General features: G+C 46.4%; 52 protein-coding genes, 1 tRNA gene and 1 pseudogene (1 of these 54 running past the window's edge). 25 read left to right on the top strand and 29 right to left on the bottom strand.

What is annotated here, in order from left to right; genetic code table 11:
• Both QUA88_RS12905 and QUA88_RS12910 read right to left on the bottom strand, forming a co-directional pair.
• Window positions 1-255 (bottom strand): annotated as a pseudogene (locus QUA88_RS12905) (RNA-guided endonuclease TnpB family protein); the annotation flags it as partial.
• Between the two features lie 657 nt (window positions 256-912).
• The gene (locus QUA88_RS12910; protein ID WP_333055869.1) at window positions 913-1,830 is read right to left on the bottom strand and encodes an SGNH/GDSL hydrolase family protein; all 918 of its coding nucleotides are present in this window, start codon (window positions 1,828-1,830) and stop codon (window positions 913-915) included.
• A gap of 282 nt (window positions 1,831-2,112) precedes the next feature.
• Between QUA88_RS12910 and QUA88_RS12915 the strand changes: the two genes are divergently transcribed.
• Window positions 2,113-2,715 carry an IS607 family transposase gene (locus QUA88_RS12915; protein ID WP_333272025.1) on the top strand — a complete coding sequence of 201 codons (603 nt, stop codon included), beginning with the start codon at window positions 2,113-2,115 and terminating at the stop codon, window positions 2,713-2,715.
• Window positions 2,716-3,309: 594 nt separating this feature from the next.
• On the opposite strand, the gene QUA88_RS12920 is transcribed toward QUA88_RS12915, so the two are convergent.
• Both QUA88_RS12920 and purE read right to left on the bottom strand, forming a co-directional pair.
• Complete coding sequence (locus QUA88_RS12920; RefSeq protein ID WP_333272100.1) at window positions 3,310-4,911, bottom strand: ammonium transporter; 1,602 nt, start codon at window positions 4,909-4,911, stop codon at window positions 3,310-3,312.
• 83 nt (window positions 4,912-4,994) lie between these two features.
• A complete protein-coding gene (purE, locus tag QUA88_RS12925; protein ID WP_333272028.1) occupies window positions 4,995-5,516 on the bottom strand; it encodes a 5-(carboxyamino)imidazole ribonucleotide mutase in 522 nt (173 codons plus the stop codon).
• 231 nt (window positions 5,517-5,747) lie between these two features.
• On the opposite strand from purE, the gene nagA reads away from it, so the two are divergent.
• The 3 genes from nagA (at window position 5,748) to QUA88_RS12940 (ending at window position 8,558) form a co-directional block, all read left to right on the top strand.
• On the top strand, window positions 5,748-6,977 hold the full coding sequence (nagA, locus tag QUA88_RS12930) for an N-acetylglucosamine-6-phosphate deacetylase (protein ID WP_333055863.1): 1,230 nt from the start codon (window positions 5,748-5,750) through the stop codon (window positions 6,975-6,977).
• Between the two features lie 208 nt (window positions 6,978-7,185).
• Complete coding sequence (bchM, locus tag QUA88_RS12935; protein ID WP_333055861.1) at window positions 7,186-7,872, top strand: magnesium protoporphyrin IX methyltransferase; 687 nt, start codon at window positions 7,186-7,188, stop codon at window positions 7,870-7,872.
• 293 nt (window positions 7,873-8,165) lie between these two features.
• A complete protein-coding gene (locus QUA88_RS12940; RefSeq protein WP_333272033.1) occupies window positions 8,166-8,558 on the top strand; it encodes a DUF423 domain-containing protein in 393 nt (130 codons plus the stop codon).
• A gap of 41 nt (window positions 8,559-8,599) precedes the next feature.
• Here QUA88_RS12940 and QUA88_RS12945 read toward each other — a convergent pair whose 3' ends face one another.
• Window positions 8,600-9,694 carry a hypothetical protein gene (locus QUA88_RS12945; protein ID WP_333055859.1) on the bottom strand — a complete coding sequence of 365 codons (1,095 nt, stop codon included), beginning with the start codon at window positions 9,692-9,694 and terminating at the stop codon, window positions 8,600-8,602.
• A 960-nt stretch (window positions 9,695-10,654) separates the two neighbouring features.
• Here QUA88_RS12945 and QUA88_RS12950 point away from each other — a divergent pair.
• Together QUA88_RS12950 and QUA88_RS12955 are read left to right on the top strand one after the other, a co-directional pair.
• The gene (locus QUA88_RS12950; protein ID WP_445299605.1) at window positions 10,655-12,145 is read left to right on the top strand and encodes a phosphoglucomutase/phosphomannomutase family protein; all 1,491 of its coding nucleotides are present in this window, start codon (window positions 10,655-10,657) and stop codon (window positions 12,143-12,145) included.
• A 486-nt stretch (window positions 12,146-12,631) separates the two neighbouring features.
• Window positions 12,632-12,907, top strand: a complete 276-nt coding sequence (locus QUA88_RS12955; protein WP_333055858.1) for a LapA family protein — start codon at window positions 12,632-12,634, stop codon at window positions 12,905-12,907.
• Window positions 12,908-12,921: 14 nt separating this feature from the next.
• On the opposite strand, the gene QUA88_RS12960 is transcribed toward QUA88_RS12955, so the two are convergent.
• The 3 genes from QUA88_RS12960 to QUA88_RS12970 all read right to left on the bottom strand — a co-directional run bounded on the left by QUA88_RS12960 (window position 12,922) and on the right by QUA88_RS12970 (window position 16,354).
• Window positions 12,922-13,896, bottom strand: coding sequence for a hypothetical protein (locus QUA88_RS12960; RefSeq protein WP_333233020.1), 975 nt, complete (start codon window positions 13,894-13,896; stop codon window positions 12,922-12,924).
• A gap of 154 nt (window positions 13,897-14,050) precedes the next feature.
• Window positions 14,051-15,121, bottom strand: coding sequence for a hypothetical protein (locus QUA88_RS12965; protein WP_333055856.1), 1,071 nt, complete (start codon window positions 15,119-15,121; stop codon window positions 14,051-14,053).
• A 558-nt stretch (window positions 15,122-15,679) separates the two neighbouring features.
• Entirely contained in the window at window positions 15,680-16,354 is a 675-nt protein-coding gene (locus QUA88_RS12970) for an Npun_F0813 family protein (protein WP_333055855.1), read from the bottom strand.
• A gap of 1,344 nt (window positions 16,355-17,698) precedes the next feature.
• On the opposite strand from QUA88_RS12970, the gene QUA88_RS12975 reads away from it, so the two are divergent.
• Window positions 17,699-17,772: transfer RNA gene (locus QUA88_RS12975), tRNA-Arg, on the top strand.
• Window positions 17,773-17,855: 83 nt separating this feature from the next.
• On the opposite strand, the gene QUA88_RS12980 is transcribed toward QUA88_RS12975, so the two are convergent.
• The 10 genes from QUA88_RS12980 to QUA88_RS13025 form a co-directional block, all read right to left on the bottom strand.
• On the bottom strand, window positions 17,856-18,134 hold the full coding sequence (locus QUA88_RS12980) for a flagellar alpha dynein (RefSeq protein WP_333055854.1): 279 nt from the start codon (window positions 18,132-18,134) through the stop codon (window positions 17,856-17,858).
• A 32-nt stretch (window positions 18,135-18,166) separates the two neighbouring features.
• Window positions 18,167-18,487, bottom strand: coding sequence for a hypothetical protein (locus QUA88_RS12985; RefSeq protein ID WP_333055853.1), 321 nt, complete (start codon window positions 18,485-18,487; stop codon window positions 18,167-18,169).
• Window positions 18,488-18,626: 139 nt separating this feature from the next.
• Window positions 18,627-21,641, bottom strand: coding sequence for a DUF5906 domain-containing protein (locus QUA88_RS12990; RefSeq protein WP_333055852.1), 3,015 nt, complete (start codon window positions 21,639-21,641; stop codon window positions 18,627-18,629).
• A gap of 610 nt (window positions 21,642-22,251) precedes the next feature.
• A complete protein-coding gene (locus QUA88_RS12995) occupies window positions 22,252-22,833 on the bottom strand; it encodes a hypothetical protein (RefSeq protein WP_333055851.1) in 582 nt (193 codons plus the stop codon).
• The gene (locus QUA88_RS13000) at window positions 22,824-23,087 is read right to left on the bottom strand and encodes a hypothetical protein (RefSeq protein WP_333055849.1); all 264 of its coding nucleotides are present in this window, start codon (window positions 23,085-23,087) and stop codon (window positions 22,824-22,826) included. The genes QUA88_RS12995 and QUA88_RS13000 overlap by 10 nt, the downstream gene beginning before the upstream one ends.
• Window positions 23,087-23,308: a hypothetical protein gene (locus tag QUA88_RS13005; RefSeq protein WP_333055848.1), complete on the bottom strand. Its 222-nt coding sequence runs from the start codon at window positions 23,306-23,308 to the stop codon at window positions 23,087-23,089. The genes QUA88_RS13000 and QUA88_RS13005 overlap by 1 nt, the downstream gene beginning before the upstream one ends.
• A complete protein-coding gene (locus tag QUA88_RS13010; protein WP_333055847.1) occupies window positions 23,308-23,817 on the bottom strand; it encodes a hypothetical protein in 510 nt (169 codons plus the stop codon). Before QUA88_RS13010 ends, QUA88_RS13005 begins: the two co-directional genes overlap by 1 nt.
• Window positions 23,814-24,506, bottom strand: coding sequence for a hypothetical protein (locus QUA88_RS13015; RefSeq protein ID WP_333272040.1), 693 nt, complete (start codon window positions 24,504-24,506; stop codon window positions 23,814-23,816). Before QUA88_RS13015 ends, QUA88_RS13010 begins: the two co-directional genes overlap by 4 nt.
• A gap of 230 nt (window positions 24,507-24,736) precedes the next feature.
• Window positions 24,737-26,170 (bottom strand): hypothetical protein, encoded by a 1,434-nt coding sequence (locus tag QUA88_RS13020; RefSeq protein ID WP_333272043.1) that lies wholly within the window; start codon window positions 26,168-26,170, stop codon window positions 24,737-24,739.
• Window positions 26,171-26,518: 348 nt separating this feature from the next.
• Window positions 26,519-26,674 (bottom strand): hypothetical protein, encoded by a 156-nt coding sequence (locus QUA88_RS13025; protein WP_333263071.1) that lies wholly within the window; start codon window positions 26,672-26,674, stop codon window positions 26,519-26,521.
• Window positions 26,675-26,913: 239 nt separating this feature from the next.
• Here QUA88_RS13025 and QUA88_RS13030 point away from each other — a divergent pair, with 239 nt between their 5' ends.
• The 3 genes from QUA88_RS13030 (at window position 26,914) to QUA88_RS13040 (ending at window position 30,618) form a co-directional block, all read left to right on the top strand.
• Complete coding sequence (locus QUA88_RS13030) at window positions 26,914-28,542, top strand: site-2 protease family protein (protein ID WP_333055838.1); 1,629 nt, start codon at window positions 26,914-26,916, stop codon at window positions 28,540-28,542.
• Window positions 28,543-28,782: 240 nt separating this feature from the next.
• Entirely contained in the window at window positions 28,783-29,733 is a 951-nt protein-coding gene (locus tag QUA88_RS13035) for a PIN domain-containing protein (protein ID WP_333055836.1), read from the top strand.
• Between the two features lie 228 nt (window positions 29,734-29,961).
• Window positions 29,962-30,618 carry a hypothetical protein gene (locus tag QUA88_RS13040; protein WP_333055835.1) on the top strand — a complete coding sequence of 219 codons (657 nt, stop codon included), beginning with the start codon at window positions 29,962-29,964 and terminating at the stop codon, window positions 30,616-30,618.
• 215 nt (window positions 30,619-30,833) lie between these two features.
• Here the strand turns inward: QUA88_RS13040 and QUA88_RS13045 are convergent, their stop codons facing one another.
• From QUA88_RS13045 to glpX, 3 genes are all read right to left on the bottom strand, one after another.
• Window positions 30,834-33,854 (bottom strand): UPF0182 family protein, encoded by a 3,021-nt coding sequence (locus tag QUA88_RS13045; RefSeq protein ID WP_333210802.1) that lies wholly within the window; start codon window positions 33,852-33,854, stop codon window positions 30,834-30,836.
• 359 nt (window positions 33,855-34,213) lie between these two features.
• Window positions 34,214-35,506 (bottom strand): glutamyl-tRNA reductase, encoded by a 1,293-nt coding sequence (locus QUA88_RS13050; protein ID WP_333055833.1) that lies wholly within the window; start codon window positions 35,504-35,506, stop codon window positions 34,214-34,216.
• Between the two features lie 145 nt (window positions 35,507-35,651).
• A complete protein-coding gene (gene glpX, locus QUA88_RS13055; RefSeq protein WP_333055832.1) occupies window positions 35,652-36,689 on the bottom strand; it encodes a class II fructose-bisphosphatase in 1,038 nt (345 codons plus the stop codon).
• Window positions 36,690-37,203: 514 nt separating this feature from the next.
• Here glpX and QUA88_RS13060 point away from each other — a divergent pair.
• Window positions 37,204-37,821: a CP12 domain-containing protein gene (locus QUA88_RS13060; RefSeq protein WP_333055870.1), complete on the top strand. Its 618-nt coding sequence runs from the start codon at window positions 37,204-37,206 to the stop codon at window positions 37,819-37,821.
• Between the two features lie 242 nt (window positions 37,822-38,063).
• Window positions 38,064-39,251 (top strand): RNA-guided endonuclease TnpB family protein, encoded by a 1,188-nt coding sequence (locus tag QUA88_RS13065; protein WP_333055831.1) that lies wholly within the window; start codon window positions 38,064-38,066, stop codon window positions 39,249-39,251.
• A gap of 21 nt (window positions 39,252-39,272) precedes the next feature.
• Here the strand turns inward: QUA88_RS13065 and QUA88_RS13070 are convergent, their stop codons facing one another.
• Entirely contained in the window at window positions 39,273-39,659 is a 387-nt protein-coding gene (locus QUA88_RS13070; protein WP_333055830.1) for a VOC family protein, read from the bottom strand.
• Window positions 39,660-39,808: 149 nt separating this feature from the next.
• Complete coding sequence (locus QUA88_RS13075) at window positions 39,809-40,480, bottom strand: SOS response-associated peptidase (protein WP_333210799.1); 672 nt, start codon at window positions 40,478-40,480, stop codon at window positions 39,809-39,811.
• A 126-nt stretch (window positions 40,481-40,606) separates the two neighbouring features.
• Between QUA88_RS13075 and QUA88_RS13080 the strand changes: the two genes are divergently transcribed.
• Window positions 40,607-40,999, top strand: a complete 393-nt coding sequence (locus tag QUA88_RS13080; protein ID WP_333263083.1) for a hypothetical protein — start codon at window positions 40,607-40,609, stop codon at window positions 40,997-40,999.
• Window positions 41,000-41,069: 70 nt separating this feature from the next.
• On the opposite strand, the gene uvsE is transcribed toward QUA88_RS13080, so the two are convergent.
• Both uvsE and QUA88_RS13090 read right to left on the bottom strand, forming a co-directional pair.
• Window positions 41,070-42,014, bottom strand: a complete 945-nt coding sequence (uvsE, locus tag QUA88_RS13085; RefSeq protein WP_333272051.1) for a UV DNA damage repair endonuclease UvsE — start codon at window positions 42,012-42,014, stop codon at window positions 41,070-41,072.
• Window positions 42,015-42,358: 344 nt separating this feature from the next.
• Window positions 42,359-44,011 (bottom strand): AarF/ABC1/UbiB kinase family protein, encoded by a 1,653-nt coding sequence (locus QUA88_RS13090; protein WP_333055826.1) that lies wholly within the window; start codon window positions 44,009-44,011, stop codon window positions 42,359-42,361.
• 285 nt (window positions 44,012-44,296) lie between these two features.
• Here QUA88_RS13090 and QUA88_RS13095 point away from each other — a divergent pair, with 285 nt between their 5' ends.
• The gene (locus QUA88_RS13095; protein ID WP_333055825.1) at window positions 44,297-44,569 is read left to right on the top strand and encodes a helix-turn-helix transcriptional regulator; all 273 of its coding nucleotides are present in this window, start codon (window positions 44,297-44,299) and stop codon (window positions 44,567-44,569) included.
• Entirely contained in the window at window positions 44,566-45,603 is a 1,038-nt protein-coding gene (locus tag QUA88_RS13100) for a BstXI family restriction endonuclease (RefSeq protein WP_333055824.1), read from the top strand. Before QUA88_RS13095 ends, QUA88_RS13100 begins: the two co-directional genes overlap by 4 nt.
• Here QUA88_RS13100 and QUA88_RS13105 read toward each other — a convergent pair.
• From QUA88_RS13105 to QUA88_RS13115, 3 genes are all read right to left on the bottom strand, one after another.
• On the bottom strand, window positions 45,567-46,613 hold the full coding sequence (locus QUA88_RS13105; RefSeq protein ID WP_333055823.1) for a site-specific DNA-methyltransferase: 1,047 nt from the start codon (window positions 46,611-46,613) through the stop codon (window positions 45,567-45,569). The genes QUA88_RS13100 and QUA88_RS13105 overlap by 37 nt on opposite strands.
• Window positions 46,614-46,855: 242 nt before the next feature.
• The gene (locus tag QUA88_RS13110) at window positions 46,856-47,917 is read right to left on the bottom strand and encodes a mannose-1-phosphate guanylyltransferase (protein ID WP_333055822.1); all 1,062 of its coding nucleotides are present in this window, start codon (window positions 47,915-47,917) and stop codon (window positions 46,856-46,858) included.
• A 250-nt stretch (window positions 47,918-48,167) separates the two neighbouring features.
• Window positions 48,168-48,779 carry a thylakoid membrane photosystem I accumulation factor gene (locus QUA88_RS13115; RefSeq protein ID WP_333055821.1) on the bottom strand — a complete coding sequence of 204 codons (612 nt, stop codon included), beginning with the start codon at window positions 48,777-48,779 and terminating at the stop codon, window positions 48,168-48,170.
• 322 nt (window positions 48,780-49,101) lie between these two features.
• Between QUA88_RS13115 and QUA88_RS13120 the strand changes: the two genes are divergently transcribed.
• The 9 genes from QUA88_RS13120 (at window position 49,102) to psbM (ending at window position 56,068) form a co-directional block, all read left to right on the top strand.
• Window positions 49,102-50,004: an undecaprenyl-diphosphate phosphatase gene (locus QUA88_RS13120; RefSeq protein ID WP_333055820.1), complete on the top strand. Its 903-nt coding sequence runs from the start codon at window positions 49,102-49,104 to the stop codon at window positions 50,002-50,004.
• Between the two features lie 185 nt (window positions 50,005-50,189).
• Window positions 50,190-50,351 carry a hypothetical protein gene (locus QUA88_RS13125; RefSeq protein ID WP_333055819.1) on the top strand — a complete coding sequence of 54 codons (162 nt, stop codon included), beginning with the start codon at window positions 50,190-50,192 and terminating at the stop codon, window positions 50,349-50,351.
• A gap of 260 nt (window positions 50,352-50,611) precedes the next feature.
• Complete coding sequence (locus QUA88_RS13130) at window positions 50,612-50,944, top strand: DUF433 domain-containing protein (protein ID WP_333055818.1); 333 nt, start codon at window positions 50,612-50,614, stop codon at window positions 50,942-50,944.
• A gap of 6 nt (window positions 50,945-50,950) precedes the next feature.
• Window positions 50,951-51,304, top strand: coding sequence for a DUF5615 family PIN-like protein (locus QUA88_RS13135; protein WP_333055817.1), 354 nt, complete (start codon window positions 50,951-50,953; stop codon window positions 51,302-51,304).
• A gap of 16 nt (window positions 51,305-51,320) precedes the next feature.
• Window positions 51,321-51,647, top strand: a complete 327-nt coding sequence (locus tag QUA88_RS13140; protein WP_333055816.1) for a hypothetical protein — start codon at window positions 51,321-51,323, stop codon at window positions 51,645-51,647.
• A gap of 170 nt (window positions 51,648-51,817) precedes the next feature.
• A complete protein-coding gene (locus tag QUA88_RS13145) occupies window positions 51,818-53,272 on the top strand; it encodes a DUF512 domain-containing protein (RefSeq protein ID WP_333210792.1) in 1,455 nt (484 codons plus the stop codon).
• 141 nt (window positions 53,273-53,413) lie between these two features.
• On the top strand, window positions 53,414-55,258 hold the full coding sequence (locus QUA88_RS13150; RefSeq protein ID WP_333055814.1) for a TolC family protein: 1,845 nt from the start codon (window positions 53,414-53,416) through the stop codon (window positions 55,256-55,258).
• A gap of 118 nt (window positions 55,259-55,376) precedes the next feature.
• Entirely contained in the window at window positions 55,377-55,673 is a 297-nt protein-coding gene (locus QUA88_RS13155) for a 2Fe-2S iron-sulfur cluster-binding protein (protein WP_333055813.1), read from the top strand.
• A gap of 281 nt (window positions 55,674-55,954) precedes the next feature.
• Window positions 55,955-56,068 (top strand): photosystem II reaction center protein PsbM, encoded by a 114-nt coding sequence (psbM, locus tag QUA88_RS13160; RefSeq protein ID WP_015177760.1) that lies wholly within the window; start codon window positions 55,955-55,957, stop codon window positions 56,066-56,068.
• 260 nt (window positions 56,069-56,328) lie between these two features.
• On the opposite strand, the gene QUA88_RS13165 is transcribed toward psbM, so the two are convergent.
• Window positions 56,329-57,180 (bottom strand): universal stress protein, encoded by an 852-nt coding sequence (locus QUA88_RS13165; RefSeq protein WP_333055811.1) that lies wholly within the window; start codon window positions 57,178-57,180, stop codon window positions 56,329-56,331.
• Between the two features lie 144 nt (window positions 57,181-57,324).
• On the opposite strand from QUA88_RS13165, the gene QUA88_RS13170 reads away from it, so the two are divergent.
• A protein-coding gene (locus QUA88_RS13170) for a thioesterase family protein (RefSeq protein WP_333055810.1) crosses the window boundary here: on the top strand, window positions 57,325-57,671 show its 5' portion. Its footprint extends 154 nt past the window's final position; the window shows 347 of its 501 coding nt (coding positions 1-347); it begins with the start codon at window positions 57,325-57,327; its stop codon lies beyond the right edge, outside the window.

Below are 57,671 nucleotides of genomic sequence, written 5' to 3' on the forward strand. Positions count from 1 at the left end.
AAACGATTTCCAATTCTTGTCTAGTACCATCAATATTTGCTGACTGACTTTAGCAGGTAAAGCTTTATACGCTTCCTAAGACTTCATCAAGCGGTTCATTTCGTTGTAGTTGACATAACCCCATCCATAAATAAAGCTCTGACGAATAACGTAATTGGCGGCATTGTAGAGGTTTTTGGATTTGAAGGCTAGTTCGTCAATCTGGGCGAAACGGTGTTCCGTCGATTTAATGATGTGTCTCTCTGTTAGCTGCATTCAGAGCCTCCATCTCTCGGATGTGGTAGTTTATTTGCCTTCCACCACCGCCACGCAGTTGTGTAACTTATGCCTATTGCTTTAGCGTAGTCAGGTAGTTTCATTGTTAACCTCCTGACTACATATTATCATTCTTGCTTACTACTGCTTATAAACTTAATGAAGTTTTATAATACTCAGCAATTTTCCGGGAAGACCCAGCCGATTTTAGATGCGAGGATTTTAGATGCAATAGTTATTTGGTTTTAAGTCCGTGTTTTAGCGGAACAAATCTTCAATAGATAATTCCCCAATCCTCAACCTCCCGACTTCGTATAGCCGGACTCATCTAAATTCGTCAACTATCAATCCAATGGTCTGTGCCTTTTGGATTCCACCATTTGTACAAACAGTTATTCTGTATCACCTTATACTAAATAGCTAACTATCATATTTCTTAATGTATCAGTCGCTACTTGACATAGCCAGTGACAACAGAGTAATCGGAGAGGGGGTGTCGAGGAGAAGGCGGGAGTTTTGAATTGGGGAGAGTGGGAGGAGTAGAGGGGGAGAGTTAGGGAGAATGTTACTTTATCCTTCCCCCCGAATTTATCCGTGGGGTCAATGCTTCAATTCTAAAATCTAAAATCTAAAATCTAAAATCTAAAGTCGATTGACTCATGACTCATTTTTCAACTGCATCTGATCGAATAGTTGTAGGGCCGATCGCCAAACCAGATAACCTTGATCGTTAAGGTGCAAGCCGTCTGTGCTGAGTTCAGTTGGCAAATTGCCGTCTGCATCCGCAAACAGTGGGTGCAAATCCAGATACAAAACATTTTCCGAACTAGCAATTTCTTTCAGCCGTCGATTTATTGCCCGAATCCGACTGTTAGGAATCGCCAACAGCCGATCGCGATTTTCCCAAGTAGCTTGTTCCCCGCTGTGGGGCAAAATCGACTGCACCACAACTTGTGCTTTGGGGTGCGCCCACCGCAAATCGCGAATAATCTGCCGCTGGTTGTCCAAAATCCCTTCGTCGCTCGCCCCCCGCAACAAATCGTTAATCCCAATCATCACAAACACTGTATCCGGCGCAGTGCGATCGAACAACTGCAACCGCTTCAGCAAACCCAGGGAAGTCTCCCCCGAAATCCCTTGATTCAGCCAAATTCGATCGACTGGTAACAGCTTAGTCGGAAACCACATACTGAGAGAATCCCCAGCCAAAACACTCAATCTTGAGGGTCGATTCGCCGCCACCGCCTCAGCTTCGCGACCCAACTGCGTCACCCACTGCTGGTAAGTCCATTTATGTCGCGGCCCGGGAACGGGCACGTCTAGCACTGCCTTTGTAGAGATCGCCGGTTGGCCAATTTGTTCCTGGGCCGCTTCTGCCGTCACCGCATCATTCGCCTGGAACCTTTCTGTCAAGTTGTTTCCCTGCAGCAGTAGTTGAGCGACTGTAAGTATCAGTACCCCGTTCGTCACCAAAGATAGCAAAGCCCAAACCGGAACAGTTTTCGATCGGCTAACTTCCATCCCTAAGAGGGATTTATGAGTTCTACTTCTGCTACCTCCTCCGAACTTCTCCATAAACTCAAGCTATTTGCAGGCCTCACACCGAATAATTTGCACTGATTGCTGCATCAAATTTTACCGCTCAATTAAAGCCTCAATTCTTGTAAGAATCAAGCACTGTGCTGTATTGGGCAAGGGCGGCGATGCAGAACTTTACTTTTTCGCACTACTTTACCATAAAAAATCTGCCTACCAAACTTTCTGGCACCGGAATCGGATTTGTCCAATCAGCATATCTCAACAAAAATCTATCTAAAACTCACCGAAATTACTCATTTCTGATGCTAAAATCCAAAAATGAAAAAATTAACTATAACTGAAGCAGCCAAACTTAAAGGTGTGAGCGCTTCCACCTTGCGAAGATGGGAAGCCGAAGGCAAGCTAATACCGGAACGCACCGCTAACGGTCACAGACGCTATGACCTAGCTCATCTTCTTGGCTTAAAACCCAACGGCGCTTTAACCATTGCTTACGCTCGGGTTAGCAGTCACAACCAAAAAGATGATTTAGACAGACAAAAACAAGTTTTGGAATTGTTTTGTGCATCTCAGGGGTGGCAATTCCAAATCATTGAGGATGTAGGTTCTGGGGTTAATTACAGTAAGCAGGGTTTACAACATCTAATTCGGGCGATCGCAGATAATCAAGTAGAAAGGTTGGTATTAACTCACAAAGACAGACTGCTGAGATTTGGTTCTGAAATAATTTTTAATTTGTGCGAACACTTTGGGACAGAGGTAGTGATTATAAATCAAACCGAAAATACTAGCTGTGACGAGGATTTAGCTAAAGATATACTAGAAATAATCACTGTTGTCTCCGCCCGCCTTGATGGCAGCACGAATCCCAAGAACAAGCGCCTCGTTGAAGAACTTAAAGCCATTGCCGGTAAACTCTAATCAATACACCAGCTTGCAAAGTTCGTTAGTTACAGATTCTCAATTCCCCATTACCAATGACCGACGCACATCTCATGCAATCGGAAACTACTATATTTAAGGCGTTGCATAATAGCGAGATGATTTTGATTTTTTTCTCTGATTTGTTCGGGTAGACCGTCCATTGTATTTTCACAGCAGGCGGGACACCCCACCATAACCCTCTTCTGTCACCCTGGAAAAATAAAAATGAGCCAAATTTTTAACTGTAGATAGAGCTAGCATTTGAGCGTTTATTTTCTAACAGAATGGCCCAAATCAAGATTTTTGGTAAAAGTCTTCTGCTATAAGCCTTCCCGATTATTTCTTGCCGAAAGTGACAGAAGAGGGATAATCATCCTCAAATTGTGCAACGCCATATGTCAGCCCTTAAAGGTCAACTAAAAATAAAAATATGCCCGCGTTCGTATCGAAGATTGAAACGCGAGCACAACGATAGACAGCCATAAGTTAGTGGCTATTTCAGAGTGTGGTTTCTCTGAATAAAGGCGTGAATTAGCTGATAAATAGCTAATCTAGGACAGGAAAGCTGAATTGGTCGATCAAGCGCACGATCTACAGTTTGTTACTCTTGCCTCCAGAACCCCCACCATAACCGCCGTAGCTGGTCTCACTTCTGTTGTCCAAGCTCGTTTCCTTCACAAACCCCGTGTAAGCTTCCATCCCATGTTCGCCGATATCCAAACCTTCAGCCTCCTCTAAAGCAGAAACGCGGATACCCAGCAAAGCTTTGAGTGCCAGCCAAAAAATCGTACTCAGCAGCACGGTCATCCCGGCTACAGAGATAATGCCGACCAACTGCGCCCAGAGTTGACCGAAACCTCCGCCCACAAGCAATCCGGCTGCCGGGCCTGCGGTATAAAGTCCAGTGGTAGGCCCGTCCGCAAACAGCCCTACTGCCAGAGTTCCCCAGATGCCACAGACTAAGTGAACTGAAGTTGCGCCTACAGGGTCATCAATTTTCAAGTTGTCGAAGAAAGTTACGGCGAAAACTACCAGGATACCGGCGATCGTGCCGATAATGGCAGAGTTGGGCACGTTGATCCAAGCACAGCTCGCTGTTACCCCGACTAAGCCTGCGAGGATGCCGTTGATAATCATCGAAAGGTCGGGTTTGCCCAGGTACAGCCAAGCAGTAATCGTTGCAGCAATTCCCCCGAAGGCGCCGCCCGTGTTGGTGGTGATTGCAATGTGGGCGATCGCATTTGGATCGACTGCCATTGTCGAACCGGGATTAAACCCAAACCAGCCCAACCACAAAATCAAACAGCCCAGGGTGGCAATGCTCATATTGTGTCCCGGCATCGCCACAGTATCGCCGTCGCGGTACTTGCCGATTCGCGGCCCCAAAAATGCCGCTCCCATCAAAGCCGCCCAACCGCCTACCGAGTGAACCACTGTCGAACCGGCAAAATCCCAGAAGCCTGCTTTTGCCAACCAGCCACCGCCCCAAATCCAGTGTCCGGTAATCGGGTAAGCAATTCCTACTAGCAGCAAGCTGAAAATTAAGAATTCCAGGAATTTAATTCGCTCTGCAACAGCTCCAGAAACGATCGTGGCAGCAGTTCCAGCAAAAACTAATTGGAAAAAGAATTTAGCGTTGAGGGGGACTCCCGTCCAGTTTAATGCGCTGAAAATGCCTTGATAAGCGTCTCCTGTGGCAGGGCTGTTGTCAGCTACGTTCCACAGGAAAAATCCGCCGCTGCTGCCGATAAAACCGTTGCCGTCGCTGAACATTAAGGCAAAGCCGATCGCCCAATATGCGATCGTAGAAAGCGCAAAAACAATCAAGTTTTTGGACAGCACGTTAACCGCATTTTTTTGGCGACAAAACCCGGTTTCCAACATACCGAAACCGGCGTTCATAAAGAACACTACCATCCCCGCCACCATGACCCACATGGTATCCATGCCCACCTTAAGGCTTGCTAATTGTTCCTCGGTGGTTGGCGTGGCAGGGGTTTGGGCTACCGCCGCATATCCCCACACCAAGAAGATGATTGCAGCTAAAGGTATGCAGGCTTGCCAACTTGGAGTGAGGCGGGCGATCGCCCTTTGTAATTTCTTCAACCTGTTGACTTTCGTAAAAAGTTTAGCTGCTGGCAAATTTAAAGCCTCCGGCCTGACTTGTTTGGACTTTTTCTTTCCGACCGTCATTTTAATCACTTTTACCCTCTTTATGGCTAGTAAGCTCAGCAATATTCGGAAAACTTTCCAATCTTACTACAAAAGTTTATGGATTATTTGTTGAGATTGAGATAGTTATGATAGCCTAGCTCTTCTAGTTGATTTTGTTTTTTCAGTACAGATTCGGACAAAGTTTTGCGGTAATGCAAAACTCGCTCTAGCAATTCTGGCTGATGAGCTGCCAGTATCTGAACTGCCAGCAAGCCAGCATTCTTAGCGTTGCCGATCCCCACTGTTGCTACGGGTATCCCGGCTGGCATTTGCACGATCGAGTACAGCGAATCTATCCCTTGCAGGTGGCGGCTCGGTACAGGCACCCCAATTACTGGCAAGGGGGTTAAAGATGCTACCATACCTGGGAGGTGCGCCGCTCCCCCGGCACCTGCGATAATGACTTTCAAGCCTCGTTGGTGCGCGGTTTGGGCGTATTCCACCATGCGCTCAGGGGTGCGGTGCGCCGAGACGATCGCCACGGAGCAAGCAACACTGAATTCTTCGCAAACGGAGATCGCATCTTTCATGGTTGGCAAATCCGAATCGCTACCCATAATAATTCCAACTGTCGCTTGATTCATGCAATTTTCAGATTTCAGATTTCAGATAAATGCTAATTTTAAATGATTGCGTTAACTCAAATTTAGATATTTTGTACCAAAACTGACCCTTAAAAGCAATTTTGCCACCAGCCCCCGTCTGAGCAGCCCTGCAGCCAGCAAAAAGCAAAAAGCTCCCCCTCCTCACCAGCCACCGGATTTATCCGTAGCGAATATTAAATCTAAAATCTAAAATCTAAAATCTAAACTCGGATGACTGAAGCCACAACCCCAACTGCCACCCCCACAGATATTCTCAATGCTCGCCTCCCCGGCTGCAAGGATTTGCAGATGCTTGCTGTTGACGAAACGGGAATCATTCAAGAAGTTTTGCCGATGGACGCCGTATTTAAACGGATTTGTCCTCCTCATTTGCAAGTCGTTGATGTAGCAGGCGATTGGATTTCTCTGGGCGGTGTTGACTTGCAGATTAACGGGGCGCTCGGTTTTGCTTTTCCCGATTTAGAAATCGAGCATATTGAAATTTTGCCGAAAATTTGTCAATTTTTGTGGAATCAGGGAGTCGATGCTTTTTTGCCGACATTGGTGACAACTTCGGTGGATAAGTTTAGGCGATCGCTCTCGACTATAGCTGATTATATCCGCACTGTACAAACTACTGTTGCCGCAACCAATAAAGCCCAAACAGCGGAAATTATCGGCGTTCACCTCGAAGGCCCTTTTCTCAACCCCCAGAAGCGAGGTGCTCACCCAGTTGAGTTTTTGTTACCGCTAACTATAGAAAATGTCAAGCAAGTTTTAGGAGATTGTGCCGATATTGTCAAAATAATTACTTTAGCACCGGAGTTAGACAGCACTGGCGAAGTCATTTCCTATTTGCAAAGTTTGGGAATTTCCGTCAGCCTTGGACACTCCCAAGCGACGGCAGAGCAAGCACAGCAAGCATTTGATCGGGGAGCTTCAATGGTAACTCACGCTTTTAATGCAATGCCGAGTTTGCACCACAGAGAACCGGGTTTGTTGGGAGCGGCGATTGTTTATCCGGGGGTAAAATGCGGTTTAATTGCTGACGGGAAGCACGTTTCTCCGACAATGATTGATTTTTTGCTGCGCGCTGGTAGGTATGAAAAAGGCGTTTTTTTGGTGAGCGATGCTTTAGCTCCTTTGGGTTTGCCAGATGGTGTTTATCCTTGGGATTCCCGACAAATTGAAGTCAGAAAAGGTACAGCTTGGGTAAGATTAGATTACCACTCAGTCCTGGAATCTGCTACTTTGGCGGGTACAACTCTGCCGCTGTTGGCGGGAGTGCAGAATTTAGTGGAGTGGGGAATTTGCGATGCCGAAAGTGCGATCGCCCTGGCAACTGAATCTCCGAGAAGGGCGATCGGAATTTCGGGAATTATTGGCAAATCTGCAACTCAATTGTTGCGCTGGAATTTAAATGCTGCGACAAAGCAATTGACTTGGCATCGGTTATTTTAACCTGTTATACCATTTTAAATTAAAGAATTGAAGAATTGGGAATGGGCGAACTGGTATCACCCGATCGATTTGAGATTTTAGATGTGCCGTTTGCATCTAAAATCTCAAATCGCCCATCTAAAATCGGTTGTTGCAAGTTGCACATTTTCCGAACCGTATTGCTATATAATATCTAACCGTTGGCAATAAATCAGCAGCAGGCAGATCGATGAATTTGGTAGACGACAAGACTATAGTTAGACAGTATTTTAACTCGACGGGATTCGATCGCTGGCAGCGAATTTACGGCGAGGGCAAAGTCAATAAAGTTCAGCTAGACATCCGCACCGGGCATCAGCAAACGGTGGATACAGTCATCAAATGGCTGCAAGCTGACGGCAATTTGCCCGGGCTTTGTGTCTGCGATGCCGGCTGCGGTGTAGGCTCTCTGAGCATTCCCCTGGCTGAAGCTGGGGCAATTGTTTGTGCTAGCGATATTTCTGAAAAGATGGTAGCAGAAGCTTACGATCGATCGACAGCAGTTCCCGGCAAGCTCTACAACATCTCCTTCGCCGCCCAAGATTTGGAAGCTTTAACCGGCAAATTCCACACAGTGATTTGTTTGGATGTACTCATCCACTATCCTCAAAATAAGGCTGCGGAAATGATCGCACACCTAAGTTCGATCGCCGAATCGCGACTAATTCTTAGTTTTGCACCCAAAACTTTAGCACTCACCGCCCTCAAAAAAATTGGTGAACTTTTCCCCGGCCCTAGCAAAACTACCCGGGCTTACCAGCACCGCGAAGCTGATATTATCAAAATCCTAGAAAACAATGGTTTTGTTATTAACAGAACAGCGATGACTAGCACTAGCTTTTACTATTCTCGCTTGCTAGAAGCTGTGCGGAAATAGGTTAAAAATATGTGCCAAAAAGATAATTTATCATAAACATCGGGTGCGCCCCGCGCACCTTCCATTCCCAGATTTAGGCCCGTGAACATCTCTTCTCTACTATGCGATTGCTTCGCGGCAGCTCACAATGACAAGTAAGGCACGCACCGCGCACCTTCGATATCAACAATTAGATGTTTTTCCCTCTTCCTTCTTCCTCCTTCCTTCTGGCCTCTTCCTGACATCCGTTACATCCGTTACATCCGTTACATAATCCGTTGCCGAACTTCCTTCTTCCCAATTCAATAAATATTATGTCAACGCTAATTTTAATTCGTATTTTTATAGCAGTCGCAGCGGTATTCGGAGGTTTATCCGTTGCAGGCGGTGCTTTCGCCTCCCACGCTTTGAAAAATCAATTGAGCGATCGAGCTTTAAACATTTTTGAGACCGGCGCCCGATATCAAATGTACCATGCCTTGGCTCTATTACTCGTCGCTTTACTCTTGAGCCGCGCCCAAGAGTCTCAAACCTTTTTTGCAGTGGCTGGATGGGCTTTTATTGCCGGCACAATCATCTTTTCAGGCAGTTTGTACGCCCTGAGTTTGAGCGACATCAAATGGCTGGGTGCAATTACGCCGCTGGGGGGAGTTGCTTTTATTGTTGGTTGGGGATGTTTGGCAGTCGCAGCTTTTAGTTTTAAATAGGCAACTGGTAAATTTTGAAGCAATTACCAATTATCAATTACCTAATTATCAAAAACATCCCTGGAAAACAGCTCTGTCAAAGTACGCAAGTAAGGTACAAATACCGTTAAATCTTCAGCAGGAAGCCGCTCACATATTTCCCAAAATAAAATCAGCAGCATATCCTGCACTAACTCCCAACTTACATGAAGTTTCGGGTACAACATCACGCAAATTGGAAACAATTCTTGCTGTACCGGGTGAATGCTACCTTCCAAAACGCACCAGCACAAATAGCTTTGAAAAATCTCGACATCTCGGATACCAGAAATTTTTACCTCGCGATCGCTCAAATACCCGCTGCTGCTGCGGTATCCTTGATGCTGGGCACTAGCTCGATCGTACACTGCACTAGCAATCTGAGTCGTGTGCTGCAACAAATGCTGAACGGCTAATAGAGCTCTTGAATTCGGGGGCTGATTCGCCGCCGCCTCGTTAATCTCTCCGTAGGGAATGTGCAGATAGTCGTCTACAACTTTTAAGTAGGGCGCAAATTCCGCTCTCTCTGACTCCGAAAGACATCCTAACAAGATTTTGCTAGTGTATTGAAACTCCATTGTCACAAATCCCAGCACTAACGGATCTGTCTTTGAGTATTTTCGCCTCACTTTGATAATATCTTTTCCCACCAGCACTGACAAGCGGAAAATAGGTTCTCTATCCGCATAAGCGTCTATTGCTTTCCGATATAAGGTGCGAGAATCGGCGGCAATTTCTAAAGAATTAATTAAACTTGGATCGATCGCGTGTCGCTCTATTTGTGTCTCTAAAAGAGCTTCTACTCTACTCCAAGCTATCTCGCTGGCTAATTTCAGGGTATCTGTCAATTTGTCAACTATGGGGGCTCTATTGCCCTCAAAATTAGTTAAATCTAGGCTTGGGAGAATTTGGCGTGGCGCTTGGTTCTCTCTTGTCGCCACTGTACTGTAATATTTTTTTGCCCAGCTAACTGCGAAGGAAGAAACGCTGACACATTTAGCTTTTGGGAGTTGGTCAATGTCCAGTTCGGTAATACATTGGGACGCCTGACTTGCGCCCTGTTGAAATTGGTCGGCTGCTGGTAAAGATTTTGAAGATATTTGTGAAATACCCGTCATGATAAACCTCGTTTTTTTATTAAGTCGCACCCGATCGATTCCCCTAATTTTTAACGTTGTTAACTACAATTTTCTGCATTTGTACGCTGACCGTCATCAGCCATTACGCTTAAAGCTATAAGCCATTTGGCTCGACTGCCTGCATCTTTTATAAGTTGCACGTTAATAACGTTATTTATTGTGTGATCGATCACCATCACCCTGTGATCGCGATCCTAAGTGATTTTTTTGACCTATAAAGAGGGCTGCAAATAAATTTAATTTGTCTTAAAATCGAATAATTAAAGTCAAGTCTATCTCAAAAAAACTGCTGCTTGAAATACTTGATGTTGGTTTGGGAGCGCTTTGGTCTATCGCCCTAATCTATTAAACAAGCTAAGCTACAGCACGCTCTAAGGGTGACTTTGGTTAATTTATTTCTATAGCTGAATTAGAATTGTATTGTGAGCCTGACGATTGTTATGAAACCCTAAAAAAATTAACAATCGGCTTTTCTAAATAAAAAATTAAATTGGAGATGAGAATCAGATTTATGTGCATTTAGTTAATGCCATTGCCAGGGCAGTTTTTTGTGATCCGTTGTTTAGGAATGAGAATTAAATAACTTAGAATGCGTGATGGTTCTTGTGGGATGGGCACTCTTAGCCCGCCCTTTCTGGACGGGCTAAGAGTGCCCATCCCACTTTCAAGAGTGTAAATTATTTAATTCGCGATCCTTAGCTTCCCCGTGAAGCGAAGCTATCCCGTAGGGAATCGCCCGCAATTGATCGTCGTCCATTCGATCGACCACCTACCCTTCAAAACCAGAATTAGCGAGTGACTCGCCCGGTAGCCCGCGCATTTTGCCAAATCCGGCGGGTTCGAGTCCTCTGTCGGAGGCCCAAGCCTGTCCCTACAACGAGAGGATTAGGTTGATGCGGGCCCCACGGGCGATCGATCCTCACAAACAGCACGACCGGTATGTCTTTAAGGCTATGGCTTCGGGTAGGATTAGTAGGACGAGAGGAAGTGGAAAAAATGAGCGCTAGCAGCAATTCAACAGAAATTAAGTTCGGAACCGATGGGTGGCGAGGACTGATTGCCCATGACTTTACTTTTGCCAACGTGCGAAAAGTCACCCGGGCGATCGCCAGTTACCTAGAAACCGCTTACACCAAAGACCGCCCAGTTCTAGTCTCCTACGATACCCGCTTTCTGGCAGACGAGTTCGCCCGCACTTCGGCGGAAGTATTGGCAGATTTGGGATGGACAGTGAAAGTGGTCGATCGAGATTGCCCCACACCAGTCATCGCCTACAGCGCCAAGCATCTCAACTCCGCAGGGGCCCTGATGTTCACGGCTTCGCACAATCCCGCACCTTACTGCGGCATCAAATACATCCCCGACTACGCGGGCCCGGCTACCCCGGAAATTACTGATACAATTGTGGCAAATATTGCTGGTGCTTCTGATGCCCCAGCTAAAGGCAGCCACAACGATAAAATCTCCAGTTTTGACCCGAAACCCGAATATCTGAAGTTTCTTTATACTTTGATCGATGTGGAGCGGATTCGCTCTGCTAAGTTGAAGGTGAAGTACGACGCTCTCTACTCGACTTCTCGCGGCTATCTCGACGGCGTTTTGGAACACTGCGGCTGCGATGTCGAAAGTTTTCATACCTACCGCGACGTGCTGTTTGGGGGCGGAATGCCCGAACCCAAGGGGGAACAGTTAGTCGAGTTGGTGGAAGCTGTTAAGAAGGATTCGGCGGATTTGGGTTTGGCTACCGATGGCGACAGCGATCGCTTTGGTATTGTTGACGAGTTGGGAAATGTCTTGACTCCAAACACCGTGCTGTTGCTGCTGGCGCGTCACTTGGTTAAGAATAAAGGCTTGACTGGGGCGATCGTCCGTACAGTCGCAACTACTCATTTACTGGACAATTTAGCCGCCAAGTACGGTTTAACAATCTACGAAACCGCAGTCGGTTTTAAATACATCGGCGAAAAAATGCGCGAAACTGCGGTGCTCATCGGTGGCGAAGAGTCTGGCGGTTTGAGCGTTTTGGGTCACATTCCCGAAAAAGACGGGATTTTGGCTGATATGCTAGTTGCTGAGGCGATCGCCTATGAAGGCAAACCGCTTTCTCAGCTAGTCGAAGAAGCCATTAAAGAAGCCAACGGCCCCCTGTACAACAAACGTTTGGACTTGCACCTAGAAGAAGCCCACAAAGCAGCCGTTTTGGAATCTTTTACCAAGAATCCCCCCACAGAAGTAGCAGGTATCCGCGTTAAGGAAATCGGCCGCAAAGACGGGATTAAACTTTATCTCGAAGACGGTGGCTGGGTACTGCTGCGGCCTTCGGGAACTGAACCCTTGATGCGCGTTTACATGGAAACCAATTCTGTGGAAAAAGAAAGCCAAGTTGCCCAACACATGGAAAAGGTAATTGCCCAGTTAGAACCTGTTTAACTTTCTACCTATTCCAACGGGGGTTTTTCCCCTAGTGCTTGGGATTGTGAGGTGCGCTTCGGCGCACCTTACATATTTTTGATAACTCTGGCAAAGCCTCTGAACATTAATCATCGATACTGCTGGGCCAGTTACAGCACTTTCCAGGTAAGTGAAGTACAGAGAAACCGGGTTTCTTGAATAAAACCGGTTTCTGGCGAGAAATCCAGAAGAAACCCGGTTTCTGGGGTGTACTTTATAAACCTGGAATCCGCTGTATATATTTGCAATACACTGGGATTTGTTAAAGTTGGGGATTTGTAAATTTATCTATTTATTTTTAATTAATTTAAAAAATTCCTAAATTTTTTCCGAATCTACTTGACTTTTATCCAGATAAAATTGTATATTATTAAATAATGGGGTGTTTGCAAAAATAAAATTTTCACACATATTCCGATTATAAAACAATTATACAAGTTAAATTACTAGCCTGTCAACCGGTTTATGAAAACAATTCCTCTGCTCGCCATTAGTTTTTTAGTAGCAATTTTAGTCAGCGCGATCGGCATTATTTCAGTGCAAAATGCCGCCCCAGTATCCTTAAACTTTATCTTTTTTCAATCGATACAAATGCCCGTAGGAGTAGTATTGGCAATGAGCCTGAGTGCAGGACTGATCGGAGGTGCGCTACTGCAACCGCTGTGGAACCTTTCAGATTCCCAAAACTCGCGTCCTAAATTTCCGGCCACTCCAGAAGAATCTGACACCGTACAATATTAAATATATTTGATCCCTTACAGGGAATATACCTGACCGTCAATCAGCAACCGAGTAATTCCCTTAGCTCGCAAATAAGGCGCTGCTTTTTGCAGAATACTGCTGTCAGGAATCTTGAAAACCCTTTGATTGCGAGTAGCAAATCGGCGGGCCACTCGGTGATTGTCAAACACTGCCAGGGTTTTCTCGCGAATTTCCGCTGCCGGAATTTGACCCAGTTCGCCAAAAGCTTTTAGAGGCCTGGTGATTAACTCTGCCGCCCGATCGACCACCAAATAACAAATTTTGGGCAAAGATGCTTCGCTTAAAGGCAAAACTTGAATTAGTCCTGTACCCCGAAGCTCGTTAGCGAAGCCCTCGAAGAGGAGCGACTCCCCCGACGATAATGAACCCAGGAGACTGCCTTCAGACAGAGAGTCCTCATCCTCTACATCTTCGTCGAAGTCGTCATCTAAATCGTCTTCATCATCCTCATCATCCTCATCCTCGAAATCGCTAAAGTCTTCACCTGCCAGCAGCCCTTCTGCTGGCAGCATTGCCTTTAGTTCACCAGTCACAACAGCGCGGTGGCTTCGATCGGCAAAATTGGCTGCTGGGACATCTGGCACATCAGAAACATCCAATTCTGCAACTGGTTCAGGGACTGATTCAGAACGCTTTCTGATCGTCGGTCTCGAATTTGAGGCTGACTGCTGGAGGGGGGCTGACTCCGACAGGGGAACAGCTACAGGATCGATTTCGCCATCTGCCGATGACTCAGTAGTCGCCTCTGTCGGTTCAGAAACACTTGTGCGATGATCGGACAAACGCTTTTGTTTTTGCTGCACTAGAAATTCGTATTCCGGCTCCGACAAAGCCCCCTGAATGATGCGCCTCACAGTCGAACTGCTCACTCCGTAGCGCTTTGCCAGAGTGATAGTATTCTCGTTGGACTGTCGGTACAGCCTGATGAGTTCGCGTTTGTCTGAATCGGAGAGTTTTGTAGGCGTCATGCCAAGTTTTCCAGCAAAAAGACGTGAAAAGACGCAGGCGAGCAGTCAGCGAACTGTGATTTTTCCTTTTCGATTTCAAGCTCAGAGATGCTGACAATGGCAAAAAAGCTTTCGCGTCCCCATCGCTTGCCAAAGCAACCCCAATCTCAAATCGCTAGGCTGCGCGACGACTGCGCCTGCTCTGGCGAGAACGGGTTGAGATGTCATGTTCCAAGATAGCTCCAATTCCGAACAGGATGGCGCTGAAAACAAAAAAGACTTCCAGCAAACTTCCGCTTTGATAACTACCCTCAGCCTGAGTATCCCGCCATTTAAAGTACATATCTGCGATGTAAAGCGAAAAAGTTGCAGCCGCAATCATTCTCCAAGATTGAGAAAAACGTCCTCCCCAAAACGCCAGCAGCAATGCAGTAGCAATAATCAGCAGAAAAACGTCTCCAACGATGTAAAACAAATTGATTGCATAGGCGTAAGGCGACAGTTGCTTGTCAAGTGCTATTACCCATGCGGGAGTTTTACTTTGTTCTGCTGCTTCTTCTTCTTCTTCTTCTTCTTCGGGTGCGGATTTAGCAGCAGTCGCGGCTGTTCCTTTTACCATTGAGTTGGACGAATTTTCTAAACCAGCCCCTTTTGCTCCTGGCGCTGGCGCAGAGCCTGTCACTACTTCCTGGGTGGCTGCTGGAGACATTCCTAGCTGTAGCCTCCAAGACTCAGGTGCAGCAACCCAGATAGCTACAGCAATCCCGAAGGCTGCAATTCCCGCTAACAAAGCCCACTGCCAAATTTCTAGATTCAGCCGTTTGGAAGTCACAGCGATCACCATGCCCCCAATCAGTACCACATAGCTGCCCAGATAAAAGGCATCTGCGGGGGACACGTCCGGGTCGGCCTCGAAATACAGTTCCCAAATGCCAAATAGCACACCGCCGATAAAATAGAACAGCATCCCCAGACCAATGCCCAGCCAGACGTTGCGCCCGCTGACCATGTGCGGGCTTTGCCAGTTTCTAAAACAGACTAAAGCCGCTCCCAAGTATGCTCCGCATTCAAAAATATAAGTGCCGATCGAGTACCACAGAGGTAAACCCTCTTCTGCTGAGAGGGGGACGCTGAACAGCAAAAAGAACAGCAGCGCCATGACAGCCCAGACAATGCCCACAATCACTAGGGTCTGAGCTGACAGTAAAGATGAAGATGTAGATGACTTTTCTGAAGTGCTACTCATAGGGATTCCACGAGACCTAACTAGCGGTTGAACGCACCCCATCTCAATCTTTGATTGGAGATGAGGATTCTTTCGCCAAAAACCTTAAAAAACCTCGATCAGACGCTTCCGGGATAACTGGCGTCCTCAGTGTGTCGTCGGGGCTTTTGCCCTCGTACACTATAGAAAGACTAAGCAAGAATAATATCTATTTACTAATTCAATAAATTAGTTGTTAGTCGATCTTGTACCCGGAAATATAATGATAGACATACGGTAGATGTCTCCACCCTTAAGGTTTTTACAGTACCAAATCTATCTCTGAAATTATACCCTCAAAGGTTGAGGTATCTGTTTTTTTGCTTTCCCATTCCCCTACTCATATCAATGATTCTAGGTGGGGAATGCGATCGAAACTTAGTTAAATTGCCAGACCATAGGTGGCATCCAAACCGAATCAACAATTTGGTTGGTCAATACAAGTTGGCCATCCAACCTGTATATCGCGTACCCCCTACAGTGCAATTATCTAAGATCCATTATCTCGACCCAATTGTCTGAGCAATTGTCACAGATTTTCTATCCTGCGATCCACAACTTGTTGAGGGCTGATTGTTTCAGCCAATCTAGAAACTGAGTCCGATCCGGTGCTGGCATATCTTGCAGCACATCGCTCACTCCCTCCGCGAAGTCCGTATTGCCAAAATATGATTTGCCCAAGCGGTGGAGTTCTTGCAATAAGGTCTTGAGATGCTGCTCTTGCCAAGGAGGCACCTTGTGATTTTGCAAGGGACTAACGGTTAGCCAGTTTTTTATCGCATCAGGGGAGTCTGCCTGGGGGAAGTTTCCCTGCTGAAATACCTTGGCGATATCTTTCTGAAACGATGTGGCTTGCCTTGCGCCTAAGAGGTCTTCTACATCGAAGTAAACCGCTTGGAGGAGCAGCAGACAAGCCTGCGCGAACAGTGGTGCTTTGGCTGCTTCATTCCCTGCCGGTTCTTCACCGGCAAGCTGATCTAAACGGACTTTTCCCCAGACGCTATATCTATCCGGCTCTTCTAGCAGAACACAGGCTTTGCCTCGGTTGTCGGTTAAGTCCCGCCACAAGGCTCTGGCGTCTTCTGCTTGCTTGCCGTTGAAGGCGCTGATCAGGCGAAAAGTCTGCCCCTGATAATTGAGAATGGGAATTTGTTGATCCCGTTTTGGGTGTTGAAAATTGGTTATTTCAACATCCTGCCGTTTCAGAATAAACATGACACTGCGATTTGACTCCTGTCATGGCCGAGGTGCTGTGCTTTTGACACTCCCGATGCCTAAAGGCGAAGGGATTCTTGATTCAGCGAGTCCACTTAAATTAGCAGGATTGCTCCCGATCACCCAGAGATGGTGCTCTCCTCAAGCGTTCCGATACTTTTTTGCTAACAAATGCTAACAATTATCTAAGCTGAGATTGTCTCTCAGCCTTGGCGTATAAATCAATGCACGAAGGAAAATCCCCCGCGCACAATTTACGACTGCTGTACTGGCAACGCTTGATTTTCGCGCTCGTGCCGAGCAGGCGATTGACTGTTTTGCTTTGATGCCGTAGAGGAAGCTTATATAGAGGCTCCGTACCATCAGGGATTTTCACCTGAGTCTTTCAATCCTAGTTCTACCACATTTTTATCAAATATCAAGTCGAGCAGAATGTTAGCCAACATAACTCAATATCAGCAAATTAGTCATTCTGGCTCAACTCATACCTCAAATCAGGGGACGATCTCTGGTTTTTCGGTAATGTGGTCAGCGTTTTAGGCTTTGCCACTACGGGATGTTAACATAACCAATAGACATCTGGGAAAAAGCACCTGTGACTCTTTTGCTGTCTGAGTTCCGTCTTAATTTGGGGAGATATGCGATCGACCAAATATTGGGGTTTCAACTCGACCTCTAAATACTTTACCCGAGTTCACCAAAAAACGAGGGAGAAGCCCCGGGCTACCGACATGGGGAGGAAAGCGGCTGCGACGACCGTCGCCGTGGAATGATCGCAACTTGAGTCGCAATGATATGATAAGTGCAGCGATTAAGAATAACCATCTACGTGTTGAAACATTTTAGTTTCGGTGAGATTCCGGCACAGTAAGCCACTACTGCATTTGAGCAGTCAGCCTATTTAACTGACAAAAAATATCAAAATGTGGAGCGTACCTATCTGGCATAAGTGATGGACTCCGAAAGCCGAAAAAAGCCAAAAGTATACGCAAAGCTTGGATTCGTCCATGCTGAGTGGGTAGAGGCGCATTGATAACGCCTTTGAAAGTCCCTTTGTGGTCTTATTCAACAATCCCCCTGATTCCTCAGTGGGGAGTATCAAGTCCTACCTAGTTTTGATTGTAAATTTCCAATTGGGCTGTTTGCAGGTGAGTCCCTCCAGCTTTTGTCAGATACAGTCTTGAAGGCAAAGGCACTCTCATCATCTTGGTTTTTTTCCCTAACCATCGCGCTGCAAGCTATATTTTTCTAGATAAAAGCGGTTTCTGCGTAAGTCATCAAATAATTTACTTGCTCGATCGCACACTGCACCGATACAATAATCTTGTTAGCGATTTTTGAGTTGGGTGCGTAACTCAGTTGGATAGAGTAGCTGCCTTCTAAGCAGCGAGCCGCAGGTTCAAGTCCTGCCGTACCCGTTAGGTAATCCTTTTGCGTAGCAAGGGTTTCAGGTTGACTAAGCTACCGAGAGTCTGGTTTTCCGCTCATCTTTAGCTCAGTCCTACTCTTCTAAGTAGCTGAGTATGTCCAAAACTGCCTCCATATCTGCCAAGTTTGCGCCGGACTTTTTGCGTCTGGTCTTCAACTTGTTAAGCAGGTCGGCCGGCTCTGGAAATTCTGCGACGGTCGGAGCCGAGTTTTTATTTGCTTGCCGATCGCGCTGCACTTCCTTGAGTTCTTGCTCCAACATCTGCACCTTCAGTCCTAAATCGCCGTTGCGCTCGTGTAACTCATTCAGTTCCTTATCCCATTCTGCAAGCTGCTTGTTGGCCGCTTTCAATTCCTGCCTGAGTGATTCATCGTTGCCGTCACTCAGGCACTCAATTTTCCCAGCCGTTCCTCAATGGCGGCCATCCGCTCCATCACGGTGTCAAGGCGATCGGCTACAACCTTGTCTACAGTGTCTACAATTTCTGTAGACGCGACGCTATCATTACTTCGTGTAGACAAATCCGTAGACAGTGTAGACACTATAGGTGTAGACAAAGTAGACAGCGCTGTAGACGTGCCTGAGACTTCCTTGAGAATGCGTTGTGCAGTTTGACTAAGCGACTCACTGTCTAGCTTCTGAGCTTCTATCCAGTTCAGGAAGTGACCAGAAGCCCTAAACGATACGACTTGACTTTGACTCATTGTAGACACATGTATACAGTATTTGTCTACACTAACTGACAACTGTCTACACTGTCAACAATTTGTAGACAAAACTTGTAGACACGAAAATCCCCCAATTAAGGGGGATGGGATTCAGTCGTTAGTTGTCAGGCAGTGGCTAAATTTTTCCTTGGAGACGGATGAGTTCAGCAATTCGATCGCGGACTAACTCGTCTTCTCCCTCCAACCAGTCAGTGATAGTAGCAGCGCTGTATTTCCGTCCCGGAGTATTCCATCCGAACATTTGAGTAAGCAGGGCTTGTAAATGTTCAGAACGGTACTCTGGCCACCAGATTAGTGCAATGTCTCGCATTTTTTCTGCGTCCTCTGGGCTGATAACTTCAGGTACTGATGTCACTGCAGGCTCTGACTCCGGTTTTAATGGGGGCTGAGCTTGCGGAGATTGAGTGAGTATTTTGACCATTTTCTCGCGCTCGCTTTGTGGCTGATTTGAGAACCATTGCAAAAATTCTGTAAAAGGTGAAGATTCATCGCAAGGATAGCAAGGTTGTTTCTGTACAAGGGTTTCATCGCAAGTGCCATCGCAAGTCACTTGCCTTGCACCTTGCGATGAACCTTGCCATGAAACTGGCTCTATGCAAGAACCTTGCGATACTTGCGATGAATTTACAAGTTTCAAGCCAAAAATAAATTTGTGACCGTAACGCTCTTGAGTATCAACGCGCCGCTCAATCTTGGGGAATAATTCCCGCAAGCGCAAATACAAATCCTGAGACTTCTTCACTGGTGAGTCATAGGGCGATTCAGCTTCCCATGACTTTTTAGTTTTTTTACCAGAGTCGTCAATAGTCAACCACCCATTCTCCAGATACCAGTCCTCCAAGATTTTATAAAGGTCTCCAATGTAGACCTTGCCCTCTGGGTTAAATTCCAGTCCAACCTCGCGGGCAAACTGCCACAAGTGCCGACTTTCCTCTTGAGCTTCCCGCATCGCCTCACGGGTCGCCTTGTAGTCAATACCCTCAGCCAACAACAGCGGCATCCGCTCCAACATCTTGTTGAGCATCGCCGGCGCAATCCGCTCCAGAATAAAGTCTGGGTCATCCTTAAAACGCGGGTCAGCTTCTAACTCACCCTGAGACGCGACAGCGCCACGCTTGTAAGTTTTCCTAAAGCTCAAGATGCCGTAGCGGTCATCAATAGCAGCCGTCCCCCCAGTGATGGACGGTAGCTTATTGCAGTTAGCCAAAAAGATAGCTGTCGGCTTGTACTCATAGCTGTCCTTACCCTTGCGTTCAATATCGATCGGGTCGCCTGTGATGAACTGCTTAAGACTTTGGAGAGCGTCAAGACTCACATTTGAAGCATTCTCAGAAGCCCAATTACAGACACCGCCCTCAATGGTAGCCAGTGCAAATTTACGTCCACCGTCGTAAGCCTTGAAATCTGACAGCGACTTCCCGGTCATCCCCCGCCCAAAGACAGCGGCCAACACAGCTCGCAGCGTATCCTTGCCGTTAGACCCCTCGCCGTAGCACAACAAACCTTTGACTCCCTTGCCCGTCAACTTTGACCGTACCAGCTTCAAATTCAACGCAGCAGCAGCAGTCCGCAGGAATATCTCGCGCTGTGCTGGCTCAAGACACTCTAAAAGGCGATCGCAATCGGCGCTATCAACATCAGGGTCATACTTGCTCCCGACGTAGGTATAGACCTGGTTAGGGTCATGTGGCACAAGTGAGTGGGAGCCATCAGGATTAATCCTCACTACCCCGTTAGAGCAGTTCAAACCGTCAGGATTTATCTTGTTTGGGTCAACCGCATTCCGATTCACAACCCAGTTGAGAACCTCAGCGACGTTACTAGACTTGGCTCGGTTGTTAACCCAAACACCCTTTACCTTTTCCGCGTAGGTATTGAGCCAGTCACCGATACGGCGCTTTTCCTCGGACTCCGATCGCAATTCGTAGTGACTGCCGACATAGTGATAAAGCTGACCTCCAATAGATTTCCAGTGACCGCCTGAGTAAAGTGCAGCCTCTGCCTTCTGTACGAAGTTTTGCAGTGCAGTCGGCGCTGTGTCTGGGATGTAGTCGTTTATACTACTGTCATACTTCTGGCATACTACTTCTTCTCGCGTGCGCGGGTGAGGAGTTAAAGAAATATTAGGAGTTAATTCCGTTGCAGCGTTATTGACTGCTTCCTCTACCAGCCGGATGAATTCCTCGCTGTCTATGGCTTCCAAGATTTCTCGGATGTCTCCCGCATCTGGAATATCTGGGTAGATGACACGCGGGTCAACAACCACACAAGGGAACTGGATGTGACGGGCAACCAGCCAAACTTCTTGACCCTTCTTGATACCTGCGTCATCGTTATCGCGCAACACTGCAACACTGACGTTTTTGCCTGTCGCTTGCAGAGTTTCGAGCATTATCTGAATTTCGGGATGGCTCCAATTGGAACCTTGCATAGTTAGCCCTGCAATGCCGATACCCCTCGCACGGTCTACATTGTCTTCCCCTTCAAGTATCGGAACGAGAACGGGTTCACCGTCTGGTAGTGCTTCTAGTAGTTCGATAACTTCATCAATCCGATATGCTGGCCAGCGAGCATCACCCTTGCTCCAGACTTCCTTACCACTGGGGTCGATGTGAATTTGGCGGCAGGTTTTGTCACGTCCTTTTGGTTTGCTTACATCGGGCCAATCAAACCGCAAAACCTTTTGAGTGTCGCTGTAGGCGTAGGTAATCTGTGTGGCACTGTCGGGAACGCCTTTGGGAACGTATTTGGGTTGTTCGGTGCGAGGTGGCTTTCCGGGTGCAGGTAATCTCAGAAGTTTCGCGCCGATCGGAACTGGTACGGGTAGGTATTCCTTCTTTCTGGTTTTTGGCTTCTGTGCCTGTGGCGCGGGCTTGTCCTCTTTGCACTCTGCTAAAAATTCAGCCAGTGGCCGGATAGCTTCCCGAATATCAGCGGTTGAGCAAGCGCTTGTCCAGCACTGGTACTTGCCGTTCTTGGAGTTAATCCCTAAACTGTGGCCCTCGCAAACAGGGCAAATATAGTAATTTTTGGCTTTACCTGGTTCCAGTTTGTCGAGATGCTCGCGGATATCAAACTTTTTGGGGGTGCTTGAAGTTTGCTCGTTATCTGGAGTAGAATTGTCGTACATAAATTTTGCTCGCCCCTACGGCGAGTTGAATGTGGATGAATCCTCAAAACCGTTGCGAGTCAGGTACCAATTGATAGCAGCGGTTTTTTGGTGTCTAGAATTTGTTGAAAATTTAAAACAGGTGGTACCGCCCCGCTAGTTGACTAGGGGTGCGATTAAGTTGTCAGTGCGCGACACAGATATTAAGCCATTGCAAAATCTAGAGATGGGTGTCAAAGCTTTCAACAGTTGAGCCAAGAGCGTTAATTGCTTTCTTAAATCCCTGCAAACATTAAAGCTGACCCACTTGTTCGTCCGCCCTTTGTAAACCGCGCTCACCCGATACCCCCAGTGCTTAGCAACCCAGCAAAAAAAAGCTTTCCAATGGCGACGCCATTCGAGCCTGTTTTCCTTGAATTTGAGAAGCTGTCGGATATTCATTGGAACCCATTATAGATGTAGTCGGCTTGAGGTTCACTGGCTGACGGAGAAACTTGGCAAAATGTCACGAAACCTGATAGGTTTCGCAGTGGCAAAATACACCTAATAGGTTTGGGAAACATTACGGAGCATTTCGGTGAGATTCTGCGGTCGAGAGGCAGGCCATAAGCCAGCCCCCTCCCGGCTCACGTTACTCGTCACCCTTGACGAATGGGAGCAAGAATTCATACTCAGCCTTCGCGTCCCGGTAGGATTGACTACTGCCGGCTGACACTCCCCAAACTTCTTTAAGGATTTTATTCTTGCCGGTGATGCCCTTCGCGTGACATTGCAGAATCAGTTCGATTTGTTCGCGCTGTCTAGTGGATAAATTCACTACTGCGAGTTCGCCCGAATCGCCAGAAGTCTTATTCAGTAACAGTTCTAGTGATTCTCTTATCGAATCGAGTTCTGCCTCTTGTTCGTCGGTTCGTTCGTTTGTTGCCAGAATTTGTTCTGCTTCCTGTTGTCTTTGTTTCTGAGAAATGTATACGCTGGTGCTGATTTCATCCACCACATCGGCAGTGATTGCCCGCTCTTTAATTGCCTCAATCTCCCCTTGTTCGGACAGTTTGCGGGCGATATTACCCGCCGATACTGCACAAGCAATCGCAGCACACAAACTAACACCTTGCAGCGCTTTGTGAGTGTCTAGCTTTTTGTCTAGTGCTGCTAGTGGAGTCAGCCAAAGAACTACAGAGGACGCGCTTAAAACGAACAGTTTTAGCTGCATAGAAATACCCCCAAACCAATCAGCAGCATCGCTAAACCGCCGATTAAAACAGCCTGTAAGTCAGCCACTGAAACCTTGAGCAATTTACTCAGGGAGTAGTCAAGCAACCAACTTAGCCCCCAAGCAATCGCTATTGCTGTTAACAAGAATAAAACCGCTTTCATTGCCATTGGATGCAGACTCGCTATCCATCCCAGAAGGGAGAAAGCGACGCATCCGGCAACGAAGTAATTTGCCAGATACATCGCTTTCATTATTTCTTACCTCCTAGCACTGCATCCCACGGGCGAGGCTGGGGAGTCGCTACGGCGGGGGGACGGAAATCTTTCAGGGTGTAGGAATATCGGTCAACACCAAAAGGGGAATTTGAGATTTCCGCATAGTGGGAAAGCTCGAACGTGAATCCGTTAGCTCGTAAAGCTTCTACTAATTTTTTCACTTCTTTTTTGTTGCCAGCAATCCACATATATTCCATTAGCTTGCACCTCCGGTGAGCTTGGCTTTGATTGCATCAATCCGAGTGCGGGCATCGCTGTCAGCTTTATCAATCCCTAAACCCAGTCGGGCATAACCAGGGCGCAAGCTGTGCAAGTGCTTAGCCAGTCGAGTGTCTGAGCGTTTTTTACCCAGTTCATTATCAGCCACAACACCTTCATATTTGCGGTGATGGCGGTGAACTTTGGCATCGGCTTCTTCAACTTTTGCCAGCGCTTCATAGGCACGTTTAGACTGTTTTGCGCCGTCTGTTTTCTCCTTAGCTAAATCCTTCATTGCGTCCGCTTCTTCTTTGGTGAAGTAGCGCGGTGCTGGCACAACTGGAACACTACGGATGCTGGAAAAGTTACCAGGATTTAGCGGTGTGATGACACTTGCGTCGGTGCTTGCTAGAACTTTTGATTTGTCGATTGCGTGTCCGCCGTCGTTGCTGGCAGTGAGTTTTCCAGCATCAGAATTGCCGCCAAAAAGGCGTAGTTGTAAGCTCATAGTTTTGTCCCAATTTGAATGTTGATGCGAACAGGAGAGGGAAATAAATTCAGGGGATTGATTTGACGCCACATAGACATTGCCAGCACAAACACTCCCGTCGATGCGAGTATGAGTGCGATGAGTTGCCCAAGGTCAACCCAGTCTAAAAAGCTGGTGGAAGTCTGGCGAGTGAAACCGCACACGGGGAACGAACCGTCGTTAGTCCAATCTAGGGTGTCTACAGTGTCTAGCACTGTGTCTAGTGGTTTAGCCGAGGTATACAAACAGTCGGACTGCTTGCGACTGCTTGCGACAGTTTCACCTGTGTCAAGTGATCTAGCTAAGGTATACAAACAGTCGAACTGCTTGCGACTACTTGCGACTGTTTGTATAGCTTCGGGTACTGTGTCAAGCAGTTCAGACACTGTGTCTACACTGTCTACAGTCGCTGTGTCAAGCAGTTCAGGTACTGTGTCTACACTTTCTAGAACTGTGTCTAGTGGTATGTCTAGCACTGCGTCTACACTGTCTACATTCACTGTGTCAAGTGATTCACCGTCAACGAGGTACAGTTCTAGCAGCGCTTCCCATGTAGCAGTTTTGCTAAGCTTCCCGAACTGTCTGGCGTCTTCATTGGAGAAGCCACGGTCATAGGCGATCGCCCTTAATTGGTCAATGCGACGGTAGCTGACGGTAGGTTTAGTCATGGCAAAACCCCGTCAACTCAATCATTAAGAGTTGCGATCGTCCGCAAAGACAACCGTCTAAAAATGTCATAATTTATCGGCTCCAACCGTTGTACCTGAACGTTTGGGGAAGTCGTGGTTTGGCTAGCATTGCAAGTGCTCGTCAACCGCGCATCAATCTTCCTTAGTTACTCACGATTGCAGACTTCCACTTCCTTGTCAACACAGGGACTGTAAAGTTTTGTTTCAAGTTATTCGGCAAGCAACTCCATCACTTCGTGGGGCGTAATGCCGTAAATAGCGGCTAGCAGTTTGACATTTTTCACATCACTTCCTAACTGTTTAAGCACTCCAATTGCACTACCCAATGGAATAGCTTCTGTTGTGGACTGAGTTAGTAAATCAATCGTTGTCTGAGTATTGGCTCGTTTTTTATAAGTACCTTCATTCATCTGTGTTGAATGCCCCAAACTCTTAGCTCTTGTCTCCTGAGACATTCCCGCCATTTGACCGTTGAGATTTGCTAAGTGACGTAAAGCGTGGGTTTGGGTAAAGCCTTTATCCCATCTTCTTAAGATAGTTTGTGCGCGGTCACTGTATAGCCCACTAATCGTCTTTGGATTGTTTGACGATGTTCTAACATCAGGCAAGTTGCCTGACTTGATTTCTAAACATTCCATCAAGTCAGGATGAGTAGGAGGGAGCATGGGTATACACAACCTGTAGCCCGTCTTAGTCGTAGTATCTAGTAACGTCTTCTCGCCTACTACGGCAATCATTTGTTTGTTTATCGGTTCATTCAAGGCAGGAATAATAACACCATCTTTCGTCTTAAATGGCTTGTCAATATTCTGAATCGCAAAAACTTCATGAACTCGAAAGCCATACACCAACTGCATTGAGAATACCCACATCCACCGCCTACGTGATTCCAAATGGTATCGTTTGTTGTTGGGAACATCTAAAACCACTTCGCGAAGTTTTAAAAACTCATCAACCGATAAAGTTTGAAGGTCTTCACGAAATTCTGTTTGTCTACCGTCAATCTCTTTGAGCCTGCCCAATAAGTCGGCACTGTCAATAGTCTCAGCAAGCTTTTTCATGGCGCACAAGCAATTTTTAAAGCACTTGGTTCCTTGTTTTTTACCGTTAACTGCGGACAGAATATCTGTTAGGTTTACGACCCTATCTTGTGGCAACAGCTTATAGTAGTCACCGTAAACGGCACTCCAAGTACGTTGCTGACTAATACTACTCCTGTCACGTTGTTGACGGCGTTTAGTGCGTCCATCCCAGTATTCTTTCTCTACTTTTGTTATCGCCTGACCAAACGTTATCAAATCATTTTTGATGACGTTTTTATCCAAAATAACATCATCATACCAGGCTAAAAAGCGACTCTCGCTAGAGAAGGACTGTAAACCGCTAGCAACTAGATGAGCTTTCCTCAGAGCATCAGTGATACCTTGCATGGTCAAGTAGCACCCACAAGTCTTGTTGACCCGCTTGTCACCTAACTTGAATTGCAACGTTATGTAACCACCACTCGCTTTCCTGTCTCTTTTTAGCCCTACGCCCTTGGGGCATTCTTTCTGTGCTTGTTGGAAGTAGTCTAGAATCCGCTCGTAGCCAATAAGGTAGTCTGCGGTGGTACTTGCAGTGACAGGATTAGATTTTTCGCTCATCTCTCGCTCCCTACTCTGATAGTGCTGAGTTCGACTGATGTACTCAGCCTACAGCAAGTCGCTCAGTGTTCGCTCAAATCAAAAACAGGACTTTCAGAGTGGGTGCAAAAAATGGCTAGAACGACGGAAATTCGTAATTCAAGAGCGAGGCTTTGATTCAAGTCCTGCCGTACCCGTTACATAAAACCTAATAGCATCAATGCTTTGAGCCGTTCTTTCCCGAAAAGGAGAGAGCGGCTCAAACCTTATTTGTTTCGCATTTTTTTCGCATTTTGTTTCGCACAACAAATGCGAAACACTGCCTATCTGGGTCAGGTGGTATCCCGGCATCCTTTCAGCAGACACGGGTCAACTCTCCGGGCCCAATATTTCCAAGAACGTCTCCACGTCTGCCAAGTCCGCTCTGGATTTTTTACGCCGCGCTTTCAATTGGTTGAGCAAGTCAGTCGGCTCTGGGAATTCTGCGACGGTCGGAGCTGAGTTTTTATTTTCGGCGTCTGGCATCCGAAACAAATCCTTAAAAAAGCCCCACCTGCCACACTGGGCGAATCTTCATGCTTCTGACCGATCGACACTGCTACCCTTCTGGGTATAGGTTTGCTATAGCCGATGTGATATCATAAAAAGTCTATTGTGTCAATAGCCTAGCTCCTGCGATGTTCAAACAGCAACAGCAGGTTGTGGGCCGAGTAGCCCTCAGAGGTTATCCTTAGTAATCAGGCTAGTTTCCGACAGGTTTGGATATGTTCCCAACAACTCTATTTCATGTTCCCCAAAATTTAATGCTATTACTCGACCGCAGCGCGATCGACCGATTAAAGCCCCTATTGGCGCAAGCAACCGGAATGCCTATAGTTGCATCGGAAAATACGGCAACAATTGCGCTCGTATTGGTTGCTATGGGAATTCTGGGTTGGGGATTTTATCGCGCCAGACCTTTTGGCAAACTGGGAATTTTGGCTTGGTTGCAGTCTGTTGCGCTGATGAGTCCCTGGCTGCTGTTCTTTGGTTTGTTCGCCGCCGGAATTTACCTCAATCTAGTTGCGGTATTGTTGCTGCTAGTGGCATCCACGGGATTGTACATTTATCTGGGCCGGCAATTGCGTAAGGCTGCATCTGATACAGTGCTGCCGCGGCCGGATGCTGCTGAGGTAAAGTCCCAAAGCGATGCTTTCTCAGCCCCTGAGTCGCAGCGACCACCAGGCCCAGAAACGATTAAGATCGTCACCTCGTCGCCTGCGAATAATGAATCAGAAATAATTCCCGTTCCGGTGGAAGACCTCAAGGCAATTAAAGGTATCTTTGGAATTGATACTTTCTTTGCCACAGAAACGATTCCCTATCAAGATGGGGTAATTCTCAAAGGCAATCTCCGAGGAGACCCAGAACAAGTACACTCACGTTTGACGGCAAGTTTGGAAGAAAGATTAAACGATCGCTACCGCCTATTTTTAGTAGAAAATCAGGACGACAAGCCCGTAGTTATTATCTTGCCCAGCACCAACGACCCGCAGCCAACAACCGTGTCTCAAAAAATCCTAGCAGTCGTGCTGCTGCTGGCAACAATTGCTACTAGCTTAGAGACAGGCGGTTTGCTGCTAGGTTTCGATTTCTTTAACTCGCCGGCTAGATATCTAGAAGTTTTGCCAATTGCAGCCGGAATTTGGGCGGTTTTAGGCTCTGGGGAAATTGCTCGCAGAGTGCTGGCAAATCGGTACAAGGTTGGCTTGAGTTGGCCGTTTTTTATACCAACTTTGCAGATAGGTTGTTTTGGAGCGATCGACCGTTTTGAGTCGCTGCTGCCCAACCGTAAAGTTTTGTTTGACATCGCTTTTGCCGGGTCAGCGGCTGGGGGAATAGTTTCTGTGCTAATGCTGGTAACGGGTTTGCTGCTGTCTCACCCCGGCAGTTTGTTTCAAATTCCCGCAGAATTTTTCAAGGGCTCGGTTTTGGTGGGAACTTTGGCAAAAGTGGTTTTGGGTTCGGCGTTGCAGCAGCAGATTGTTGACGTTCACCCGCTGGTAGTTATCGGTTGGTTGGGCTTGGTAATAACGGCGATTAATTTGATGCCGGCGGGACAGTTGGACGGGGGTAGAATCGTGCAAGCCATCTACGGTCGGAAAATAGCCAGTCGCACTACTTTGGCGACTTTTGTGGTGCTGGCTATCGTTTCTTTAGTTAATCCTTTGGCTCTGTATTGGGCGATCGTGATTCTGATTTTACAGCGGAATCTGGAGCGACCGAGCCTCAACGAGCTGACTGAGCCTGACGATGCTCGCGCGGCTTTGGGTTTGCTAGCTTTGTTCTTGATGATTGCTGCGCTGTTGCCGTTGACTCCGGCTTTGGCTGGCCGTCTGGGAATTGGCAACTAGCAGTAGTCGGGCATCTTTGGTAATAGGCTCTTGGGTTGCGGTAAATTAGTGGAATATAGGAATTGAGCGATCGAACTGGGAACTGAAGGGCGATCGGGTTCCTAACTACTAATTTCCCATTAATACCCGCGCCCAGGGCAATTTATCTACTACCAAAAGTTGATTTTTTTATAACCCAAAATTTGTTTAAACTTGATCGATTAAGTTTAAATAACTTATCTGAGCCTATAGGATAAAGTCATGGCTAATCAACTTCCTCCTGTATTGGTAACTTTTGATGCAGATGTTTTAATGACTGGCCGAACCCAAGTTTGGCAAGAATATACGAAGGTGGGAACTTGCTATATCCCAGAAGTAGTGTACGACGAAATAGATCGTCTGACAGGGCAAGCGGTGGAAAAAGCTCAAGAGCAAGTAGCTAGAGAGTTTATGCGCTTTTTTGCCGACAGCGGTTGGATTGCAACTGACGCTCAGGAAACACACCGCGCTCTCGAACCTTCGATCAAAAATCAAAGCAAGCCAGCAATGCTGGTGGTGGCGACGGCTCAGTGCGTTTACGGTTTGGCTCAAGAACACCCGGACGCATTGGTGATTTTTGTGTCCAACAGCCAGCCTCTGCTGAAGCGGCTGGCTTCTGTAGGCGCTACGAATCTCTGCGGGATTACCGGGGCGATGCTGTTAAATTGGGCGAGGAAAGGGGAACGCCCGCCGGCGGCGACTCAGCAATTGCAAACTTTGATGCGTACCCTCGCCGAACGCAAATCGACTCAGCGCCCTAACAGCAGAATTCAGGATGCTGCTGTGGGCCAAACGGGGGCTTCTGCTAGCAAGTTAACGGGGACGCGCGGCGCTTCTGAATTGAAGTCGTCTACCAGTTTTACTAAAACTAATAAAACGGGTTTGACTGAGAAGCGCAGTGCGAGTTCCCGGCCCAAAACGCCACGGCGCAATCGCGAGGAGTCGATAGATTACGAGCCGGCTGTATATCGCATGAAACATATTACACCTCCGAAAAAAAGGGACAGCGGTTTTCTGTCTAGTGTGTTCAATTTTTTGGGAGCCTTATTTTTCTTGACGGTAGCGGTGGGTATTTTGTGGCGAGTGTTCGATGTTAGGGGTTTTAGAAAGACTTTTGTGCCGGCTCTACCGCAGCCTGTGCAACAATTTGTTAAGTCGATCGACCCTAAATAATCTAGTTTGCTGAAAATTCTACCTTCTGATGTGGCTGATTTGCACCTTGGGAAACTGGGATAGCACGCTTGGTTAACAAATCGGTTCTCTCCCCTAAATATAGCGGTAAGCTGCTCGTGGCGCACCCTACGGTTAGAATTTCTGGCCTTAGTCCGCTGGGAATTTTCAACGGCTACTATCACAACACAAGATGAACGCTCCACTTTAGTGTTCTAAAAATTCCTCGCCATGCTGAACGGGAACCAAATAATTAGTGGATTAGCACTGGCTTTTGCGGGTTTTGCGTATGCTTTAGTATTTTTTGTTCTTCTTCCCTTCAGACAATACGATTATGCAGCACCACTTGGGGCAATAGCAATGGCGATCGCCCTTACTCTAGCAATGAATTGGCTACTATCTGCATCGTTGCTAACTGGCTGGAGTTGGGTGGCGGCATTATTTGGTTTTCAGGTAGTCCTGATGTTTTTTGGTAGCGTGTTTTTGGAAGATGGGCTGTACCTGCCAAATTTGTTGTTTTTGGGAACTATGATCGTAGGATATGGGAGCGTTTATACCAGTTTTTCACAACAAAAAACACTGGTAATTGTGGGCTTATTGACGGTATTTTTCCTAGCTTTAATGTACTTATCTTTGATTGGTGGCTATGCGATCAAAGGCAAAAATCCGTTTCAGGGTTCTTCTACCCAGATGCTGCCGCTGTTGAATCAAAGGGTAGAAATTATCACCGACAATCCCAAACAATTTTATTTGAATGGTAAAACTGGCGAACTCACGCATATTGACCGTTATGAGGTGACAGTGAAACTAGATTCTGGAGGAGACGAGAGATTGATGTGGCCCTATGTCAATGTTTGGTGGCAGGATATCAAGGCTGCTAGGGAATGAGAATTAAATAACTTCCACAATAACAATTAAAATTGTAAGTTATTTAATTCGCGATCCTAGCGAACAGAAGTCGCACTAATTTATATCGTTTTCGCTGGCCTCGGAATAATAAAATAGAGTCAACACTTAACACTCAACCATTCAGTTTTCAGACCCCTAGTCAACAGTCAACAGTCAACAGTCAACAATCATGACGAGTTCAACGGAAATTGATATCATTCATTGTTTAAAGCTGGCGCTGTTCCTTCTAAAGGTCGAATAATGGCCGGTTTATTGGTAGATTGTTGCTGAAAAAGTGCCTTGAGTGCCAATTCAAGATTTTCTGCCATGACGATGCGGTTTTCGTAAACAGCAATAACTCTGACTAAAGTTGGCAAACTATTACGCTCTGCTTCTAAGTAAAGAGGTTCCACATACAGTAAAGATTGTTCAATAGGAATTACTAATAAGTTTCCTTGAATTGCTTTTGAACCCTGGCGATTCCAGAGAGATATTTGTTCGGAAATAACAGGATCTTGGTTAATTAAAGCTTCTATTTGTTCCGGGCCATAAACTAATCGCTGTTTGGGAAACAGATACAACAGCAATTTTCCGTAATTGCCACCATCCGATCGCCCTGCAATCCAAGCAATTAAATTGTTGCGGCTTACTGGTGTAAATGGCAGCAGCAAAATAAATTCTTCTGTTGTTTCCGTTGGCAGTTTCGTAATCAAATAATACGGTGCTACGGGCTGCTGTTCGCTGCCATAAATTTCATTGGGAACTCGCCACAAATCCTCCCGATTGTAAAATACTTGCGGGTCTTCCATATGATAAGTTAGCAAGCGTTCTGATTGAATGCTCAGCAAATCTACTGGATATCTGATATGTTTGCGGAGAGCCGGAGGCATTTTGTCAAGGGGTTTGAAGAGTCCGGGAAAGATAGCCATCCAACTGTTAATAATCGGATCGGAGGGATAGGCAACATAAAAGTCAACAGATCCGTTGTAGGCATCAATTACTACTTTTACAGAGTTACGTATGTAGTTAAACTCATGATTTCCCGGATCGGAATACGGATAGCGAGGACTTGCTGTATAGGCATCGATAATCCAGTAAAGATAGTTGGGAGATTTATCATTAGCGGCGGGTGCAGGTTTAATTTTGTTGCCATTGTCCTCCCTGGCTTTTTCTATATCATCATTGCTAAGATTGGCGTTGGCTACTACTAAATACGGGTCAGAATCGTAGCGCAAAAAAGGAGCGATCGCCCGGACTCTTTTATTAATATTTCGGCGGTACAGCAATTTAGTTTCTGGGGTAAAATTGCGGGTAAGCGCCATTTGCCAATTTTTGAGATAATTAGCAAACAGCCAGCGCCTCCATATAGAACCGATCGCAATTCCGCCCCTACCGCTGTAAGTATTGTAAACATTTTCTTCGCCGCTGGGATAGTCGAATTCTTTGACTTTTGTGGGCGTCATCACGTCTGTATCGGTGATTTCGCCGTAGTAAATTCGCGGGTAGCCGATCGGAATACTGGCCCGAATTCGATCGCTAGTGACTTCCAAAGCAGTCTCTCCTTTCTGGGCTGCCACTCCAATATCTTTGACAAAATAATCCGGTAAACCGCCGACACCGACTCTGTTTACGGGAGAAAGAGTAAAGCCGTAACCGTGAGTGTAAACTAGGTGTTCGTTCACCCAAGTTTGAGCATCTGGGGCAACTGCTGTGTAATCTAATTCCCGCGCTGCCAGAAACACTTGTTGACTTTCCGAATCTCCTTTTTGTGCTTTTTCCTTTTTGATTGTGTAGCGATCGATATCCGCATCAGGAAATGTATAATATGGTCTAATTTGCTGTAACTGTCGGGTCGTTTGCAGCAGCGGTCGCTTGTCCCACAGGCGGATGTTGCTAATAGTAAGTTGATTTTTTTCTAAGTCGGCATAAGTAAGTTTTCCGGCGGGATCGAATGTTTTTATTTCGATATTGTTGAGATCAAAGGCTTCTTTAGTAAAGGCAATACTGCGCTCAATGTACGGCTGTTCTCGTGCTAGTTCGTTGGGTTGAACTATGAGTTTCTGCACAATTTGTGGCAGCAGCCAACCTCCCACAAAAGTTAAAGTTACCCAGGCTAAAATAATTTTTTTTAGGACTTCATTTTTAATTTTGAATTGGTAAACCTGCCACAGCATCAAAAGTGCGATCGTCGCGGCCACAATACTCAAAAATCCATAGAAGGGCAGTCGCACTGTCACGTCAGCATAATTTGCGCCGTAAGTAACGTCTCCCCGCGAATACAGCAATGAGTAGCGCCCCAACCAGTAGCGGAATGCAACGGCTAGCATGGAAGCTGCACCCAACCCGTACAAGTGCCGCTGCTGGGATCGAGAAAACCCCAAAAATATCCCTTGACTCAGGCTATTTCCCGACAGCAAATATGTTAAAGCACTAGATACTAAACTGTACAAAAATACAACTGTCAGCCCGAATCCTAGCAAATCTAAGATTGGCAAAATAAATACATAAAAGCTAATATTTTGATGAAAAAGAGGGTCGGTCGTGTTAAAATTAATAGGGTGAAAATATTGCAAAACATTTGTCCAGCGACTGGCGACAATCAGCCCGATCGCCAAACTGAGAAAAAGGGCGATCGCCCGCAGCCAAAAATCAGGCTTAATTACCACAGCTAACATTGTCCCCAGCAGCAAGCCCAACTGCCACCAGCGAGAAAATAACTGCACGGCTATTTGCTGGATGGACTCAATTCCTAACTGCACCGGCGGTGCAGGTAAATTACCAGCTATACCCAAATAGGTGAGGCTGTTTGCAGCTAACAGCCCGCAGTGAATTACTATAAAAGTTGCGATCGAACTCAATCCGAATACCGCCAACAGCAGCCAGGAAAAGGTTATTTGGGATTTAGCAACAGGTAATTCGTAATTCTTCTCGGTATTCTTCCCCGCGTTGTTCGCCCTCAGTGAAGCGAATAGCTCCCCCACAACCGGCGATTTCATTTCCTCTGCGGGATGTTGCAGGCGGCGGGCTAAAGCCAAATTTCCCAGCAAAAAGACAGAAGAAACAGCAATTGCGATCGTCCCCAGCAACCCTTGAGTTTTCAGCTTTAACAGAAAAACCTGAAGATATCCAACTTCCTGAAACCAGAGAATTTCTGCAGCCATGCGGGAGGCAAATTCAAGAACCAGCCACAGCCCTACAATCCCTAAAATTAATTGATAAATTCGCCTATTAGTCATTACTTATTAGTCATTAGTTATTGGTTGAATGATACAGCATATTCCAGGTTGATGAAGTACAGTAGCCGCTATATTTATGTTGTGTAATTTTAATATGTAGGGTGCGGATCTGCGACCTTTTAAATAGAACTTGCAGATTAACTGGTGGCGACGCACCTTACTTACTACAATATAGTGTGTACTACATATACATGGAATATGCTGTAACTTATATCATGTTCGAGCAATTTACCTTCCCGAATGATACTTTTGCCGCCAGGGTTGGAGGCATTTTTATTCATGGTAATTGACCGGGCATAATATGACTCCTGCTTTCGGGTCAACTGACTAATGACTAATGACTAATGACCAATGACAAACTAGCTGTACTGCTGATTGACATCCACATCCAAATTAAACAGTGTTTGCAAAGTTTGCATCGCTTGCCGCCGCGCCTCAATATCCTGCTGAGCGCGTAACTGTACCATCGGATCGTGCAAAATCTTATTCACAATCCCCCTTGTTAAAGATTCAATCACATCTTGATGTTTCTCCGAAAATTCCGAACCAAGACGCGATAAAGCTTTTTCTAACTCTTGTTCCCGAATCAATTCTATCTTATCCCGCAAACAGCTAATAGTAGGAACGGTTTCCAGACTGCGCCACCAGAGATCAAAAGCCTCTACTTCCTGTTCCAGCAAGCCCTGAGCTTCCATTGCCATTTTGCGACGGGTTTCGTGATTTTGAGCTACCACTGCTTTCAAGTCGTCCACATTAAACGATCGCACATTAGTGAGTTCGTTTGCATCCGAGTCAATGTTGCGCGGCACAGAAATATCCACCAACATCAAAGGGCGATTCGGATCTAAAACCGCTTCCAATTTAGCTTTATTTAACAGTGGATCGGTAGCTGCCGTACTGGTAAAAACCAAGTCAGAACTAGCAATTACCTGCATCATTTCCGATAGCTGATACAGGTGCAGTTGAGCATCTTTAAACTGACCGGCCAACTCCAGGGCGCCCCGCACAGAGCGGTTAACGATCGAAATATGGCTAGCTCCTTTGGAGAGCAAATGCTGCACCAAAAGCCGCGACATTTTGCCAGCACCGATAATGGCAATTTTGCTGCTTGCTAAATGCTGACCCTTCATTTGAGCCAATTCTGCCGCCGCCGAACTAATCGAAACTGCACCAGTACCGATGCTAGTTTCCGTGCGAACTCGTTTCCCTGCTGTGAGAGCTTGCTTGAACAAGCGCTCTAAAATTCTGCCTACACCTTTGTACTGCTGGGCGAGTTTGTGAGTTTGTTTCACCTGAGCCAAAATTTGTCCTTCTCCGAGCACCAAACTGTCGAGGCCAGAAGCCACTCGCATCAAGTGCATCACCGCATCTTCGTGCAGCAAAATAAACAGGTGAGGGCGCAAAGACTGCAAAGGAACTTTACTGAATTCGGAAAGGAACTGAATAACCTCTCGCACACCAGGTTCCGACTCGCGGGTAACAATATAAATCTCTAAGCGGTTGCAAGTGCTGAGGATGGCAACCTCTTGAACGTGCGGGTAGCCGCGCAATTGGGCGATCGCGGCTTCAACTTTCTGTTCTGGAATGCTCAGTTTTTCGCGAACTTCTACCGGCGCTGTTTTGTGGCTGAGACCTACGACTGCAATATTCATATCTGTGATTTGTCACTATTTCTTTCTTAGTTGTTAACAGTCACCTGTTATTAGTTCTTAGTTTATCGCTAATTGCTAATCACTGGTGACTGTTCACCGTTAACTGTTAATTGTTAACATTTAACTGTTAACCACTAACTAATCACTAATTCAATTGCAGAGATTTCGGCTGGTCAAACATATGGATTGTATCCACAAATCGAGCCGTTTTCGACTGAGAAGAAATTACCAAACTTTCAGTGCGAGCGCCGCCGCCAAAGAAGCGAACTCCATTCATCAGCGTTCCGGGAGTAATCCCGCAAGCTGCAAACAGAACTGTTTCTCCAGATGCCAGCTCTTCAGCATTGTAAATCTTGTCTGGGTCTGTGATGCCCATCTCTTTCAGGCGGGCGATATTGCTCTCTTTGCTTTCACCGATCAAACCAGTTTTTACAACAGCCGGATCGTAAATTAACTGCCCTTGGAAGTGACCGCCCAAGCAGCGCATTGCCGCTGCAGAAATCACGCCTTCGGGTGCTGCGCCAATACCCATAAGTGCGTGGATGTTGGAACCAGAAAACGCGCAAGAAATCGCTGCCGAAACGTCGCCGTCGCTGATCAGCCGAACTCTTGCACCCGCTTGCCGAATTTCATTAATTAAATCTTTGTGTCGGGGGCGATCCATGACCACCACCACCAAATCTTCAATACTGCGGCTGAGACAATCAGAGATAATTTTGAGGTTTTGAGTGGGCGTTTTGCGAATATCTACATGATTCTTAGCAGCCGCAGGAGCAGCCAATTTGTTCATGTAGAAATCCGGTGCCGCAAACAAACCACCTTTTTCAGAGATTGCCAAAACTGCCATCGAACCGTTTTGACCGTAAGCAACCAGGTTAGTACCTTCGCAGGGGTCAACAGCGATGTCAATTTCGATCAATTCATCTATGTTGCAGACATCTTTGGCATCTTCGCGGGTACAAATACCTACTTGTTCACCGATGTAAAGCATGGGTGCGTCATCGCGCTCGCCTTCGCCGATCACGATGCGGCCGCGCATATGAATTTTGTTCATGCGCTCCCGCATGGCTTCTACAGCCACTCTGTCGGCTTCATCTTTTTCGCCTTTGCCCATCAAGCGAGCGGAAGCGATGGCTGCCTGCTCAACTACTTCGATAATCTCTAAACCGATTACATTGTCCACGAACTAGATCCTCCCAACTGCTGATGCGTGCCTTGTGCTCTTTTGCACTCCCAGCCATCAAGTTTATCAGAGGCGGGGATCTGTGCGAGCGCAAGCAGTTGCTTAGTTTGTGTTAACTTTTGCTTCTTTGAGACTGGGGCTGGAAAATCTGAGTCCAACAAGCTCAAAGATCCGACCAAGAGGGCCGGCACGGGGAGTAGGGGTAGCACGGCCCCTACAAGAGAATGAAACAGCCCTGCCGTCTGAACGCTAAATCGCGGACTCCAGAGGTTCCGGGGCTGCGACGGGCTGTTTCAGGCAAGTTGTCATTCCGAGTGCCGTTAAAGGTTTTATGATTAGTTTGCGATGCACGATTTCTCAGAAACCCGGTTGCTAACCCGGAATTTATCGTTACTAAACCCAAAATTTTGGTAGAAACCGGGTTTGTGAGGGTAAGTCCTAATGACGATCGCAAATCAAATGGACAGCCCCAAATCGCGACGCAGTAGACTTTATGAGCCGTAAGCAAAAAACAATGATGATGAAAGCCCAAGATATTATGACCACAGATGTTGTTACCATTCGCGGTTCAGCAACGGTAGCTGAAGCGGTGGCGATGATGAACGATTTGTGTTTGCGCGCGTTGATTGTGGAACGTCGCCACGAACAAGATGCCTATGGCATTGTGACAGAAACGGATATTGTCTATAAAGTAGCAGCCTACGGAGTAGACCCGAAAAAAGTCCGCGTCTTCGAGATTATGACCAAACCTTGCATTACGGTCAATCCTGACTTGGGGGTGGAATATGTGGCTAGGTTGTTCGCGAATACCCGCATCCGCCGGGCGCCGGTGATTAAGGACGAGCTAGTGGGCATTATTTCGGTCACGGATATATTGACAAAAAGCGATTTTCTTGAGAAGCCGAAGAGTGTTTTATTTGACGAAGAAATCGAACAGGCGATCGCGGATGCCAGAAGTATCTGTGCCGAAAAAGGCGCTACCTCTAGAGAGTGCGCGGTAGCCTGGGATATTGTAGAAGAAATGCAGGCTGAGGCTTCTCACCAGCGATCGATGAAGCTGGAAAAAACGGCTTTTGACCAGTATTGCGAGGAAAATCCAGAGGCTGCTGAAGCGCGGATATACGACAGTTAATCTAGTTATTAGTCATTAACTATTAGTTATTAGTTATCAACTCTTATTTATGGATTGATAACTAATAACTAACAATCGGAAATAGCTTTTTTTCGGCTCGCCTCACGAAAGATAAAAATCTTAAGTGTTTGGCCCTGTCATCAGAAATTTGGGTTTGAAACCCCGTCCTTCGTTTGACGGCTTTACAAAGATTTTACATTGAGTCTAGCACAATATCACAATCGAAGTGTTAGACTGTGAGCATGACGCTCAAAGCCTTCAGCTATCGATTCTACCCAACTCCGGAACAAGAGAGTTTGTTGCGACGGACAATGGGTTGCGCTCGTTTAGTATACAACCGTGCCTTAGCCGTAAGAACCGAGGCATGGTACAAAGACCAAAAACGGGTAGGGTATGCTGAAACCTCTTCAATGCTAACCGAATGGAAGAAAACAGAAGAGTTAGATTTTCTGTCGGAAGTTAGCTGCGTACCGTTACAGCAATGCTTGCGACATTTACAAACGGCTTACACCAATTTTTTTGATGGGCGGGCGAAATATCCCAACTTCAAGAAAAAACGCAATGGTGGTAGCGCAGAGTTTACCAAATCTGCTTTCAAGTTTAAGGATGGACAAGTTTACTTAGCAAAGTGTGCCGACCCGTTGCCAATTCGTTGGAGCCGGATGCTACCTGTCGGTTGCCGACCATCAACCATTACGGTGAAGCTTTCACCCTCTGGTAGGTGGTCAGTTTCCCTGTTGGTGAATGTTGAAATTGAAGCATTACCTCAGTCAGGCAGTCAAGTTGGTATTGACTTGGGCATTACAAGTTTACTCGCTCTTAGCACTGGTGAAAAGATTGCCAATCCCAAAGGATTCAAGGCAAAATATCGCAAACTTAGAAGAGCGCAGAAAGCTTTAAGCCGGAAACAGAAAGGGTCAAACAACCGTTACAAAGCACGACTCAAAGTAGCGAAAGTACATCAAGAAATTGCTGATGCAAGAAAAGATAACCTTCACAAGTTAACAACGCGGTTGGTGCGCGAAAACCAAACCATCGCCGTCGAGAATTTGGCTGTGAAGAACATGATTAAAAATCCCAACCTTGCCCTGGCCATAAGTGATGCAAGTTGGGGCGAATTGGTCAGGCAACTTGAATACAAGTGTAAGTGGTACGGTCGTACTTTAATTAAGATTGACCGATGGTTTCCGAGTTCAAAACGGTGTGGCAATTGCGGACACATCGTTGACAAGATGCCGTTGAATATCCGGGAATGGGATTGTCCTAATTGCGGGACACACCATGACCGAGACATCAACGCGGCAAAGAATATTTTGGCGGCAGGGCTTGCCGTGGCAGTCTGTGGAGCGACTGTAAGACCCGAACAGAGTAAATCTGTTAAGGCAGGTGCGAAACCCCGTAAGGGACAGAAGCAGAAACCTAAATCTTGAGGTTTGGGAATCCTCGCCGTTCTACGGCGGGGTGGATGTCAAACAAAACACGTTCAGCTTATTCCCATCAAGATCGCGAAAATATCCCGCATAAAACCCCGGTAACGCGCCTCTTGGTCCTGCTGGCCCTTCATCCTTAGCCCCAAGTTCGATCGCTTTGTTATAAACTAAGTTAACTTTTTCTGGACTGTCAACCTGAAGAGCTATCATGACTCCATTGCCAACAGTTGCTGTGTTACCATCATAGGGTTTTATAATAGCAAGTGCTGGTTCCTCTGGAGAAACGCTCCATGCGATAAATCCGTCGAATTCCATGAATCGTCGAGCGCCAATTTCAGCCAGCAAAGCATCATAAAACTTGGCTGCCGTTTCAATATCGTTGGTACCGAGTGTAACATATCCGATCATATTTTTTGTCTTCTAACTGATGTTAAGATTTAAAAGTGTTTGAGCAAATAACAACAGAGTTAAACTGATCTTGAGAAAACCCAAGCTACAACTCAAACATCATTTTACATCATAACTCAAACTATCTCGGTTTTGTCGGCTGCAATGATTTATTGTCGATCGCTAATACATTCGGGACTGTCTCTAGTTGGACTATTGACGATCGCACTTACGGCCTTTGCTTTCATCGCTTCGGAAGCATAGGGCTTTAACAAGGGCAAAACTTCCCGAGCATTTTTAACAGCAGGATCGAGCCACTGTTCCCAATCGCTGTCGGGGAGAATCACGGGCATTCGATCGTGCAGCGGCTGCACTGTTTCGTTAGCAGCGGTAGTAATTATAGTGCAAGATACAATGTTTTCTGTTTCAGGAGATTCCCAATTTTCCCACAAACCGGCAAAAGCAAAAGGTTCGCCGTCTGCCTTTTGAAAATAGTAAGGCTGTTTGTTCTTTCCCTGCTGTTGCCATTCGTAGAAACCGTCAGCCACTATCAAACATCGCCTGTGCTTAATGGCGCTGCGAAAAGCAGGTTTTTCGGCTACAGTTTCCGATCGCGCATTAATCATGCGACTGCCTATTTTCATGTCTTTTGCCCAACTTGGAATCAGACCCCAGCGCATAAATTGAAAATGTCGCTGCATTTTTTCTGGTTCAACTGTGACTGTGGCAACTGATTGAGTTGGGGCGATATTGTATCGCGGTTTGATGTCTGGAACTCCCGACAGTTTGAATAATTCGGCGATGATTTGACCTGAAGTAGTTAAAGTGAATCTTCCGCACATAATTTTATAGTTGTATTAACGCGGTTTTTACCGATTCCGGCAGTTCGACAGTCGGGTAATCCGGCAGTCCGGCATGGGTTGAAACCCCTGCCTCAAAGCTAAAGTCGGTTAAAACCGACTGGAAATATGAGCTCAATATCTATCTATTTTAGTCCTCTTTTAGAGGACTTTAACTATGAGACAGGGGTTAAAAACCCCTGTCGGATTGTCGGACTAAACCGGGCGGGCGAGACGCCCACCCCACAAGAAAATTCATTCTTTGTGGAACAGGCATCTTGCCTGTTCTTGCGGGACACCCCACAAGAAAATTCATTCTTTGTGGAACAGGCATCTTGCCTGTTCTTGCGGGATACCCCACAAGAAAATTCATTCTTTGTGAAACAGGCATCCTGCCTGTTCTTGCGGGATACCCCACAAGAAAATTCATTCTTTGTGGAACAGGCATCTTGCCTGTTCTTGCGGGACACCCCACAAGAAAATTCATTCTTTGTGGAACAGGCATCTTGCCTGTTCTTGTGATTTACCGTTGGGTGCGGGTGAATTTTCGAGATGATTTGTTTTAGGCAATTATTGTTGGTAAAACCCCACCCTAAGAGACATTGCTAAATTGTGGAACCTTCGCCGACAACCATTCGGCGCGCAACTTGTCAATAGCTAATTCTTTGAATTTAGCTTCTACTTCAATCCAAGGAGCTTGATAATAGCAATTAGGCATTTCTGTAATTAAATCGCTGTGGCGCGGATCGGCAAAAAATTCTCTGCCATTCGATATATGCACTAATTGCCATTCAGGAACAGACCAAGTTGTGCGGGCGGCTGCGAGCATTTCGGCAACGCTGGGATCGTCGTAAGTTTCTAAATGTTCGTGAATGACGTGGTGGTGGGCGTCAAAAACCATTGGTACGCCGGTATCGAGACAAACTTCTAAAATTTCCGAGGAACTGTAAGCGTATTCGTCATTTTCAAAGGTTAAGCGCGATCGAATTGATTCGGGTAAATCGCGGATGACAGACTTGAGCTGCGAAATGCGATCGCTCTTGCCGCCGTGAATGTTCATCAGTGCCAGGGGCGATCGGGGCTGTCCCAACATATCTAAAATTAAAGCATGAGTCGCGAGAATTTTAATGCTGTTTTCAACCACAGAAACCTTGTCGGAACTGAGGACGACAAATTGATCCGGGTGGAGTACCAAGCGGATGCCTAAAGAAAGAGCGCGATCGCCCGTCTTCCGCAATTCTTCAGTCATGGAGTGTAGCACTGCTTCCCCCAAATCTGTATCTGCAAAAGGGAACAGTGCAGAAGTCATGCGGTAGAGCTTAATCTGATTAACGGAACAGAAGTCGATCGCTTTGTCAAGCCGCTTTAAGTTGTCTGTATAAAGCTCGCGCAATACCGTTTCTTGTTCAGTTTCCGAAAGCTGTAAAAGTCGCTTCCGCGTGACTGTGCGAAAGCGAACTTCATTGGATGTTGTAATACAGACTAATCCCAATTCCGGCAATTTGTCTTTTTCCAATACTTGGTTAATATTGCTCATTTAAAATAACACCTAGCTCTATTTCGATCGCAAAATAGGTTTGTAATAAGGACTGAAGTCCTTAGTTATCAAGTTTTGAGAGACTTTACTCCCTCAAAACTCGATCTAACTATAATTTCTAGCTTAGACTCAGCGGCTGCGGGCGATCGCCTATCTTAAGTCAGAGATGTTGCTTAATAGTTGAGGATGCCATAGCACTCCTGGCATAAATTGTGAAATTTTTCTCTTCTCTTCTCAACATTCGCGTCAAGAGAGTCTTCGCGGTTCCTTCACAAAAAAACTCAGTTTCGTGTTTCCCGAAAGAATTGCTATATCTCCTGACTTTCCCCATTTCCCGTTTTCAATCAACTTCGCAAACGCCCTGACCTGAGAATGCTAATAATCAACCAAAAACCCAAAAAACTCGCCGCCCCAAACAAACCAGTGCTCAGAAAAGATAGCTGAGAAGTTTGTGCGTTAGAAGAAATAATTGCCGCCCCCACAATCAGCGAACCCACGACAATACTAAAAGAAAGTCGGTTCGCAGAATCCCCCAGAGTGCGGCGTAGCGGATCGAGTTCTTTTAGTGTCAAGTTCCACTTCAAAGTTTCCGAAGTAACTCGGTCTAAAAGCACTTCCACCTGTCGCGGAGATTGCAAAGATAAGCTTTTCAGATCCAGGGCAGTTCTCAGCAGAGCTTGGATCGGATCGTCTCCTAATAACTGACGCCGAAACATATCGGTCATCAGCGGTTTGACCTGCTCTACAATATTAAATCGGGGATTAAAAGAGCGCGCCAGTCCTTCCAAATTAGCTAGAGTTTTTGCATACAAACCGAGATTGCTGGGCAGCCGAATTTTATTTTTGCGGGTGATTTCCAGCACCTCATAAAATATTTCCGACAAGTTCATTTGCGACAAGCTAACATTGTAATACTTGCGTAGCATTCGAGCCAAATCGTTCTCTAGATTAACTAAACTTGTCGGCTGAGCAAATTCGGCCATTTCCAAAGTTAATTGAGCGCAGCGCTGAGCGTCTAAATCGACAATTGCCAGCAACATTTCTGTCAAATTCTGCTGAGTGCGCGGGTCTAATCTGCCGACCATGCCGCAGTCTAGCAAAGCTATGCGGCCGTCTTTGAGATAAAATAAATTGCCGGGATGCGGGTCTGCGTGAAAGAATCCGTCGATATATAACTGCTGGAAGAAAACGCGGCAAAGTAGCGTTGTAATTTCTTCGCGTTCGGCATTTATATCTCCTTTGTGGCGAATTCCTTGCAAATCGCCTAACAAAATCGGGACTCCGTTCAGCCACTCCATGACTAAGAGTTTTTTTGTAGTTAACTCCCAGTTAATTTCTGGTAAGACCACTTGTGTGGGGTCAAACCATTTACTTTTAGATAAATTGCGGCGCAGTTCGTCTGTGTAGCTGGCTTCTTGAATGAAGTCTAGTTCTGCACGCAGGGCGATCGCAAATTCTTCTGCTAAGGCGACAATATCGTATTGTTGACCGAAGTCTGTGAGCATGACAAGTTCTGCCAAACCTCGCAGTACGGCGATGTCTTGTTCGATGACAATATCAATACCGGGGCGCTGAACTTTGAGGGCGACTTCGCGGCCGTCTTTTAAGGTAGCTTTGTGGGTTTGGGCGATCGAACCTGCTGCGATGGCTTCGGTGTTAAATTTGGCGAAGGTATTTTCGAGAGATTGTGTGAGTTCCTGGCGGACGATTGCTTCTACTTGCGACCACGGTACGGGCGGCACTTCCGCTTGTAGCGTGGAGAGAGTTTCGATATAGCTGGCGGGTAAAAGGTCAGGACGGGTGCTCAGCAATTGACCCAATTTGACAAATACTGGGCCTAATTCGACGAGGATGTTGCGGAGAACTGCTGGAGTTGGGAGACTGGGTGCGTCGGTTTTGCGGCCGGTTAGGAGGCTTTTCATGTAGTCCCAACCGTTGCGGAAGACGACCTCTAGAATTTCTCCTTTGCGAGAATTGTTTTGAACTAGGCTAAACAAGGGGCCTCCGGGTCGATCGGGTTTAAGGGCTATATAACTACTAGGATAGCGCTGTTGACCAAGCTGACCAGTGTCTTGGGGAATAACTTGGGGGTGGTGCGAATGGGGCGCGATTCCCTACGGGATAGCTTCGCACGCGCGTATTTTGGGTAGCAGAATTGCTGTTGAGAATTTCCTCGTCTCGGAAACATTTTCAGACCGTTTTGTTACTTATAGTATTCATTAATTGACTTATAATCTGTAGACTTATTGTCTATAAAAGTTTATTTATAGTCTGTAGATTTATTGTCTACATTTTTTGATAATTGTACCTTGAAGCAAAAAAGTGAAATAGATATCAAAAAGCGTTTTGGAAAAGCCATAAGGCGGCGTCGGCGAGAACTCGATCTATCACAAGAACACCTAGCCGAAATTTCAGGACTTCATCGTACTTACATTTCGAGCATAGAAAGAGGTCAGCGCAATCCATCTTTGGAAAATATTGACAATCTAACAAAAGCCCTGGATATATCTATTTCTGAGCTCTTTGCTAACTATGGTATAGAGGTAGAAGAGTGACAGCTAAAAAAAATGCTAAAGCTAAAAATACTCGGTTGAGCTATAAACTTGGTCTGCCAGCAGCAATAGCGAGAAAAGTTGAAAAGACAGGTCAAACCAGAGGTGCAGAGAAAGATACTGTTTATCAAAACCGCGTCCTCCGATCTAGTACAGTCCTAATACCGCTGAGTTCGTGGAAAGTTGGGGTTGTCCCACCACCCGAAGGATTTGAAAATGGTTACATAGTTCTTGCCCATCCAGAGGAATACTTTTCGGACACTCCTCCAACCTCTAAATTAGATTTACCAAAAGACTTACAGCTAGGAAAAGATTTATTAGTATTTTATGAAACTAGACCTCAATGGATGCGCTACCCTCCAAGTCAGTATGGTTGGCATCCCGCCCATTCTCGAATTCCACCACTAGGAGGTCAATACCTTGCCCGCGTACCAGATACTACCCGTCCTGGAGACTCTCTTGAAAGGCATGGGTACATAGATAGCAAAACTGGCGGTCAAGGGGCAGGAATTAGGATTTATGAGTATGCTTCAAAAACAGAAATAGAAGCTACTAGATATCAGTTATCTTTCCTTGTGTGGCAAACCGAGGGAATTATTGATATGGCGCGAGAAGAAGGGACACTGAATCCTGAAGAATGCAAGGCAATAATCGAAGCTAAATGTCAGGACATGGGACTGAGCGATCTTACGCTACTTCAGCAAAACAGGATAATAGATAGCCAACAGCGTACCGTTTGCCCTCTTTGCTTGAAGCCTATCCTAGCTCAAGAGCTGGCGTCCCGCGTGGAACAAGCTGAAGGTCGAAATGTACCTGATTTGACAGTTACCACAGCAAATTTATTTCATGTTAAGGAACTCAAAGCCGGAGTATATAATCACTGTCGTTACAATTTGGGATGGGGACATCATCACTGTAATGCAGCAGCTAGAGACTGGGGAGTTAAACGCACATTAAAATGGATGGAAGAAGTCCTCACAAATAACGGAAAAATAATTAATTATTTTTCCGAAGACACATTATTTAATAAGTTTTGAAACAAAAATTCCTTTTTCCAGTCAAATTCTGATGTTTTAGACTTTGGTAATGGCTGTGATATATCAGAACACCGTAAAGTTATTTTGTGACACAGACTTTCTTCAATCTCAATCAGCATAGCTTTACGACCTAACATTTGGGCTGCTTGTCCAACAACACCTGAACCTGCAAAGCAATCCAGCACCATATCACCCGAATAAGAACTGGCTTCAATAATATGAGTAATCATATCTAATGGCTTTTCTGCTGGGTGTTTACCCCGGTAAGGTCTAACTGTTGGGAAATCCCAAATATCGGTGTATGGTATATCGGCAGTTACAGAAAAAGGTCTGATTATTTCTTGATAATCAGGTAATTCTGGGACTTGGGGGCTAAATTTAGACAACACCGATTTCAGTTTTTGATATTGTTCGGGACTGGGGATGTTTCTGCCGGTCTCCCAATTCGATACTGCACCACCGTGATTGACACTCCCATACTCACCAATAGCTTCTGTTAGCTGAATAGTTGAGATCCCTGCAGCTTCGCGGGTTTTTCTGAGCAAGCTACCAAAAGCTGATTGTTTGTTGTTTTCCGCTGAGGCTGATTCAGCAAAAATAATCCGTTCCGAATGAAGATACCAACTCCTTAAACTTTCTTTTTTTGCCTTTTGCTTCCATCCATCATAGCCTGGTTCATTGGGTTTTGTCCAAGTAATTGAAGCTAGGACATTAAATCTTTCACCTAACATTACCTCAATTTTGGCTGCCATTTTATTAGAGGCAAAACAGTAGAGAGAGCCATTGGGAGCTAATACCCGCTGCCATTGCTCGGCTATAGTGTCTAACCAGTGAAGGTACTCTGGATCATTTTTAAATCTTTTGTCGCCCGTAATGTTATCTTTTTTAGTAGAATGATAGGGGGGGTCTGTCAGAATTAGATTGACACAATTATTAGGCAGTGACTTTAATACATCTAAGCAGTCACCTTGGTAGAGAGTGACCGCAGGGGATTGAAAGTAGGTGTTCATTGGCTTATTTTCTCTATAGCGCTCTGTACTCAACCGCTCGATTCCATAATTTAAGTTATTATATATGGGAAACCGAACCTCAGTCTAGTCTGTAAGACAATTAAATGATGGGTTTTACGCTCGCCCGGTTCAACATCTTTAACAGCTTCGGGAAAAATAGCCTGTTTTATAATTTTTTGTAATTCGCTTTTTCCGGGATTTATTGTAATTCCAAAGGGCGATTGATAATCGCCCTATTTCTATCACAATAAATCTTTCAATTTATCATCTTCTCCCAACACCTTAATTACCTGTTTAATCTCCTGCGTCCTGTCCTTTTTTACAATCAAAGTTACATTGCCATCTCTGACAACTACCACATCTTCTAAACCAATGGTGACAATCACCTCATTCTCATCGGCTGCATAAAAAATGCCACCTTTCGTATCAATTCCGACGTGTTTGGCTAACTCCAAATTCGGCTTATCTCCTTGCAGCAAACGACCGATCGCATTCCAATCTCCCAAATCGTCCCAGCTAAAGCCTACGGGCAGAACACAAGCCTTTTGCGTCTTCTCCATCAGCGCGTAATCGATACTAATTTTGGGTAATTCCGAGTACGCCTGCGCCCCTTTTGCTTCCAAAGCTGCCATCATTTCAGGTACATGATTTCGCAGTTCTGTCAAGACTGTTCCGACTCGAAATACAAAAATTCCGCCGTTCCAGCTAAACTTGCCGCTGGCTACAAATTCTTCCGCAGTTGTACGATCGGGCTTTTCCGTAAACCTCGCCACTCGATAGGCCGGAAAACCCCCAAAACTGCCGATTTCCTCGCCTTGTTCGATGTAGCCGTAACCGGTAGAAGCATAACTCGGCTTGACTCCCAAAGTGGCGATCGCATCCTGATTTTTCGCCAACTCCGCCGCCGCCTCCAAAGTCTTGATAAACTCCTGTGGTTCCCCAATCCAGTGATCCGCCGGGAAAAAACCAACAACCGCATCCTCACCGTAACGCTTCGCAGTTTCTATAGCAGTCCAGGCCACCGCCGGCGCAGTATCCCGGCCCTCCGGTTCCGCCAGTAAATTCTCCGGCGGTAACAGCGGCAACTGTTCCCGAACCCCCTCCGCCAACATTTCCGACGTTACCACCCACAAATCGTCCCAACCGTTACCTAATTCCAAAAGTCTTTCCGCAGTAGCCTGCAGCAAACTCTTGCCGCTACCGTCGAGACTCAAAAACTGCTTGGGCCGCTGTTTGCGACTTAGTGGCCAGAAACGTTCGCCTTTACCGCCGGCCAGAATCACAGGAATTAAGGTTCTACTCATTGTTTAAAGTTTAAACTGTTCACATCTATTTTGCCTTGATACTGGTAGGGACACGGCAATGCCGTGTCTTTACCCGTAGCTTAATTTTTAATTCTACCTTCTATCTTCTGCCTGTCACTTTTTCAATCCAATTAGTATCACGATCAATGTAAGGTGCGCCCCAGCATACCTTATTCAATATAAGACCGAAAAACTCTGGTTGAGGAATCATTGAAGATTGCTATAGCCACTAGGAATTAGCCATTACCTATTACTTCGACAATTCGATATTGAGTTCGTTCACAACACGGCGTTTGAGCGGAATTGATTTTTCTCTAGGCAGCAAGTCAAATACTTTCCGAAAAGCGTCATCTACCTGTTCAAATGGTATTTGTCCTTTTTCATTGAAAACTACTTTTCCCGATTGGTCTAGGATGACAGTTTGAGGTACGAAACCTTCGTAATAATGGCTTGGTTCGGTGATTTCGGGTGACGGTTGCGGAGGCAAAGAGTCAATTGTTATGGGCATAAAATCGGCTTCGCGCCCGTAAAATTCCTGGAGTTGAGAGACGACGATCGCGTATTGCTTGGAGTCGCTGCTGTCGTCAGTGTAAAAAACCAACAGTACGGGTTTATGGCGTTTGAAAGAATCTGTAATCTTGACTTTAGGAGGAACTAGGGAACCGTTGCCGGCGTAGAGGGCAAATATTGTACCGTCAAAGCGATCGTCCGTAAGAGTTGCCAAGGCTGGGGCCGTGCCGCTTAGCAGTATGAAGCTAAGTGCGATCGCCACTGTTACAAGACTGGCTGACAAGATTCGCCTCAGCCAGCGGATGCCAGAAGCAGCAGTAACAAGTGATTTTTTTTTCTCAGTAAATATCATAGGTTGTGGGCAGTTGCTGTAAGGAAACCGAAATCAGATGCAAAAACTTTCCTAAGTTTATCAGCAAAATGTAGGCAAATGTTGTTGAGTAGGTTAAAGTAGTTTCGGCTCGACGATCGTAAATTGCTGATAGTGGCGATCGACAAGGCGATTCTACAGGCCCAAGATCACTATTTGCGATCGGCTTTTTAGGGGCGGGCTGGAAGTGTCCGCGCCACAATAAAATTTATTTGTGGTGGCATGGGCTTGTAGCTTCTGAAAATAATGCAAGATGTTAAATCCAAGTGATAACTAGAAACTGAAAACTGGGAATTTACAACTAATGATAGCTTTGCTTGACGCACTCCTCGCCCAAACGCCGGCTGCTGATGTTTCCGGGCCGGCTCAAATCAATCTGGCGCAGGCCCTTGTTTTAGGAATTGTACAAGGATTAACAGAGTTTTTGCCTATCAGCAGCAGCGCTCATTTGAAGGTAGTGCCGATCGCCCTGGGATGGGGCGATCCCGGAGTTGCTTATACTGCTGTTATTCAGTTGGGCAGCATTGTCGCAGTGCTTTGGTATTTCTGGAAAGACTTGACAAATATAGCTGTTGGTGCAGTCGAAGCCCTGGTGCAGCGCAACTACAAATCCCATGAGTTTCAAATGGCGGTAGCACTGGTTTTGGGAACAATACCTATAGTCTTTTTTGGGCTGCTAATCAAGGCATTGGTTCCAGATTTTGACAACTCGCCACTTAGAAGTTTGGCCAGTATCGCCATTGCTTCGATCGTCATGTCGCTACTGTTAGCAATAGCAGAAAAAATTGGCAAGCGCAATCGCACTTATGAAAAGTTAACTGTCTTAGACGGTATTTTGATGGGATCAGCTCAAGCAATCGCCTTGATTCCGGGGTGTTCGCGATCGGGTTCCACTCTAACAGCAGGATTGTTCATGGGATTGGAAAGACCCGCCGCCGCGCGGTTTTCTTTTTTATTGGGAATTCCGGCAATTACTCTGGCTGGATTAGTGGAATTAAGGGGTGATTTGGGACAAGGAATCAGCGATGCGGGAGTTGCAGCTTTGATAGTGGGAACGATTTCATCATTTGTGTTTTCTTATTTGTCGATCGCGTGGCTAATGAAGTTCCTGCAAACTCAAAAGACGTGGATATTTGTGTTGTATCGGCTAGCTTTTGGCGTGGCCATTTTAACGGCGATCGCAGGTGGGGCAGTGAAAAATGCGTAGGTTGTTATAATTACAAGGACAGGCAAGATGCCTGTTCCACAAAACAAGAACAGGCAAGATGCCTGTTCCACAAAGAGTAAATTTTCTTGTGGGACGGGCATCTTGCCCGTTCATAAAAAGCTTATTAATAGCTGACAAGCTGTTAGCTTTTAACTCAAAGTGAGCGTCGCCGTGAAGGATATAGAATGCCTGAAGATAGCGAGCGCCAAAATGAAAAATTAACGCTAATTATGCTGGTTCATGGTGCTAGCATTGGTGTAGCGATGTCCTTCTTTATCTCTCCCGGAATTGTGGGAACAATAGTATCAGATTTAAAACAGGTTCTCCGTTCAGAATCCCAGTGCTAATATATGGAATAGTCTCGCAAAAAAAGGGATTATTTGCCGCAAGGCTGGGTTGACAAAAGAGCGCTGTTGTGCTGGCAGAAACAACTAAGCCTGTCAGGAACCCCGTCAAAATTTTGAGTTTCATAAATACATATTTTTGATACATCCTCTCACAGCCAAGCTAAATTCACAACCCAGAAGTTATTCTGATTCTAAAGGCGATCGAGCCTAGGAGACTGCTATGCTGAAAAGAGAAAACTAATACTGCCATCAATCTTAAAATGCTATTTGTTCCTACGGCTGAACCAATTCCGCTTGTGGCTGATGCAAACGGTGTTATCCGGGTTAGCCAAACCCGAATTACCCTAGATACAGTCATTACAGCTTTTCTTGAAGGAGGCACAGCAGAAGAAATCCGGGAACAGTACCCGTCTCTTCAACTTTCCGATATTTATTTTGCGATCGGCTACTACTTGCGACACCAATCCGAAGTTGACGCTTATCTGATGGAACGTCAACGTCTTGCCACAGAAGTTCAGCAGGAAGCAGAAAGGCGTTTTAACCCAGTTGGAATACGCGATCGCTTATTAGCCAGACGCAACCAAAAAGGGTAGTGTTATATGCTGCGATTATTGGCAGACGAGAACTTTAACAATCAGATTGTTCGAGGTATTCTGCGGCGAAATCCCGACGTTGATATTGTCCGCGTTCAAGATATGGGCTTGATCGAAGCAGACGACCCAACTGTTTTAGAATGGGCCGCGCAGCAAGGGCGCGTGGTACTAACTCACGATGTAGCAACTATGACAAACTTTGCCTACGAACGAATGCAAGCAGGTCTTGCGATGCCAGGGTTATTTGAAGTCAGCCGCCGTGTTTCTGTAGGTTTGGCGATCGAGGAAATTTTGCTAATAGCTGAGTGCAGTCTGGAAGGAGAATGGGAAGGACAAGTGCGATTTTTACCTTTACGCTAACGAGTTTAAGCAAACTATGTCAATACCGAAAAAAGGAGCCAGAAAAATAATTGTTGATGGGGAGCCTTTTATCTGGCTAATCCGAAGACAAGCTACTTATACGCAAGAATACTCCGGAAATCTTCATGTTGCGATCGAACACGCCCAAAAACGGGGTTCGGTGTTAGTTATCATCACCGATCGACCTCATCCTCAATGTTGGGGTACTAACGAAGTGAAACCAGTAACACCCTGTGATGCAACACAATGGATACGGCAAGCGGTGCGACTCGGATGGCAGCCTCAGCTACCCGGAATAACTTTTGAGGTGCGGATTGCAGAACTGTTTATGGAAAAAATATAATAATGCTGTATATTTAGCAACCCGACAAGTCAATTCTGTTAAAGACGTTAAAGACAATTCACTCGCCTAGACTGGCAGAAGCGATCGCCCGATCGCTTCTGTCAGCCTAGACAAGTTAAACTGTAAACATTCTCCGCTAACAAATAACAAATAACTAATAACTAATAACCATGAGCGACATATCAATCCGGCCCGCCCTAATCACCAAAGTTATCCCCGACAGCATCTGCGCCGAAATGGGATTTGAACCCGGAGACTCAATCGTCGCCGTCAACGGTCAAAAACCCCGCGACTTGATTGACTATCAATTCCTGTGCGCGGATGAATTTCTCGAATTAGAAGTATTAGACACTAAAGGCAAAACTCACAAATTAGAAATAGAAAAAGAGTATGACGAAGACTTGGGAGTGGAATTTGAAACTGCTCTTTTTGACGGACTAATTCAGTGCAACAATCGCTGTCCTTTTTGCTTTATTGACCAGCAGCCTCCGGGAAAGCGCGAAACTTTGTATCTCAAAGATGATGACTACCGACTTAGTTTTCTTTACGGTAGCTATCTCACTCTCACAAATCTGACCGAAAAAGAGTGGGACAGAATCGAACAAATGCGGCTTTCTCCTCTCTATGTTTCGGTACACGCTACGGAACCGGAAGTGCGAATTCGGTTGCTAAAAAATCTCCGCGCGGGGAAGATTTTAGAACAAATCAAATGGTTTCAAGAACGCCGCTTGCAAATTCACGCTCAAGTAGTTGTTTGTCCCGGTATTAATGATGGCGAACATTTAGAACGCACTTTGTTAGATTTGGCAAAGTTTCATACTGGAAGTATTCCGGCTGTAGCATCGGTGGCTGTAGTGCCGGTGGGTTTAACTCGCTTTCGCCCGGCCGAAGATGAACTAATCGCAGTAACTGCCCAAAAAGCGCGAGAAGTAATCGAGCAAGTGCAGAAAATTCAAGGGCTTTTGAGTACAGGAAAAGGTGGCGGAAAGCCGAAAAGGAAGAATTCAAAATATACCCCCCCCAACCCCCCCTTAGCAAGGGGGGGAGAAGATTTAAATGGCTTGTTAGGAAAGTCAAAATCTCGCTGTATTTGGCTGGCTGACGAGTGGTTTTTAATCGCTGGTTTAGATTTGCCGTCGGCTGCTGATTACGAAGATTATCCGCAAATTGGTAATGGTGTGGGTTCTATCCGCCAGTTTATCCAGCAGTTTGAAACGGCTTTTGAGAAGCTGCAACCGATGCCAGTCGAGCCTGCGCGCAAGTTAGTTTGGGTGGTGGGGAATGCTGTCGAAAAAGCTTTTGAGCCGATCGTACAACAACTAAACCAAATTCCCGGCTTGTCCGTCAACATGGCCGCACTGTGCAGCAACTACTGGGGACAAACTATCACTGTCACGGGTTTGCTCACCGGGCAAGATTTGCTGGAAGCTTTGCAGGGGCGAGACTTGGGAGATGGCATTCTGCTGCCGTCGGTGATGCTAAAACAGGGGGAACCGCGTTTTCTCGACGACATGACCCTCGAACAGCTCGCCAGCTCGCTAAAAACCCGGATTTTGCCGGTGAGCGGAGTAGAGGAACTAATCTCGACGGCGATCGGTCTGGCAAATGCTGAAGTTAAATTCTAAATTTTGAATCGAACATTCAAAAGTTAAGATGAGTAGGGTAATTGTGACTTGCAACCGTCGAGTTCAGGCTACAGACTAGAAATTTGAGACCTCAATCTTGCTCTAAAATTGTCTCTAGGATTGCAGAGTAATTAAAAAATTATGCGTGTTTTTCGTCAAATCATCGTAGTCGGAGTGGGCGCTGCAATTACTTTGGGCAACGCCCCACAGAGTGCTTCAGCACAGTCTCCGACTCAATCTCAGGACAGTTTGGCCCGCTTCAATCAGCTCGAATTAGGGCAGAAGGTTCGATCGACCTCGAACACAGCTGCAGAATCAGCGTCACAGGCCGAACAGTCGATCGCCCTTAATCCCCCAACTGGAAGCGAGCAAGCATCAAAGCCTCAACAGGCTGCTCCGGCTTCCCCATCAACTCTGTCTCAGGCCGGTGCAACGCCTCTAAGAGGGTTGGAACCGACACAGACTCAGCAGCCTTCCCCGAACCCTCCCAACAATGTTCCTGTGCCGAGTTCCCCGGTACCCATCCTCCGGGGCACTCCGAACGAAAGTTTCCCCCCTGTCCCTCCGAGGGGTATTTTAGACACCAAGCCTCCGGCTTCCCTGGAACCCAACCCGAATCCCCTGCAGTTTCCGACAAACCCGGAGGATGTCAGGATCGAGCAAACTGAGTCAATTACCTTGCAGCAGGCGATCGACCTCGCCCGCCGCAACAGCCAAGTTTTGCAAATCGCCGGACAGCAAGTGGAACAAAGCAGAGCCGCTTTGCGCGAACAGCAAGCTGCTCTTTATCCAGACCTGAATTTTCAAATGGACGCCAGCCGCTCTGTGACTGCAGGCGGAGAACTCGGAGTCCGGGCTCAGCAGCGCTTCAACAACTCTCGGGCTAACGGAACCGGGCAGCCCGCCGAGCAAGCCCGGCAAAATTTAGGCAGCAACAGTCTCAACAACACTTTGCAGTTGAGCTATGACATCGATTTGTTCGGAAGACGGCGGGCTAACATCCGCGCGGCCGAGGAACAGTTGCGCCTTCGGGAATTGGATGTGGAACGCCAAGCCGAGGAACTCCGCTTCGACACTGCTGAGGCTTACTACACCTTGCAAAACGCGGACGGACAAGTTGCCATCCGCCAAGCTTCAGTCAGAAATGCTCAGCAAAGTTTGCGGGATGCCGAAGCCCTGGAACGGGCAGGGGTGGGAACCCGGTTTGCTGTATTGCAGGCTCAGGCAAATTTGGCTAACGAAGTGCAACAACTGTCAGTTGCTCGTCGCGATCAGCGAGTTGCCCAGCGGCGTCTGGCTGAGATTTTGAATGTCAGCCAGTCGGCGAACTTGACGGCGGCCGATCCGGTAGAGCAAGCGGGCTCTTGGAGGCTGTCTTTGGAAGAGAGTATCGTGCAGGCTTTTAGGAATCGCCCCGAGTTGGAACAGCAGTTGGTGCAGAGGGATATCAGCAAGCAGCAGAGGCGATCGATTCAGGCGGGGCGTTTGCCTCAACTGAGTGTTGGGGGTAGTTACAACGTGCTGGGACAAGACCCTGACGACCCCAACCCGTTTGCTACTCGCGGGTGGGCGGATGGTTATTCGATCCGGGCGAGTCTGACTTGGAGTATCTTCGACGGGGGCGCGGCGAACGCGAGGGTGAGACAGCGGGATGCTGATATTGCGATCGCCGAAAGTCGATTTGACCAACTCCGCAATCAGGTGCGCCGGGAAGTGGAACAAGCTTATTTTGGCTTAGAGTCGAGTTTTGAGAATATCGAAACTTCTGAGGCGGGGGTTTTGCAGTCAAGGGAAGCTCTGCGTCTGGCGAGACTGCGGTTTCAAGCTGGTGTAGGTACTCAGACGGATGTGATTCAGGCGGAAACTGATTTGACTAGGGCTGAGAGAAACCGATTGTCGGCAATTGTCACCTACAACCTGGGACTTTCGTCTCTCCAGCGGGCTGTGAGCAATCTTCCGACTAATAACCTCTCGGATGCTCCTTGAGATTGGGTTGGGGCGAGCTTTAATTACCAGATCAATTGGACATCCTGTATTAAACGTCCGACACATTAGTTAATATTTTGTAATAGAGTTCCATGTCAACTGCGTTAAGGAATCGGCAATGGCCAATATCAAGTTTGTGAAGGAAAATCAGGAAGTCATCGCAGCAGACGGAGCCAATTTGAGACTCAAAGCTCTAGAAAACCGCATCGATTTGTACACATTTTCGGGAAAGATGATGAATTGCGGGGGCTACGGTCAATGCGGCACCTGCATTGTGGAAATTGTCGAGGGCAGTGAAAATCTGTCGCCCCGCACTGACTTTGAGAACCGCAAGCTCAAGAAAAAGCCCGAAAACTATCGGTTGGCTTGTCAAGCTATGGTCAATGGCCCGGTGAGCGTCAAGACTAAACCGTGACTCTCAGAAGGCAGAAGGTTGATTAACAGAAAGAAAAATGCAGAATGCAAAAATTGTGTTTTTTTTCCTATTTCACTGTATAATCACGCCTTTTGCTCGCCTAGGAAAAGAAACTTGGTTTCTAGGACAAATAAGAGATTGGGTAGGGAGGCATCCAGGCAGAAAGCGGGTTTCGACGCTTGTCCGTCAGCTCTTCTTCTGTCTTCGAGTTTGCCTTTTGCCTTTGAGTGATATCCTAGTTGTGTGTGTTTTTCTATTTTCCGATAGAGGCGAGCGTCTTCATGGAAGTTAACGATTTAGGGTTTGTGGCAACCATTCTGTTTGTATTGGTTCCCAGTGTTTTTCTAATCATTCTGTACATTCAAACAGCTAGCCGTCAAGGTAGAAAAGATTAGCAACTGCTGTTATTTCTGTCAGGCGCAAGCTGCTTGCAAAAAAAAAGCGCCAACAGCTTTTTGCTGAGGCGCTTTTTTTATTAACTGTTGAGTGTTAGCTGCTAAGGAATGAGAATTAAATAACTTACAATGCGTGATGGTTTTTGTGAGATGGGCGTCCCGCCCGTCCAGAAAGGGCGGGCTATAAGCCCAACCCCTACTCCGCACTTTCAAGAGTGTAAATTATTTAATTCGCGATCCTAAGTGTTAACGATGAGATTCTAGCCGACTGTGCGGGCTAGCAAGACGGGACAGTTGGCATAAACTCGCACGTAGTCTGATAGCGAATTTCCTAGGAGTCGATCGATATCCACAAAGTTTTTGGCAACGCTGGGTCGCCGATCCGGGGAACCGATTACTAACAAGTCGGCATTCAACTCGTCTGCAATCCGACAAATTTCTTCCCCTGGCTTGCCTGTAGCACTCACGCAGCGGTAGCTAACTCCCATTTGTTTGGTTAGTGCTACTGCTGGGGCCAATACAGCGTCTTTTTCAGCACTTGTTGTTAAATCTGTGCTGGATTTTCCCGTCAAATCTTTGGTGACGTGTACTAAAATTATCTCTGGGCCACTGACTTCTTTGACCAAAGATAGCGCCAGCTCTAATGACTGTTTGGCAGCTTCTGATTTGTCTACCGCCACCATGACGCGCTTGATTTTTTTGACATAGATGTCGTCTTTTACTAACAACATCGGTCGGGATGTTAGCTGGAAAACGTACTGGCTGACTGAGTTTTCCAAAATCGATTGCAGCCGTCCGAGTCCGCGGGAACCCATAATTACTAAGTCGGATTGTTCTTCTTCTGCGACTTGGCAAACTGTGGTTTTCGGGTCTCCCTGTTTGAGCCTGGGGTTGACTTTGCTGGGATCTATTTTCAAAGACTGGACTGCTTGTGCTAAAATCTTGCCTCCTTCTTCCAGTTTCTCGGCCATGCCATCGGAGGTTACTTGGGGCGGCACGACGTGCAAGACGGTGACAGAGGTTTGTTGCAAGGAAGGGATGTCCATCAACATATTAAACATCTCTTCGCACAAGCCGCGACCGGCGACGGCTACTAAAATTTTTTCTATCATGGTTTTTTTGGCGGTAAAAACAGTTGAGTTTTCTTGTGCGACGTTAAACTAGGGCGTTGGTACTCTAGTTGCTTACAGTCAAGCATAAGCCTGAAGTTTGTCTTATGATTTGTAGAAATGTAGCGTTTTGGAACGATTTGTAAAGTGTTAGAGAACGATCGAACTCAACCTGAACTCGCACCGGCTGGTGCTATTCAAAATCGCCGCGGGATCGACTCTGAGGGCTGGTTTGAATATTTGGTGCGAGTTTACCCTCACCATACTGACTACAGCGGTGTGGTTTGGCACGGGACTTATATTGCTTGGATGGAGGAAGCTAGGGTGGAAAGTTTGCGATCTCTTGGCATCGAGTATGCAGACTGGGTGGCGCAGGGTTTGGAATTGCCTGTGGTGGAACTTTCGCTGCGCTACCACCGGGCTGTACAAATGGGTCAATCTGTGGCAGTCAGAACGCGGATGGCTGCTAGCGAGGGTGTGCGGCTGCTTTGGGA

Source organism: Microcoleus sp. D3_18_C2 (assembly GCF_036702395.1).
Lineage (GTDB): Bacteria > Cyanobacteriota > Cyanobacteriia > Cyanobacteriales > Microcoleaceae > Microcoleus.

Excerpts from the sequence above, each read along its gene's own strand:
- QUA88_RS12910 (WP_333055869.1), bottom strand. The coding sequence starts at position 1,830 with ATGGAGAAGTTCGGAGGAGGTAGCAGAAGTAGAACTCATAAATCCCTC.
- QUA88_RS12915 (WP_333272025.1), top strand. The coding sequence starts at position 2,113 with ATGAAAAAATTAACTATAACTGAAGCAGCCAAACTTAAAGGTGTGAGC.
- QUA88_RS12920 (WP_333272100.1), bottom strand. The coding sequence starts at position 4,911 with ATGACGGTCGGAAAGAAAAAGTCCAAACAAGTCAGGCCGGAGGCTTTA.
- purE (WP_333272028.1), bottom strand. The coding sequence starts at position 5,516 with ATGAATCAAGCGACAGTTGGAATTATTATGGGTAGCGATTCGGATTTG.
- nagA (WP_333055863.1), top strand. The coding sequence starts at position 5,748 with ATGACTGAAGCCACAACCCCAACTGCCACCCCCACAGATATTCTCAAT.
- bchM (WP_333055861.1), top strand. The coding sequence starts at position 7,186 with ATGAATTTGGTAGACGACAAGACTATAGTTAGACAGTATTTTAACTCG.
- QUA88_RS12940 (WP_333272033.1), top strand. The coding sequence starts at position 8,166 with ATGTCAACGCTAATTTTAATTCGTATTTTTATAGCAGTCGCAGCGGTA.
- QUA88_RS12945 (WP_333055859.1), bottom strand. The coding sequence starts at position 9,694 with ATGACGGGTATTTCACAAATATCTTCAAAATCTTTACCAGCAGCCGAC.
- QUA88_RS12950 (WP_445299605.1), top strand. The coding sequence starts at position 10,655 with ATGTCTTTAAGGCTATGGCTTCGGGTAGGATTAGTAGGACGAGAGGAA.
- QUA88_RS12955 (WP_333055858.1), top strand. The coding sequence starts at position 12,632 with ATGAAAACAATTCCTCTGCTCGCCATTAGTTTTTTAGTAGCAATTTTA.
- QUA88_RS12960 (WP_333233020.1), bottom strand. The coding sequence starts at position 13,896 with ATGACGCCTACAAAACTCTCCGATTCAGACAAACGCGAACTCATCAGG.
- QUA88_RS12965 (WP_333055856.1), bottom strand. The coding sequence starts at position 15,121 with ATGAGTAGCACTTCAGAAAAGTCATCTACATCTTCATCTTTACTGTCA.
- QUA88_RS12970 (WP_333055855.1), bottom strand. The coding sequence starts at position 16,354 with ATGTTTATTCTGAAACGGCAGGATGTTGAAATAACCAATTTTCAACAC.
- QUA88_RS12985 (WP_333055853.1), bottom strand. The coding sequence starts at position 18,487 with ATGAGTCAAAGTCAAGTCGTATCGTTTAGGGCTTCTGGTCACTTCCTG.
- QUA88_RS12990 (WP_333055852.1), bottom strand. The coding sequence starts at position 21,641 with ATGTACGACAATTCTACTCCAGATAACGAGCAAACTTCAAGCACCCCC.
- QUA88_RS12995 (WP_333055851.1), bottom strand. The coding sequence starts at position 22,833 with ATGCAGCTAAAACTGTTCGTTTTAAGCGCGTCCTCTGTAGTTCTTTGG.
- QUA88_RS13000 (WP_333055849.1), bottom strand. The coding sequence starts at position 23,087 with ATGAAAGCGATGTATCTGGCAAATTACTTCGTTGCCGGATGCGTCGCT.
- QUA88_RS13005 (WP_333055848.1), bottom strand. The coding sequence starts at position 23,308 with ATGGAATATATGTGGATTGCTGGCAACAAAAAAGAAGTGAAAAAATTA.
- QUA88_RS13010 (WP_333055847.1), bottom strand. The coding sequence starts at position 23,817 with ATGAGCTTACAACTACGCCTTTTTGGCGGCAATTCTGATGCTGGAAAA.
- QUA88_RS13015 (WP_333272040.1), bottom strand. The coding sequence starts at position 24,506 with ATGACTAAACCTACCGTCAGCTACCGTCGCATTGACCAATTAAGGGCG.
- QUA88_RS13020 (WP_333272043.1), bottom strand. The coding sequence starts at position 26,170 with ATGAGCGAAAAATCTAATCCTGTCACTGCAAGTACCACCGCAGACTAC.
- QUA88_RS13025 (WP_333263071.1), bottom strand. The coding sequence starts at position 26,674 with ATGCCAGACGCCGAAAATAAAAACTCAGCTCCGACCGTCGCAGAATTC.
- QUA88_RS13030 (WP_333055838.1), top strand. The coding sequence starts at position 26,914 with ATGTTCCCAACAACTCTATTTCATGTTCCCCAAAATTTAATGCTATTA.
- QUA88_RS13035 (WP_333055836.1), top strand. The coding sequence starts at position 28,783 with ATGGCTAATCAACTTCCTCCTGTATTGGTAACTTTTGATGCAGATGTT.
- QUA88_RS13040 (WP_333055835.1), top strand. The coding sequence starts at position 29,962 with ATGCTGAACGGGAACCAAATAATTAGTGGATTAGCACTGGCTTTTGCG.
- QUA88_RS13045 (WP_333210802.1), bottom strand. The coding sequence starts at position 33,854 with ATGACTAATAGGCGAATTTATCAATTAATTTTAGGGATTGTAGGGCTG.
- QUA88_RS13050 (WP_333055833.1), bottom strand. The coding sequence starts at position 35,506 with ATGAATATTGCAGTCGTAGGTCTCAGCCACAAAACAGCGCCGGTAGAA.
- QUA88_RS13060 (WP_333055870.1), top strand. The coding sequence starts at position 37,204 with ATGATGATGAAAGCCCAAGATATTATGACCACAGATGTTGTTACCATT.
- QUA88_RS13065 (WP_333055831.1), top strand. The coding sequence starts at position 38,064 with ATGACGCTCAAAGCCTTCAGCTATCGATTCTACCCAACTCCGGAACAA.
- QUA88_RS13070 (WP_333055830.1), bottom strand. The coding sequence starts at position 39,659 with ATGATCGGATATGTTACACTCGGTACCAACGATATTGAAACGGCAGCC.
- QUA88_RS13075 (WP_333210799.1), bottom strand. The coding sequence starts at position 40,480 with ATGTGCGGAAGATTCACTTTAACTACTTCAGGTCAAATCATCGCCGAA.
- QUA88_RS13080 (WP_333263083.1), top strand. The coding sequence starts at position 40,607 with ATGAGCTCAATATCTATCTATTTTAGTCCTCTTTTAGAGGACTTTAAC.
- uvsE (WP_333272051.1), bottom strand. The coding sequence starts at position 42,014 with ATGAGCAATATTAACCAAGTATTGGAAAAAGACAAATTGCCGGAATTG.
- QUA88_RS13105 (WP_333055823.1), bottom strand. The coding sequence starts at position 46,613 with ATGAACACCTACTTTCAATCCCCTGCGGTCACTCTCTACCAAGGTGAC.
- QUA88_RS13110 (WP_333055822.1), bottom strand. The coding sequence starts at position 47,917 with ATGAGTAGAACCTTAATTCCTGTGATTCTGGCCGGCGGTAAAGGCGAA.
- QUA88_RS13115 (WP_333055821.1), bottom strand. The coding sequence starts at position 48,779 with ATGATATTTACTGAGAAAAAAAAATCACTTGTTACTGCTGCTTCTGGC.
- QUA88_RS13120 (WP_333055820.1), top strand. The coding sequence starts at position 49,102 with ATGATAGCTTTGCTTGACGCACTCCTCGCCCAAACGCCGGCTGCTGAT.
- QUA88_RS13125 (WP_333055819.1), top strand. The coding sequence starts at position 50,190 with ATGCCTGAAGATAGCGAGCGCCAAAATGAAAAATTAACGCTAATTATG.
- QUA88_RS13130 (WP_333055818.1), top strand. The coding sequence starts at position 50,612 with ATGCTATTTGTTCCTACGGCTGAACCAATTCCGCTTGTGGCTGATGCA.
- QUA88_RS13135 (WP_333055817.1), top strand. The coding sequence starts at position 50,951 with ATGCTGCGATTATTGGCAGACGAGAACTTTAACAATCAGATTGTTCGA.
- QUA88_RS13140 (WP_333055816.1), top strand. The coding sequence starts at position 51,321 with ATGTCAATACCGAAAAAAGGAGCCAGAAAAATAATTGTTGATGGGGAG.
- QUA88_RS13145 (WP_333210792.1), top strand. The coding sequence starts at position 51,818 with ATGAGCGACATATCAATCCGGCCCGCCCTAATCACCAAAGTTATCCCC.
- QUA88_RS13150 (WP_333055814.1), top strand. The coding sequence starts at position 53,414 with ATGCGTGTTTTTCGTCAAATCATCGTAGTCGGAGTGGGCGCTGCAATT.
- QUA88_RS13155 (WP_333055813.1), top strand. The coding sequence starts at position 55,377 with ATGGCCAATATCAAGTTTGTGAAGGAAAATCAGGAAGTCATCGCAGCA.
- psbM (WP_015177760.1), top strand. The coding sequence starts at position 55,955 with ATGGAAGTTAACGATTTAGGGTTTGTGGCAACCATTCTGTTTGTATTG.
- QUA88_RS13165 (WP_333055811.1), bottom strand. The coding sequence starts at position 57,180 with ATGATAGAAAAAATTTTAGTAGCCGTCGCCGGTCGCGGCTTGTGCGAA.